At 53.8% G+C, this 57,671-nt stretch carries 48 protein-coding genes and 2 pseudogenes (2 of these 50 running past the window's edge); 23 read left to right on the top strand and 27 right to left on the bottom strand.

Going from position 1 to position 57,671, the window contains the following annotated elements; genetic code table 11:
* The 4 genes in view from ACM615_RS18290 to xdhC are tightly spaced (at most 11 nt apart) and all read left to right on the top strand, a layout consistent with a single transcriptional unit that may run on beyond the window.
* Positions 1–231, top strand: the final stretch of a protein-coding gene (locus ACM615_RS18290; RefSeq protein ID WP_431012290.1) for a TetR family transcriptional regulator C-terminal domain-containing protein. Its footprint begins 408 nt before the window's first position; 231 of the gene's 639 nt are visible here — the last part of the coding sequence; its start codon lies off the left edge, out of view; its stop codon occupies positions 229–231.
* Positions 228–1,631, top strand: coding sequence for a xanthine dehydrogenase small subunit (gene xdhA / locus ACM615_RS18285; protein WP_431012289.1), 1,404 nt, complete (start codon positions 228–230; stop codon positions 1,629–1,631). Before ACM615_RS18290 ends, xdhA begins: the two co-directional genes overlap by 4 nt.
* Positions 1,624–4,023 carry a xanthine dehydrogenase molybdopterin binding subunit gene (xdhB, locus tag ACM615_RS18280; RefSeq protein WP_431012288.1) on the top strand — a complete coding sequence of 800 codons (2,400 nt, stop codon included), beginning with the start codon at positions 1,624–1,626 and terminating at the stop codon, positions 4,021–4,023. Before xdhA ends, xdhB begins: the two co-directional genes overlap by 8 nt.
* Positions 4,024–4,034: 11 nt before the next feature.
* A complete protein-coding gene (xdhC, locus tag ACM615_RS18275) occupies positions 4,035–4,823 on the top strand; it encodes a xanthine dehydrogenase accessory protein XdhC (protein WP_431012287.1) in 789 nt (262 codons plus the stop codon).
* Here the strand turns inward: xdhC and ACM615_RS18270 are convergent.
* Positions 4,816–5,115, bottom strand: a complete 300-nt coding sequence (locus ACM615_RS18270) for a helix-turn-helix transcriptional regulator (protein ID WP_112288591.1) — start codon at positions 5,113–5,115, stop codon at positions 4,816–4,818. The genes xdhC and ACM615_RS18270 overlap by 8 nt on opposite strands.
* Positions 5,115–5,441: a type II toxin-antitoxin system RelE/ParE family toxin gene (locus tag ACM615_RS18265; RefSeq protein WP_240783287.1), complete on the bottom strand. Its 327-nt coding sequence runs from the start codon at positions 5,439–5,441 to the stop codon at positions 5,115–5,117. Before ACM615_RS18265 ends, ACM615_RS18270 begins: the two co-directional genes overlap by 1 nt.
* 320 nt (positions 5,442–5,761) lie before the next feature.
* On the opposite strand from ACM615_RS18265, the gene ACM615_RS18260 reads away from it, so the two are divergent.
* Genes ACM615_RS18260 through ACM615_RS18250 form a run of 3 tightly spaced genes read left to right on the top strand, consistent with a single transcriptional unit; the run spans position 5,762 to position 9,605 of the window.
* On the top strand, positions 5,762–6,829 hold the full coding sequence (locus ACM615_RS18260; protein ID WP_431012286.1) for an ABC transporter ATP-binding protein: 1,068 nt from the start codon (positions 5,762–5,764) through the stop codon (positions 6,827–6,829).
* Between the two features lie 30 nt (positions 6,830–6,859).
* Entirely contained in the window at positions 6,860–7,855 is a 996-nt protein-coding gene (locus ACM615_RS18255) for an ABC transporter substrate-binding protein (RefSeq protein ID WP_431012285.1), read from the top strand.
* A gap of 19 nt (positions 7,856–7,874) precedes the next feature.
* Positions 7,875–9,605, top strand: a complete 1,731-nt coding sequence (locus ACM615_RS18250) for an ABC transporter permease (protein WP_431012284.1) — start codon at positions 7,875–7,877, stop codon at positions 9,603–9,605.
* Positions 9,606–9,672: 67 nt separating this feature from the next.
* Here ACM615_RS18250 and ACM615_RS18245 read toward each other — a convergent pair whose 3' ends face one another.
* The gene (locus ACM615_RS18245; protein WP_120162564.1) at positions 9,673–10,281 is read right to left on the bottom strand and encodes a hypothetical protein; all 609 of its coding nucleotides are present in this window, start codon (positions 10,279–10,281) and stop codon (positions 9,673–9,675) included.
* A 265-nt stretch (positions 10,282–10,546) separates the two neighbouring features.
* On the opposite strand from ACM615_RS18245, the gene ACM615_RS18240 reads away from it, so the two are divergent.
* Positions 10,547–11,242, top strand: coding sequence for a GntR family transcriptional regulator (locus ACM615_RS18240; RefSeq protein WP_129638237.1), 696 nt, complete (start codon positions 10,547–10,549; stop codon positions 11,240–11,242).
* A gap of 52 nt (positions 11,243–11,294) precedes the next feature.
* On the opposite strand, the gene fetB is transcribed toward ACM615_RS18240, so the two are convergent.
* The 4 genes from fetB to manA all read right to left on the bottom strand — a co-directional run bounded on the left by fetB (position 11,295) and on the right by manA (position 15,731).
* Positions 11,295–12,068, bottom strand: a complete 774-nt coding sequence (gene fetB, locus ACM615_RS18235; RefSeq protein ID WP_120162566.1) for an iron efflux ABC transporter permease subunit FetB — start codon at positions 12,066–12,068, stop codon at positions 11,295–11,297.
* Positions 12,055–12,726, bottom strand: coding sequence for an iron efflux ABC transporter ATP-binding subunit FetA (gene fetA / locus ACM615_RS18230; protein WP_431012283.1), 672 nt, complete (start codon positions 12,724–12,726; stop codon positions 12,055–12,057). Before fetA ends, fetB begins: the two co-directional genes overlap by 14 nt.
* Before the next feature lie 153 nt (positions 12,727–12,879).
* Positions 12,880–14,415 (bottom strand): YdgA family protein, encoded by a 1,536-nt coding sequence (locus ACM615_RS18225; RefSeq protein ID WP_129638234.1) that lies wholly within the window; start codon positions 14,413–14,415, stop codon positions 12,880–12,882.
* A 134-nt stretch (positions 14,416–14,549) separates the two neighbouring features.
* A complete protein-coding gene (gene manA, locus ACM615_RS18220) occupies positions 14,550–15,731 on the bottom strand; it encodes a mannose-6-phosphate isomerase (protein WP_431012282.1) in 1,182 nt (393 codons plus the stop codon).
* A gap of 247 nt (positions 15,732–15,978) precedes the next feature.
* Between manA and fumC the strand changes: the two genes are divergently transcribed.
* Complete coding sequence (fumC, locus tag ACM615_RS18215; RefSeq protein ID WP_120162570.1) at positions 15,979–17,376, top strand: class II fumarate hydratase; 1,398 nt, start codon at positions 15,979–15,981, stop codon at positions 17,374–17,376.
* Positions 17,377–17,445: 69 nt separating this feature from the next.
* Here the strand turns inward: fumC and tus are convergent, their stop codons facing one another.
* Complete coding sequence (gene tus / locus ACM615_RS18210) at positions 17,446–18,381, bottom strand: DNA replication terminus site-binding protein (RefSeq protein WP_132964051.1); 936 nt, start codon at positions 18,379–18,381, stop codon at positions 17,446–17,448.
* A gap of 181 nt (positions 18,382–18,562) precedes the next feature.
* Between tus and ACM615_RS18205 the strand changes: the two genes are divergently transcribed.
* Positions 18,563–19,129, top strand: a complete 567-nt coding sequence (locus tag ACM615_RS18205) for a DNA-3-methyladenine glycosylase I (protein WP_132964050.1) — start codon at positions 18,563–18,565, stop codon at positions 19,127–19,129.
* Between the two features lie 97 nt (positions 19,130–19,226).
* On the opposite strand, the gene yqfB is transcribed toward ACM615_RS18205, so the two are convergent.
* The 4 genes and pseudogenes from yqfB to ACM615_RS18185 all read right to left on the bottom strand — a co-directional run bounded on the left by yqfB (position 19,227) and on the right by ACM615_RS18185 (position 22,120).
* Positions 19,227–19,532 carry a N(4)-acetylcytidine aminohydrolase gene (yqfB, locus tag ACM615_RS18200; RefSeq protein WP_165929008.1) on the bottom strand — a complete coding sequence of 102 codons (306 nt, stop codon included), beginning with the start codon at positions 19,530–19,532 and terminating at the stop codon, positions 19,227–19,229.
* A 39-nt stretch (positions 19,533–19,571) separates the two neighbouring features.
* A pseudogene (locus ACM615_RS18195) lies at positions 19,572–20,675 on the bottom strand (Fic family protein); the annotation flags it as partial.
* Positions 20,676–21,026: 351 nt separating this feature from the next.
* The gene (locus ACM615_RS18190) at positions 21,027–21,386 is read right to left on the bottom strand and encodes a cupin domain-containing protein (RefSeq protein ID WP_129638229.1); all 360 of its coding nucleotides are present in this window, start codon (positions 21,384–21,386) and stop codon (positions 21,027–21,029) included.
* 128 nt (positions 21,387–21,514) lie between these two features.
* Positions 21,515–22,120, bottom strand: a complete 606-nt coding sequence (locus ACM615_RS18185; protein WP_112287029.1) for a transglycosylase SLT domain-containing protein — start codon at positions 22,118–22,120, stop codon at positions 21,515–21,517.
* A 155-nt stretch (positions 22,121–22,275) separates the two neighbouring features.
* Between ACM615_RS18185 and ACM615_RS18180 the strand changes: the two are divergent.
* Positions 22,276–22,689, top strand: a pseudogene (locus ACM615_RS18180) (GlxA family transcriptional regulator); the annotation flags it as partial.
* A 226-nt stretch (positions 22,690–22,915) separates the two neighbouring features.
* Here ACM615_RS18180 and ACM615_RS18175 read toward each other — a convergent pair.
* Entirely contained in the window at positions 22,916–24,349 is a 1,434-nt protein-coding gene (locus ACM615_RS18175) for an arabinose isomerase (RefSeq protein WP_431012281.1), read from the bottom strand.
* 183 nt (positions 24,350–24,532) lie between these two features.
* Positions 24,533–24,946 (bottom strand): VOC family protein, encoded by a 414-nt coding sequence (locus ACM615_RS18170; protein WP_112287025.1) that lies wholly within the window; start codon positions 24,944–24,946, stop codon positions 24,533–24,535.
* A gap of 200 nt (positions 24,947–25,146) precedes the next feature.
* Here ACM615_RS18170 and ACM615_RS18165 point away from each other — a divergent pair, with 200 nt between their 5' ends.
* From ACM615_RS18165 to ACM615_RS18155, 3 genes are all read left to right on the top strand, one after another.
* A complete protein-coding gene (locus tag ACM615_RS18165) occupies positions 25,147–25,605 on the top strand; it encodes a MarR family winged helix-turn-helix transcriptional regulator (RefSeq protein WP_120163891.1) in 459 nt (152 codons plus the stop codon).
* Positions 25,606–25,794: 189 nt separating this feature from the next.
* Entirely contained in the window at positions 25,795–27,537 is a 1,743-nt protein-coding gene (locus ACM615_RS18160; RefSeq protein WP_431012280.1) for an MFS transporter, read from the top strand.
* A 48-nt stretch (positions 27,538–27,585) separates the two neighbouring features.
* Positions 27,586–28,635, top strand: coding sequence for an HlyD family secretion protein (locus ACM615_RS18155; RefSeq protein ID WP_431012279.1), 1,050 nt, complete (start codon positions 27,586–27,588; stop codon positions 28,633–28,635).
* A gap of 11 nt (positions 28,636–28,646) precedes the next feature.
* On the opposite strand, the gene ACM615_RS18150 is transcribed toward ACM615_RS18155, so the two are convergent.
* Positions 28,647–29,660, bottom strand: a complete 1,014-nt coding sequence (locus ACM615_RS18150; protein WP_431012278.1) for an isopenicillin N synthase family dioxygenase — start codon at positions 29,658–29,660, stop codon at positions 28,647–28,649.
* A 157-nt stretch (positions 29,661–29,817) separates the two neighbouring features.
* Positions 29,818–30,717, bottom strand: coding sequence for an NAD(P)-dependent oxidoreductase (locus tag ACM615_RS18145; RefSeq protein ID WP_129638223.1), 900 nt, complete (start codon positions 30,715–30,717; stop codon positions 29,818–29,820).
* Positions 30,718–30,937: 220 nt separating this feature from the next.
* Here ACM615_RS18145 and ACM615_RS18140 point away from each other — a divergent pair, with 220 nt between their 5' ends.
* Together ACM615_RS18140 and ACM615_RS18135 are read left to right on the top strand one after the other, a co-directional pair.
* Complete coding sequence (locus ACM615_RS18140) at positions 30,938–31,309, top strand: protein YebF (protein ID WP_112287020.1); 372 nt, start codon at positions 30,938–30,940, stop codon at positions 31,307–31,309.
* Positions 31,310–31,569: 260 nt separating this feature from the next.
* Positions 31,570–31,836: a DUF3811 domain-containing protein gene (locus ACM615_RS18135; RefSeq protein ID WP_015697358.1), complete on the top strand. Its 267-nt coding sequence runs from the start codon at positions 31,570–31,572 to the stop codon at positions 31,834–31,836.
* Positions 31,837–31,879: 43 nt separating this feature from the next.
* On the opposite strand, the gene ACM615_RS18130 is transcribed toward ACM615_RS18135, so the two are convergent.
* The gene (locus ACM615_RS18130) at positions 31,880–33,505 is read right to left on the bottom strand and encodes a rhodanese-like domain-containing protein (RefSeq protein ID WP_431012277.1); all 1,626 of its coding nucleotides are present in this window, start codon (positions 33,503–33,505) and stop codon (positions 31,880–31,882) included.
* Positions 33,498–34,103: a cysteine dioxygenase gene (locus ACM615_RS18125; RefSeq protein ID WP_129638221.1), complete on the bottom strand. Its 606-nt coding sequence runs from the start codon at positions 34,101–34,103 to the stop codon at positions 33,498–33,500. Before ACM615_RS18125 ends, ACM615_RS18130 begins: the two co-directional genes overlap by 8 nt.
* Positions 34,104–34,355: 252 nt before the next feature.
* Here ACM615_RS18125 and ACM615_RS18120 point away from each other — a divergent pair, with 252 nt between their 5' ends.
* Positions 34,356–35,270, top strand: a complete 915-nt coding sequence (locus ACM615_RS18120; protein ID WP_431012276.1) for a LysR family transcriptional regulator — start codon at positions 34,356–34,358, stop codon at positions 35,268–35,270.
* On the opposite strand, the gene malI is transcribed toward ACM615_RS18120, so the two are convergent.
* Positions 35,267–36,298 (bottom strand): Mal regulon transcriptional regulator MalI, encoded by a 1,032-nt coding sequence (malI, locus tag ACM615_RS18115; RefSeq protein WP_112287016.1) that lies wholly within the window; start codon positions 36,296–36,298, stop codon positions 35,267–35,269. The genes ACM615_RS18120 and malI overlap by 4 nt on opposite strands.
* 266 nt (positions 36,299–36,564) lie before the next feature.
* Between malI and malX the strand changes: the two genes are divergently transcribed.
* The 3 genes from malX (at position 36,565) to add (ending at position 40,542) form a co-directional block, all read left to right on the top strand.
* The gene (malX, locus tag ACM615_RS18110; RefSeq protein WP_129638219.1) at positions 36,565–38,178 is read left to right on the top strand and encodes a maltose/glucose-specific PTS transporter subunit IIBC; all 1,614 of its coding nucleotides are present in this window, start codon (positions 36,565–36,567) and stop codon (positions 38,176–38,178) included.
* A gap of 61 nt (positions 38,179–38,239) precedes the next feature.
* Positions 38,240–39,427: a MalY/PatB family protein gene (locus ACM615_RS18105; protein ID WP_431012275.1), complete on the top strand. Its 1,188-nt coding sequence runs from the start codon at positions 38,240–38,242 to the stop codon at positions 39,425–39,427.
* A 116-nt stretch (positions 39,428–39,543) separates the two neighbouring features.
* Positions 39,544–40,542, top strand: a complete 999-nt coding sequence (add, locus tag ACM615_RS18100) for an adenosine deaminase (protein ID WP_129638217.1) — start codon at positions 39,544–39,546, stop codon at positions 40,540–40,542.
* 64 nt (positions 40,543–40,606) lie between these two features.
* On the opposite strand, the gene ACM615_RS18095 is transcribed toward add, so the two are convergent.
* From ACM615_RS18095 to ACM615_RS18070, 6 genes are all read right to left on the bottom strand, one after another.
* Positions 40,607–41,626: a bile acid:sodium symporter family protein gene (locus ACM615_RS18095; RefSeq protein ID WP_431012274.1), complete on the bottom strand. Its 1,020-nt coding sequence runs from the start codon at positions 41,624–41,626 to the stop codon at positions 40,607–40,609.
* A 79-nt stretch (positions 41,627–41,705) separates the two neighbouring features.
* Positions 41,706–42,752, bottom strand: a complete 1,047-nt coding sequence (locus ACM615_RS18090) for an oxidoreductase (RefSeq protein WP_159282514.1) — start codon at positions 42,750–42,752, stop codon at positions 41,706–41,708.
* Positions 42,753–43,453: 701 nt separating this feature from the next.
* Positions 43,454–45,136, bottom strand: a complete 1,683-nt coding sequence (gene hutU / locus ACM615_RS18085; protein ID WP_431012273.1) for a urocanate hydratase — start codon at positions 45,134–45,136, stop codon at positions 43,454–43,456.
* Positions 45,137–45,178: 42 nt separating this feature from the next.
* Positions 45,179–46,729, bottom strand: coding sequence for a histidine ammonia-lyase (hutH, locus tag ACM615_RS18080; protein WP_129638213.1), 1,551 nt, complete (start codon positions 46,727–46,729; stop codon positions 45,179–45,181).
* 89 nt (positions 46,730–46,818) lie between these two features.
* Positions 46,819–47,421, bottom strand: a complete 603-nt coding sequence (locus ACM615_RS18075; protein ID WP_431012272.1) for a HutD/Ves family protein — start codon at positions 47,419–47,421, stop codon at positions 46,819–46,821.
* Entirely contained in the window at positions 47,418–48,791 is a 1,374-nt protein-coding gene (locus ACM615_RS18070) for a formimidoylglutamate deiminase (protein WP_431012271.1), read from the bottom strand. The genes ACM615_RS18075 and ACM615_RS18070 overlap by 4 nt, the downstream gene beginning before the upstream one ends.
* A 311-nt stretch (positions 48,792–49,102) precedes the next feature.
* On the opposite strand from ACM615_RS18070, the gene hutC reads away from it, so the two are divergent.
* The 3 genes from hutC (at position 49,103) to hutG (ending at position 52,206) form a co-directional block, all read left to right on the top strand.
* Positions 49,103–49,903: a histidine utilization repressor gene (gene hutC, locus ACM615_RS18065; protein ID WP_431012336.1), complete on the top strand. Its 801-nt coding sequence runs from the start codon at positions 49,103–49,105 to the stop codon at positions 49,901–49,903.
* A gap of 207 nt (positions 49,904–50,110) precedes the next feature.
* Positions 50,111–51,373: an imidazolonepropionase gene (gene hutI, locus ACM615_RS18060; protein ID WP_431012270.1), complete on the top strand. Its 1,263-nt coding sequence runs from the start codon at positions 50,111–50,113 to the stop codon at positions 51,371–51,373.
* Positions 51,370–52,206, top strand: coding sequence for an N-formylglutamate deformylase (hutG, locus tag ACM615_RS18055; protein WP_159282508.1), 837 nt, complete (start codon positions 51,370–51,372; stop codon positions 52,204–52,206). Before hutI ends, hutG begins: the two co-directional genes overlap by 4 nt.
* Before the next feature lie 504 nt (positions 52,207–52,710).
* Here the strand turns inward: hutG and ACM615_RS18050 are convergent.
* Complete coding sequence (locus tag ACM615_RS18050) at positions 52,711–55,983, bottom strand: cellulose synthase subunit BcsC-related outer membrane protein (RefSeq protein ID WP_431012335.1); 3,273 nt, start codon at positions 55,981–55,983, stop codon at positions 52,711–52,713.
* A gap of 22 nt (positions 55,984–56,005) precedes the next feature.
* A protein-coding gene (gene bcsB / locus ACM615_RS18045) for a cellulose biosynthesis cyclic di-GMP-binding regulatory protein BcsB (RefSeq protein WP_431012269.1) crosses the window boundary here: on the bottom strand, positions 56,006–57,671 show its 3' portion. The gene runs 704 nt beyond the window's last position; 1,666 of the gene's 2,370 nt are visible here — the last part of the coding sequence; its start codon lies beyond the right edge, outside the window; it ends in the stop codon at positions 56,006–56,008.

The raw sequence follows: 57,671 nt of genomic DNA, 5'->3' as shown, positions 1-57,671 counted from the left end.
GGCAAAGAGAACCTGATCCATCAATGGATTGAACAGGGCAAAATCCGCGTGCTGGATGCCCGTCTTTTCATCATGCATATCTGGGCGGTGACGCAGTATTACGCCGATTTTGCGGTTCAGGTGAAGCATATGTACGGCAATTTTGAAGGCGATGAACAGGCGCGTGAGCACATTATCGATGAAGTGACGACACTGATTCTGAACGGCTGTAAGACAGGAGACTGCGCATGATCCAATTTCTGATGAACGGCAGGATCCACACGGAAAATCTGCCCGCTGACACGACGGTATTACAATATCTGCGCCGCAATGCAGGGCGTTGCGGTACCAAAGAAGGGTGTGCTTCCGGTGATTGCGGCGCCTGTACGGTGGTGCTGGCTGAACCGCAAGGTGATGCGTTGTCCTACCGGACCGTCAATGCCTGTCTGACATTTATGCCCGCGGTGCATGGTAAACAACTGATCACCGTGGAAGATCTTAAACACCGTGGCGAACTGCATCACGTGCAGCAGGCGATGGTGGATAACCATGCCTCACAGTGCGGTTTCTGCACACCGGGGTTTGTGATGTCCCTGTTTGCGCTGGAAAAACAGCAGCAAACTTTCAGCGTCGCACAGACTCAGCACGCGCTTTCCGGCAACCTTTGTCGCTGTACCGGTTACCGGCCGATCATGGATGCGGCTAAAGCCATTTGCGACGCGCCGCAACCGGATCAGTTTGATGCCGATGCCGGGCTGACGTTGGACAAACTCCGTGCGATTTCAGCCACCGGAGAACCGGTCAGTATTGATGAACTGGCCGACCGTTATCTTGCTCAACCTGATGCCCGACTGGTTGCCGGGGGGACGGATCTGGCGCTGGAGGTCACTCAACGCTATCAGCATCTGCCTGAACTGATTTCGCTGAGCCATATTCCCAGACTTAAAGTTATTACGCTGACCGGTCAGGCTATTCACATTGGTGCGGCGGCACCGTTGAGCGACTGTATGCCGGTCTTACACGATGAATTCCCTGAATTCGGCGAGTTGCTGGAACGCTTTGCCTCACAGCAAATCCGTAATCAGGGCACCTTTGGCGGCAATATTGCCAACGGTTCGCCCATTGGAGACGGCGGACCGGTACTGCTGGCGCTGGGTGCTTCGTTGTTACTGCGGCGGGGCGCGGAACAACGCGAATTGCCGCTCGATAAGTTCTTCCTCGGTTATCGCAAAACGGCGTTACAGCCCGGCGAATTTATCGAACAAATACGCATCCCGCGCAGCACTTCGGCGGCGCGCCAGTTGCGGATTTATAAAGTGTCGAAACGGCTGGAGGATGATATTTCCGCCGTCTGCGCGGCTCTGCACATCGAAGTGCAAAACGGCGTGGTGATACATGCCCGCGTGGCGTTCGGCGGCATGGCGGAAGTGGCGAAGCGCGCTATTTCCTGCGAGGCACAACTGCTCGGTCAACCCTGGCAGACGATGACTATCGAGCGTGCCTGTCAGGCGCTGGAACTGGATTTCACGCCTGTCAGCGATTTCCGTGCCAGTCGCGAATACCGTATGCAGGTGGCGAAAAACCTGCTGCGCCGCTGTCATATCGAAATGACTTCTCCTGAAACCCTGATGCGGGTAACTCACTATGTCTGAATCTAAACCGGCTCTTTCGCAACAGGAAATGGAGACGCTGTTCCGGGCAGGATTGCAGAGCGGCGTCGGCAAAAGCCAGAAGCATGAAAGCGCGGATAAACACGTCAGCGGCGAAGCAGTGTATGTCGACGACCGGCTGGAATTCCCCAATCAGCTGCATCTGGTGCCGCTGCTCAGCCCGCATGCGCACGCCGACATTTTGCATATCGATACCGAACCTTGTTACGCCGTGCCCGGTGTGGTGCGGGTGATGACCGCCGAAGATGTGCCGGGCAATCCGGACATTGCGCCGCTCACTTTTGGTGATCCGCTGATGGCGCAGGGCATCGTGCACTATGTCGGCCAGATTGTGCTGGTGGTGGCGGCAACCTCAATGGAGGCCGCCCGTGCCGCAGTCGCGCAGGCGAAAGTGGAATATCAGCCGCGTGAGGCCATACTGACCGTGAAACAGGCGCTGGCGCTGGAACATTACGTGGAAGAGCCGCATCAGCATAAACGCGGGGACGCTGAAATGGCGCTGGCCTGTGCGCCGCACCGTTTGCAGGGTGAACTGGAAATAGGCGGCCAGGAACATTTTTATCTCGAAACGCAGATTGCTTCGGTGATGCCCGGTGAAGACGGTGCGATGCTGGTGTACAGCTCGACACAACATCCGACCGAAGTGCAAAAGCTGGTGGCCTCGGTGCTGGATTTGCCGATGCACAAAGTGGTGGTTGATATGCGTCGCATGGGCGGCGGTTTTGGTGGCAAAGAGACGCAGGCGGCGGGGACGGCGTGCCTTGCGGCGCTGGCGGCGCATCTGACCGGACGTCCGGCGAAAATGCGTCTGGCGCGTCAGGATGACATGCTGATCACCGGTAAACGTCATCCGTTCCACGTCAGTTATGACGTCGGGTTTACTGATGAGGGCGTCATTCACGGCATCGACATTAAACTGGCGGCTAACTGCGGTTATTCGCTGGATCTCTCTGGTTCAATTGTCGATCGCGCGATGTTTCATTCTGATAACGCCTATTACCTCGGCGATGCGCTGATCACCGGTTATCGCTGCAAAACTAATATGGCGTCGAATACCGCTTATCGCGGATTTGGCGGGCCGCAGGGTATTGTGGCGATTGAGCACATTGTCGATCACATCGCCCGTGAACTGGGGCTGGATCCGCTGACCGTGCGTAAAAATAATTACTATGGTCAGGAAAGCCGTAACGTTACCCATTATCACCAGCCGGTCGGGCAAAACTTGTTGCAGGAGATGACGGCGCAACTGGAAGAGAGTGCAGACTATACGGCGAGACGTGACGCTGTCACAAAATTTAACCGTCACAACCGTTATCTGAAAAAAGGTCTGGCGCTGACGCCGGTAAAATTCGGCATTTCATTTACCGCCAGTTTCCTCAATCAGGCTGGCGCGCTGGTACTGGTGTATACCGACGGCAGTATTCAGCTCAACCACGGCGGCACCGAAATGGGACAGGGGCTGAACACCAAAGTTGCGCAGGTGGTAGCCGAAGTATTTCAGGTCGATATCAGCCGCATTCAGGTCACCGCCACTGATACCGGCAAAGTGCCGAATACGTCGCCAACCGCCGCGTCATCCGGCGCTGACCTGAATGGTAAGGCCGCGCAAAATGCGGCGGAAATTATCAAAGGGCGCATGGTTGAGATGCTGATGCGTGTTCATGATGCGCAGGAAACGGACATCACTTTCAGTAACGGTCAGGTGCGGGTTAACGATCAGTATTTCAGTTTTGAACAGGTGGCCACCCAGTGCTGGCTGAATCAGGTGCCGCTGTCCAGTACCGGCTATTACAAAACGCCGAAGATTTTCTACGACCGCAGCAAAGCCGCCGGACATCCTTTCTATTACTTCTCCTACGGCGCAGCCTGCGCGGAAGTGCTGGTCGATACGCTGACCGGAGAATACAAACTGCTCAGGGCGGATATCCTGCATGACGTCGGCGATTCGCTCAATCCGGCGATTGATATCGGTCAGGTGGAAGGCGGGTTTGTGCAGGGCATGGGCTGGCTGACGACGGAAGAACTGGTGTGGAACGACAAAGGGCGGTTAATGACCAGTGGTCCGGCAGCCTACAAAATTCCGGCTATCGGCGATATCCCGCAAGACCTGCGCGTGAAACTGGTGGAGAACCGCAAGAACCCGGAGGACACGGTTTTCCATTCCAAAGCCGTCGGTGAGCCGCCGTTTATGCTCGGGATTTCGGTCTGGTGTGCAATTAAAGACGCCGTTGCCAGTCTTGCTGATTACCGCGTGCATCCGCATATCGATGCGCCCGCCACGCCAGAAAGAGTGCTTAACGGTGTGAATCAGTTACATTTTTCAGGTGACGTTGTCACTTGTGATTCTGCCGAACGCGTCAACGTTACCGGCTAACGGAGGTTCTCATGCGTACTGATGACTGGATAACCCGTCTGCACGATCTGCAACGGCGCGGCGAGCCGTGTGTGGTAGCGACGCTGGTCGAGAATCAGGGCTCCACGCCACGTGACGCGGGCAGTAAAATGTTGATCACCGCTGACCAGATATTTTATACGCTTGGCGGCGGTAATCTGGAATTTCAGGTGACCAGCATTGCCCGTGAAATGCTTGCATCTGGAGCGAAAACCTCCCGTTTCGAACACTTTTCCTTAGGAGCCCGGCTCGGGCAATGTTGCGGCGGCATGGCGTCGGTGTTGCTCGAACCGCTCGGCCAACCGCAGCCGCATGTGGTGGTCTATGGCGCGGGGCATGTCGGACGGGCGCTGGTGAATATTCTCAGCACGTTGCCGTGCCGTATTACCTGGGTAGATGCCCGTGCCAGTGAATTTCCCGTGGTAGTGGATCCACAAATTACCTGCATCGTCGATGAAGAACCTGAAGGTACCGTGGCGCAGATGCCCGCCGGCAGTTATTTCATAGTGCTGACGCATGATCATCAGCTGGATTTCGCCCTGAGCGAGGGGATCCTCAAACGTGGAGATTTCCGCTATTTCGGACTGATTGGCTCGGAGACTAAGCGTAAACGCTTTGACTACCGGTTATCGGGGAAAGGGATTCCGGAGGAGCAGCTGGCAAGAATGCGCTGCCCGGTCGGGCTGCCTGATGTACGCGGCAAACTCCCCGCAGAAATCGCCGTAGCCATTGCCGGAGAGTTTATTGCCGCGTATGGCGCGCACAGTCAGGTGGTCAGCTGAGTTTTTTGAACTCGAAGGTGCCGCCGAGTGCGACGGCGTAACGGCTGATGGTGGTCAGAGTTGGGGACGCGACACCGTTTTCCAGGCGACTAATATTTTGCTTTTTAAGCCCGGTGCGGCGTGCAATGTCTTGCTGTGTCAGGGACTCTGCAATTCGCATGGCTTTGAGATCTGCGACCATTTTTTTATGCATTTTGTGTGCGGCGTAAGCGGCGACAAACTCGGGATTCTTCATCGCTTCCGCTTTCACCACGCTAAAGGGGATCAGTTCATAGTCATCATCATCGTCAATCATGCTTCATTCCTTTTGACCGTTTTCATACGTTTTATAGCCAGCTCTAAATCATGGGGAGGCGTCTTATCCGTCTTTTTATGAAGTATATGGACGACATAAATACGGCGACCCTTCATAAAAAAGTAAAACGCTCTGCCCAGACCATCCCGGCTGGTAACCCGAATCTCTCGTAATCCTTTTCCAACATATCTTACTAAGGGTTCTTGCAGATCAGCTCCGTAGTTCTCAAGATCTTCCAGTGCATCAACGACAGCGGCATAAAGTGTCATAGGCAATTTCAGAAGTGTTTTCTGAGCACTGGGCAACAGGGTTACGTCGTACACAATCGCTTTCCTTGCGGTGGAGTATGATTACTCTTTGTTCAAATAGGAAGTAATCATTTATGATTCTTTTCAAACCGGAAGCTGTCTCGTATTTCTGCCTGCTTCCGCCGTTTCGTGTGATCACGAACAAGCATTCTGTCCCTCTTTTTCACCGTGATCAGATGGACGGTGTTTTCCTCCGCGATGTCTCGCAAAAAATAACTCACTGAAACATCAGTCAAACCAAACCTTCGCCACCGGTTCATAAAACAGTCACAAAACCGCAGTAATTTGTTTCCTCATCGAACAGGCCATTGCCGCACTGAGGAAACCTCCGACGCATGTCTGCTATCCAGATCTCCCACCTGAGCAAATCCTTCACCATCCAGCCGGTGTTAAATGATGTTTCGTTGAATATCCGGCACGGCGAGTTCGTGGCCGTGCTCGGGCCTTCCGGCTGCGGAAAAACGACTTTACTGCGCACTATTGCCGGTTTTGAGCCGGTCAACAGCGGTACGATCACCGTGGGAGATCGTCTGTTTTCATCATCTGACTTTCATGTGGCGCCGGAGAAACGTGACCTGGGCATCGTGTTTCAGAATTACGCGTTATGGCCGCACATGTCTGTTGAGGAGAACGTGGCGTACAGCCTGAAAGTGGCGGGAATGGATCGTAATGAACGCCGCACCAGAACGCAGGATGCGCTGGCGCTGGTCGGTTTAGGTGATTATGCGACGCGTCGTCCTGCGGATCTGTCCGGTGGTCAGCGGCAGCGTGTGGCACTCGCGCGTTGCCTGGTGACACGCCCCGGTGTGGTGCTGCTGGATGAGCCGCTGGCGAATCTCGATGTGCATTTGCGTGCAGCGATGGAGGAGGAGTTCAGCCGTTTTCATCAGCATACCGGCGCGACGTTGCTGTATATCACGCACGATCAGCAGGAAGCGATGGCGATTGCTGACCGCGTTGTGGTGATGAATGAAGGTAAGGTCATGCAGTTCGCGACACCGCAAACGTTATACCGGGAACCGGCTAACGCCATGGTTGCGTCCTTTATCGACGATGGTCGCGTTATTCCGGCACAAAACATCCTGCCAGCAGAAAGCGGCAGTGCTCTGGCTGAGATTCTGGGGAGGCAAGTCCGCTTGCGGGCATCACCTGACCAGACTCCGGTTGTCAGCGCACAAGTTTGTGTTCACGCCGATGATTTACGCTTTGCTCAGGCCGGTGAACAGGGTATCGCTGCCCGTATCACCCGGGTGATTTATCGCGGGGGATATCATCAGTATGACGTTGAACCCTTAAGCACCCCCGAACTTCGGCTTTCACTGCATTCATCTGCCGGCAGACGTTGGTGTATTGGTGACAATGTCACTTTTGTCATCACTGACGGCTGGATCATTCCTCAGTAATTTTCATTTCTTAAGGACAGGGCTACGAACATGTTTAATAAAATAAAACTTACGTCTTCCGCTTGGACTTTGGCAGTGGCGCTGTCAGCTCCGGCATACGCCGCAGATGCTGCTTCAGGCAAACTGGTGGTTTATACCTCGCAGGCTCCTGAAATCGCGCAACAGACCATCGATGCCTTTAAGGCGGCATATCCAAATGTACAGGTGGAATGGACGCGAAATGGCACCACGCAGTTAATGAATGTGTTGCAGACGGAAATGATGGCCGGTGATGTGAAAGCTGATATGCTGCTGGTCGCGGATTCCATCAATCTGGGTGCGCTGAAAAAAGACGGCAAGCTGATGGCTTATGCCGATGCACCGGTGGGGAATATCAGCCCGAATTTCTATGACAAAGATAAAACATGGTTTGGCACCAAAATCATTGCCACGGTGATTGCCTATAACACTAAAAATGCCAAACCCGTAGACAGCTGGATGGCGCTGACCGATCCACAAAACAAAGGTCAGGTGGCAGTGCCAAGTCCTCTGTATTCCGGTGCGGCGTTATATCATCTGCATACGGCGATTAATACGCCTGACATTGGCTGGGCGTTCTATCAGAAACTGGCGGCAAACGGTATTACACCGGAAGGGGGTAATGGCCCAGCGCTGAAGGCGGTCGCCAGCGGAATGGCGAAATACGGTGTGATCACGGACGCCGATATTATCCGTGCCAAAAAACAGGGCTCACCGATAGATCTGGTTTATCCGAAAGAAGGGGCTTCTTTCGTGACGGAACCGGTCGCGATACTGTCCGGAGCGCATAACGTACCGGCAGCAAAAGCGTTTGTCGATTTCATGCTGTCGCCACAGGGTCAGCAACTCGTGGCGAAGCAGGGCAACCGTCCGATTGATGCCGGCGTTGCGGCGCCCGAAGGATTTGCTCCGATGGATTCAATCAAACTGCTGACCCTCGATTCAGATAAAGCCGTCGCAGACGACAAAGAAGTCCGCGCAAAATTCACTGAAATCTTTGGTGGCTGACAGCACAAAGGGCAGATAAATGAGCGTGATGAGTGAAATCCAGCGCCGGGTAACCCCTTCGCGTCGTGGGTGGCCGGGCAGTGAGAAAGTGGTGCTCTGGGGACTAACGCTGTTGATAGGCATATTATCGATAGCGCCTCTCACACGGCTGGTCTGGGCGGCAATTGCCCCCGATGGCGTGCCGGACATCACACGATTTATGCATCTGCTGGGTACCCGCAAAGTGGTGTCCGCCACGGTGAATACGCTGACGATTGCCATTATCTCAACACTTCTGGCGATGTTGCTGGGTACGGTGGCGGCGCTGCTGATTGCGCTGACCAATCTGCGCGGTAAGCAGGCATGGGTATTTACCTTTATTCTGCCACTGATGATCCCGCCGCAGGTTACGGCACTGGCGTGGGTGCAGGCGCTTTCACCGTCGAGCCCGGTTTTGCAATTCCTGGGGCTCAGTTTACCCGCCGGTTCACCTTCACCGTTGTATTCGCTGACCGGCATTATTGTTTTGCTGGGGCTGCATAACGCGCCGCTGGTGTTTCTTATGGTGCGTGCAGGATTACGCAGGCTTCCGGCTGAACTGGTGGAAGCGGCACGCAGCGGCGGAGCTAAACCCTGGCGGGTGCTGTTTACAGTGATTTTACCGCTGGTACGTCCGGCCATTTTTGCGGGTGCGGCACTCTCTTTTGTCACCTCCGCGGGCAATTTTGGTATTCAGGCGATGCTCGGTATTCCGGGGCGGATCCCGACGCTTATCACGCTGGTTTATCAGCAGCTCAACAGCGTGGGCGCATCGGCTCTGGCGGATATGGCCGTGCTTTCATTGCTGATTGCCGCGATTACGCTGGCCGGACTGATGTTCAGCCGCTGGCTGGGCGGCCGGCAGGATGTGAGGGTCACCGGTACGCCGCGGGCGTTGCATCAGACACTCGGTCGCTGGCGTTTGCCGGTTGAGGTTGCCGTGTGGGGTTGGATGGTGCTGACGCTCATACTGCCAATGTCCGCGTTGCTGACCACCTCGCTGACAACAGGCTTTGGTCAGGCGCTGACGATACAAAGCCTGACGCTGAGCAATTATGCTAATGCGTTGTTTGGCTATCCGGCTATACGACACGCATTTATCACCAGTCTGGGGCTGACCGTGATGACCGCGCTGATACTGACCCTAGTTTCGCTGTTTCTGGCCTATTTTCTCAGCTGGCAACGTACGCGTCTGGTGCGGATTTTGCAGCTGTCCACGGAACTGGCGTACGCATTGCCGGGGATTGTCACGGGCATTGCGGCGATCCTGTTTTTCCTCAGGCCATTGCCGCTGCTGCACATCAGCCTTTACGGCACCGTCTGGATCATTCTGGCGGCATATCTTTCGAATTTCATGGCGCTGGTGCTGCGCCCGACACTGGCCGGATTCGCCCAGATCGAACGCTCGCTGGATGAAGCCGCGCAAATCTTTGGTGCGGGATTCCTGCGAAGAATGCGCGATATTCTGATGCCGCTGGCCGCGCCTTCGGCGATGGCCGGAACTATTCTGGTCTTCCTGACCGCACTCAATGAAATTCAGGTGTCGATTTTGCTGGTGACGTCCGGCACTCAAACCCTCGGGCCGATGATTGTCTTTCTGGATGAAGGCGGTTCATCAACCCTGGCCGCTGCGGTGGGATGTCTGATGATTGTCGTCGTGCTAGGGTTTATGCTGCTGGCCTCGCTGTTCGCGCGTCGTCTTCCTGAAGGCGTCTTGCCTTGGCGGATATGAATGAAAAAGCCTGCTGCATAAACTCGCATCAGGCTTTTTTTTAACAGTTATCGTTTTAGATAGCGGTTTACAGCGTTTTAAGCGGCTCGCTACGTTTCCAGAAAGCAATGGCAGAACCCAGGCACAACAGGTAACCCATCATTTCGGTGCCTTCTTCGACAATATTTTTCACTTCACGGACATAGTCGCCCTGCATCACGGCTTTCCAGATAAGGTTCATTCCGAAGACACGGGAAAAGACCAGGATCAGCACCAGACCGCAAACCATATAATGGCAGGCCGGATGGGCCAGAAAAGCAGACAATCCGCGCAGGCTGGTTTTCGGGGTGATACATGCCCAGACAATACAATAGACCGCGATCAGGCTGGCAAAATAGACCCATGAGCCATAGTGGATCTGATCAAACAAGGCGTCGAGTTCGCGGATAAGCATACAGAAGAAGAACCCGCCAATCAGGATCATGCCGCCGCGTAATGCCGGATGTTTTTTGGCCTGCAGGAAAAACAGTGCGCTGATGGCCAGCAGTGTCAGTTCCTGCAGGATTTCAGTGGCGGAAATTTCCTGCACACCGTCTTTGAATACAGCCACATCCAGCCAGATGACCAATGCAGTGAAGACGGCTCCCAGTGCTAATACGATAAAATTGAGTAAATGTTTCAAAAGTGTGTGTTTCATTATTGTCCTGTTTTCAATACGTTGGTGCGCTTACTTTACATGTTCTGAACATTTATCTGCATAGCGTGAGGTATAGCAAGGATACGGAAGGTCATCGCGGGGATATTGGGAATGTGTGCTGGAATGATAATTACTATGAATGTTAAGTGCTATTTTATAGGATTTTTTGCATGATTTGGGACTGCACGTCATTTACTAATGACGAAAGCAAACGGTTGATGTTAGCGTGCAGGGAAACTGCCAGAAAGAGGCCATTTAGCATTCCATGAGTAATCCAACTACAACCGCCAAGCAGCTGGAAGTTCAGCGCATTGTCGACGTTTTATCAAAAGCCATTGCCCAGCAACGCCTGCGTCCCGGAACACGTCTGGTTGAATCTCAACTCGTTGAGGCACTCAGCGCTAACCGCAATCATGTTCAGGTGGCGTTACAACGTCTGGCTTTACAGCGTATTGTTACCATCGAACCTAACCGTGGCGCGATGGTGGCTCAGCCCACAGCGAAAGAGGCGCGCGAAGTCTTCATTGCCCGCCGTGCTATTGAACGCGCCATTGTGGAATGCATCGGACCAGATGTTATTCGTCGTCATCGTCAGCGGATCACTGCCCATTTGCGCGGTGAGCGAGAAGCGGTATCGTCTGAAGACCGCCGTGCCGTCGTGCGTGAATTAAGTGAGTTCCATCTGATACTGGGCGAAATTTCAGGTAACGACGTGCTCAGTGAAATTCTGTCGAATCTGATGGTGCGCAGCTCCCTGATTGTCGCGCTGTATCAGCGTAATGAAGTTCCTTCATGCCAGTGTGATGAGCATCAGGCGATCATTGATGCGCTGGAAGCCGGTGACAACACCCTGGCGGCAGAAATCATGCAGGAACATCTCGACGATCTGGAAGGGGTGTTGGATCTAGACGATGAGGCCGCCGGGGAAGTGAATTTGCGTCAGGCGTTATCGGATTTATAACGCCGTAAAGGCAGAGTGCCCGCCAGTGCAATCGCTGACGGGCAAGAAAAGATTATGATGATTGCAAATCGCGCAGCTGCGCGCGGTCATTGTAGAAACGTTTATAAGACAGATAACCGGCAATAATTGTCGATAAACTGGCGGTCGCCAGCAGCATAAATGTCACCATAATCTGATACTTGATCGCTTTCACCGGATCGATACCGGCAAAAATCAGCCCTGACATCATCCCCGGTAAACTCACAATCCCCACCGTTTTGGCGGCATCGACCGTCGGGATCATCGCCGCACGAATACTGTCGCGAATAATCTGCCCTGAAGCCATTTTTACCGGCGCACCCAGACTCAGCATCTCGAGAATTTTTTGCTGATTATCGAGAAAACGCTGATTTAGATTGCTGTAGCACAACCCTACCGCCACCATCGCGTTACCGGCAATCATTCCTGAAATCGGGATAACCTGCATGGGCAGAAACTCAATCGAGCCGCTCAGGATCAGAATGGACAGGGTCAGCGCGGTGCCAGTCGTGATCGCGATAAACGAAATAATAAAACCGTTATCAATGTTGCGGCTGCGTTTTTTGGCGTTCAGTGCGGCATTCACGCAGATGAACAAAACCATCAGTACCGTTAACAAACTGTTATTGATATCGAAAATGTATTTGAGCACATAGCCGACAATCACTAACTGCACGACGGCGCGGGCGACGCTCCAGATAATGTCTTTTTCGAGACCGAGTTTTTCTTTTTTGCTGACCAGCAGGGCGACGACCACCAGGATCAGTGCGAGAGCCAGAGACTGGTTAGTAATATTATGCTGATTCATGAGCCGCGCTTCCTTGTGAATGACGGGTCAAAGTGACGACATGTTTCGCGTGACGGATTTCATTCTGATCGTGGCTTACCCACAATACGGCGATCCGCTCTTTGTCAGCCAGATCCGCGATGATCTCGTTGATGTTCTTCTTATTTTCTTCATCCAATGCGCTGGTTATCTCATCAAGCAGCAGTACGTCCGGCATAAATTGCAGATTACGCAGCAGGGCGACACGCTGCTTTTCTCCGCCGGAAAGCTCCTGCGTGCGCTTGGTCAGCATATCCTCCGATAAATTCACCCGTTTCAGCCAGTCGCGAAGTTGCGCTTCATCAGGCTTTTTATTGCGGATCTGATAAGGCAGGGCGAGGTTGTCATGCACCGTTTCGCCAAACAGCGATGGCGTCTGGAAGCAATAGGACACCCGCTGGCGGTAGGTTTCGGGCTTAATTTGCGCGATATCTTCACCTTTAAACCAGAGCGTTCCGCCGGTCGGCGTTTGTAACGCAGCAACGATCTTCAGCAACGTACTTTTACCGCTGCCCGAAGGGCCGGTCAGTAAGGTGAATTCACCCGGATTGAGGGTGAGGGAAACAGGTTCAAGAAGCGGAATATTGTTGAGTGTAAAAGAGACGTCTTGCAGACGAAGGAGGTCAGTAGGAGTGGTCACGCCTGAAAATCCTTTGGTAACGGGAGGATGTTTTACTCCTTCCCCTCTCACGAGGGGAAGGCTGGGGAGGGGTGTAGGTCAGAACAGGCCAGAAGGTGTCGTGTATAAACCCCCTCCCAGCCTCCCCCTTCGCAGAGGGAGGAGTAAAGAAGATTACTGAGCCGGAACGGGCGCTGGCGCTACCGGAGATTCCTGCTCAGGCGTCGGGGCTGGCGCTGCTGGCCCACCCAGAATACCGAACAGACCGGCGAATTCCTGAAGCGTCATTTTCTGGCCATTCAGGTCAACCTGATTGTCAGCGTAATGGAAGCTGCTGGTAATGGTGTCGTCTTTCACTGTAGTCAGTTTAAACATCTGACCCATCGCCGCCAGCCCCTGAACCTGCTGCTGAGCCAGTTTAGTGGCGTCGTCAGCATTATAGCCTTCGATCTGCGCAACCTGTGTGGTCACCTGAGTCGCCATCGGCAGAGGGATCGTGAGTTTGGCGTCCACTTTATTCACCAGCTGAGACAGCATCTGATCTTGCGTTTGTGCCGGGGTGGCAGCCGGGTCTTTCAGATCCAGCAGCAGATTGAAGCTGCTTTCGCCTTTGCTGTTTTTCCAGCTCAGCGGAGCAATGCTGATGGTCGGATTACCCTTGAGGAGTAACGGCAGATTTGCCAGCAGTAAATCCGCAGCCTGCTGCTGATAAGCCGCAGGGTCCAGTTCACCTTGCTTCATCAGCAACTCACGTGACTGCTGATTGTAGTTGTCGGCAAACTGTTTCAGGGCTGCGCCATCAAGCTTATCCAGCTTCAGGGTCAGTTTTGCAGAACCGAAATCCTGACCCTGAACTTTCAGTGCATCGATGGTGTAATCCTGCTGACCGCCAATGTTATTGCCGTTTTCAGAGAATTTACTCACCAGCTTGAAGTTGTCCAGAGAACCGGCGTCTTTGCCATCAACGTTCACCAGGATTTGCTTCACGGTCAGGTTCTGATCGCCCACGCCCACCTGGAATTTCCCCTGACGGGTATCGCTGTCCATGCTAAAACCGGCCAGAGTCACTTTCTCAAGTTGCCCCCACTGGTTTTTAGACGTCAGCGCGATGCTGTCGGTATTAGCATCGAGCTTCATGGCGGTCAGGTCTTTATCAACATCCACATTGATGGTACCGCCGGAGAAGGCCAGCTGGCTTTCGTCTTTCTGGTACGTCACAGGAATGATGTCAATCGCCGATGCACTCGCGCCGCTATAAGAAACGCGGGTATCGACGGTAACCAGGGATTTCCCTTTGGTCACATCAAACAAGCCTTTAACGGTCGGCGTGTTTTGCAGTTCGGAATGAACAGAGGCCATGCTTGGGATCAGGTTGAATTTTTTCAACTGAGCGGCAGGGAACGGACCGTGGTCGATGGTTTCGATAAAGGCAATTTCGTCACCGGTTTTCAGCACACTGCTGCCTGCGGTGGCAGCGGCAGCATCCGGACGCAGCACGATGCGCATTTTGCTGCTGAACAATCCGCGCTGGTAATCTTCATAGCTGACTTTAAGACCGGCTTTCGGATAAGCGCTTTGCAGCTGGCTGTTAGCATTGGCGACCTGCTCATCCATATGCTGCTCAATCAGTTTACCCGTGTACCAGGAGACGCCTGTCCAGGCCGCGCCAAGGACTACAATGACGCTTACAGCGACTAGTGACTTCTTCATATCTCTGTTTATCCTTATGAAATATCCCGAAAATAAAAAACGCCTTACGGCGTTATTAGTCTTCAGAGTGTAGCTGAATCAGCAGAAAAATCATCAAAATGGGGCAGTTAGCCCCGTTTTGTTTAGGCTTCAGATCATTTCACCAGCGTATTGAACACCCGTGCAATGCGACCGTTACCGCTGACCGTGACCGGAGACTCACCGGCAGACAAGAAACATGATTCGCCAGGGCTGAGCACCAGCGTTTCATCATTTTTTGCCAGAACGCTCTGGCCTTCAATACAGAAGACAATAGCAGCGCTGTCCTGTTCCAGCGTTTGTGGTTCTGCAGCAAGGCTGTGAATTGAAAATGCAAAATCTTCGACAGGGATCGGGAAGTTGAGTTCTGCGCCTTTTACGACCGGCGTAGTGAGTAATTCAGCGGCCGGTTTCGCATTGAATTTCAGGTTGGCCAGTAATTCAGGAATATCGATGTATTTTGGCGTCAGACCGGCGCGCAGCACGTTATCGGAATTCGCCATCACTTCCAGAGAAACGCCTTTCAGGTAAGCGTGTGGGGTTTCAGCATACAGGAACATGCCTTCGCCCGGCTGCAAGGTAATCACGTTCAGCAGCAGCGGAGAGAACAGGCCGCTGTCATCTGGATAAAATTCAGAAATGCTGCGGATGGTGTCCCACGGCTCGCCGTGTTGATCATCGAGCACGGATTTCAGAACGTCCAGCGCACGGGATTTTTCTTCACCTTCGAGGCTCAGCAGACCGGCAAACAGGGTACGCAGGTGGTCAACATCCGGGAAGCTCAGGAAGCTGGCGATCAGCTGATGCGCGCCTGCGACAGGCTGCAATAAAGAAACAATGTCGCGCAACTCACGAAAACCGTTCATAGCCTGGAAAGGCGTCAGGGCATAAACCAGCTCAGGTTTGTGATTCGGATCTTTATAATTACGCTCGGCGGCGTCCAGCGGGATCCCGGCAGCATTTTCCTTCGCAAAACCAATTTCAGCGGCACCTTTGCTTGGGTGAACCTGAATGGAAAGTGGCTGATCGGCGCAAAGCACTTTGAACAGGAATGGCAATTCGCCGAAACGTTTAGCGACTTTAGTCCCTAACTGACCGTTAAGGTCAGCGCTGATTTGATCACGCAGAGAGACGGTCTGACCGCTGGCATTCTCAACCTGAGAACTGCTTTTAGGGTGAGCGCCCATCCATAATTCGGCCATCGGACGGTCTTGCGGGTCGGTAATTCCGTAGAGTTTGGTCAGCGCGTCTTTGCTGCCCCAGGCGTAATTCTGTACACCGTTATGCATCTTTTGCATTGCTTCATCCTGAATAGAAAATATTGCCGCCTAGTAAACAATGCCAAAGCAGGCATTACAACTGCGAAGCCCCAAAAAGTGCCATGAGCGCGTAATTTCGGTATGGAGATCGAATCGAATTATACGCCAGCCTTATAAGTCACTATAATTGATCCGTCGCCAACGGATGCGTGGGAGCGCGAGCGGCATTCAAAAACCTGCAAAAAAACCTGATTTATCATCGTAATAAGCATCTAAGGAGACAGTAATGGCAGCAACACGCATTGAAAAAGACTCAATGGGGCCAATTGATGTTCCGACAGATAAACTTTGGGGCGCACAAACGCAACGTTCCCTGGAGCATTTTCGTATTTCTTCTGAAAAAATGCCTGAAGCGCTGATCCACGCGCTGGCTCTGACCAAACGTGCGGCCGCCAGTGTGAACATGGATTTGGGGTTGCTGCCGGCAGAGCGCGGAAACGCCATTATTGCCGCCGCTGATGAAGTGCTTGCCGGGCAGCATCCGGCAGAATTCCCGCTGGCTATCTGGCAGACCGGTTCCGGTACTCAGACCAATATGAACATGAATGAAGTGCTGGCAAACCGTGCCAGTGAAATTCTCGGCGGCGAGCGGGGCGAAGCGCGTAAAGTTCACCCGAACGATGACGTGAATAAAAGCCAGAGTTCCAACGATGTGTTTCCGACCGCGATGCACGTCGCCGCGGTGATCGAACTGCGTGAAACGCTGATCCCGGAGCTGAAAGTGCTGCACAAAACGCTGGCAGCAAAAGCGGATGCGTATCGCGACATCGTCAAAATTGGCCGCACCCATTTACAGGACGCCACGCCGCTGACGCTGGGTCAGGAAATTTCCGGTTGGGTGGCGATGCTGGCGCACAATTTAACCCACATTGAAAACAGCATTCCGCACATTGCCGAGCTGGCACTGGGCGGTACCGCAGTGGGAACCGGCCTGAATACGCACCCGGAATATGCGGTGCGCGTGGCGAAAGCATTGGCGGAACTGACCAATCAACCGTTTGTCACGTCGCCGAATAAATTCGAAGCGCTGGCCACCTGCGATGCGCTGGTTCACGGACATGGGGCGCTGAAAGGTCTGGCTGCCTCACTGATGAAAATCGCCAACGATGTACGCTGGTTATCTTCCGGCCCGCGTTGTGGTATTGGCGAAATTTCTATCCCCGAAAACGAGCCAGGCAGTTCCATCATGCCAGGTAAAGTGAACCCGACGCAGTGCGAAGCCATGACCATGCTGTGCGCGCAGGTGCTGGGCAACGATGTCGCGGTGAATATTGGCGGGGCTTCCGGTAACTTTGAGCTGAATGTCTTCCGTCCGCTGGTGATCCATAACTTCCTGCAATCGGTGCGTCTGCTGGCCGACGGAATGCGTGGTTTTAACGAGCATTGCGCTGTGGGTATCGAACCAAACCGCGACCGGATCACTCAGTTGCTGAATGAATCGCTGATGCTGGTGACGGCGCTGAATACGCATATCGGCTATGACAAAGCCGCTGAAATTGCCAAGAAAGCCCATAAAGAAGGGCTGACGCTCAAAGGTTCTGCACTGAAACTCGGTTATCTGACTGAAGAACAGTTTGATGAATGGGTGCGTCCGGAAGCCATGGTCGGCAGTATGAAAGCATAACGTTTCCGTTCTGACGTAAACGAATGAGGTCCGGGAAACCGGACCTTTTTTATGGCGGTACTTTGAGGTTTATAGCGGGTAGTCGGTGTACAAATGCAGGCGCTTAATCAGCAGACTCAGCGGCTGTGACTGCGGCTTGTATTTATGCTTAATGGTTGTGACATCGTAATCATGCAGTTCACCTAACTTCGGCACCTGCATCATCGGAGAGCGCAGGCATAAAGCAATCAGCGGCAACGGGCAGGGATGTTGTATCTGTTTCTGGCTGTTGCGATACCACACGCGGGCGATAGGTTGCACTTTCACCGGTCGTTTAAATTTCAGCGCAGCATGTTCCGGCAGACGTTTCACATCGCTCATCTCACGATTAATATTTTCCATCCATTGTTCGCGCGTATAAGGCGAAACGGCACGCCCTGCATTCAGGCTTTTTTCCAGCTGTGCCAGCACTTCATCACGGGTGACATTCTTAATAATGTGCTTATTTGCCCAGCCAAAACGCACCGAATCCGGGTCAGTCAGATACGTCACCGAGCGGTAAGCATTGAGCGTAATCAGCCCGCGAAGGTGTGTATGAACAAACTCGAAACGCTGTTCGCGGGCAAGGCCGGACTCCACCGTCACAATATGTTCCAGTTCGGCTTTCAGCTTGTTCACTTCTTCAATCAGGAGCAGGGCAGACTGATGTTCTGCGGGATCAACGGCATAACACAGCACACCGGGCAAACGTACGGCGGATTTGCTGCTGACATTCTCATTATTATGATGGATAAACAGGCGCTGAAAATGCTGTAACGCCAGTTGTTGCGCGGCTTCGCCGGTATGGGGTGTTACGATGATTTTGTCTGCGGGGTTATGTTCTTCACCTTTGACAACTTCAGGAAGCGCAAAGACACGCGCCTGCAATAGTTCCAGCTGACTCAGGAAATTCCCAAGATCCTGCAACGCCAGTTCCAGTTCGTTAAAACAACCGTTCATCCGGGCAATTAAATCATAATCCGCCATAAACCCTCCAGTTAGTTACAACATACAGTGTAGGGCATAACGATAAAACGTGCACACATGAACTTCAGGGAAATCATCAGTTTCGGAGTTTTAGTCGCTTATCAGGGCGGGGAACAAAGTTTATCACGTCCTGATACCTGTCAGGTTAGAATAAAGGATGTATCCGTTGCAGGAGTTCGCTATGACTGACCTTATCCGTTGTCCGTGGGGCACAACTGACCCGATGATGCTTGAGTATCACGACAAAGAATGGGGAAAACCTGTACGTGACAGCCGGGCACTTTGGGAAAAACTGATGCTCGACGGTTTTCAGGCCGGATTATCCTGGCGAATTGTGTTGAAAAAACGCGATGCATTGCGGCTGGCATTTAGCCATTTCGAACCGGAGAAAGTGGCTGAATTCACTGAAGATGACATCGAAAGACTGGTGAATAACGCCGATATTATCCGCTCCCGCATCAAGATTACGGCGGTCATTAATAACGCCCGCGCGTATCTTGCGATGCAGCAGGCTGGCGAGGAGTTTGGTGAGTGGATTTGGGCACAAATCGGCGGAAAGGCAATTCAGCACGTGGGTCCGGTTCCGACGAAAGATGCGCTTTCCGAGCGTATTTCAAAGGATCTCAAAAAGCGGGGTTTTAAGTTTGTGGGACCAACAATTGTGTATGCCTGGCTGGAAGCTACCGGCCTGATCAACACTCACCATCTGGAGTGTTTTCGCCGAACACAGGTGGCGAAAGAAGCCTGATTTTAAAAAACTTTTTATTTAAAAAACTTAACGAATAAGTAGAAAAGGGCGCGCGGACTGATCCATAGCGCGCCTGTTTAGCTGTGTCGAAATGACCTCAGATAAGCCGGAACTCAATCATAAACAGCTCTTTCAGGCCCGGATAAATTTCGCTAATGACATCCTTTAACTGTTCCAGCGTCATGTTTTCCTGCACGGCATGTTTTTCATTCAGATCATCGAACATCACTGGCGTTACCGAGATTACCTCGATATTGCAGAAAAATACGTCATCCTCATAACGGCTGACACGCACCTTATCACCGGCAGAAAAATTTGCGTCACTGGCTTCGCGCAGGGTGATTGTTTTGCGTCCGGCAAGAATATCATCTTCAAATCTGCCGTAAAAAGTGATGTCTTTCATAAAGTTTCCAATAAAAGGGGAAAAGGTGTTGTTGATTATATAACGGCTGCTGCGTCCACCCGCTGCGGTTTTGGTAAGACAGCCCCGAGCGACCAGATCAGCGAGATGACGGGTAGCGGTCGCCTTACTGACTTTCGCCACTTTCTGATACTGTCCCGCGCTGATCCCTTCGGCAAATCCATTATTGCCTCCGTCCAGCAAACGATTCAGGATCTTAACTTGTTCAGCAGGGAGTGCGCTGCTGTGGTGCACTTGCCAGAAAAGCGTTTTTGCCAAAGTCTGATCGATACGTATGATCGCAGTATCTACGCTGGTTTCGAGCATTTTAAGAAACCAGCTGAGCCAGGCCGTTAAATCCATCGTTCCGCGCTGTGTGGCCTCCAGCACGTTATAATAATCTTTCCGGTGATTGAGAATGGCTTCTGAAACAGCGTATAAACGTACGCTTTGATCGTCGGCCTGAAATAACGCCATATCAGTGAGGGCGCGGGTAATCCGACCATTCCCGTCTTCAAAGGGATGAAGTGTGATAAACCAGAAATGTGCCAGCCCCGCACGAAGGAGAGGATCCAAAGCCGCCCGATAGCGTGACTGATTATACCATTGCATAAAAGCGGTGAGCTCAGCACAAAGTTGTTCGCGTGGTGGTGCCTGATAATGCACTTTTTCCTTTCCAATCCGGCCTGATACGACACGCATTGTTGCATCCCCGCGCCATTCTCCACGTCGTAAAAAAGCCGGCGCTGGATCCGGAAATAACCAGCAATGCCATTGAAAAATAAGGGATTCAGTCAGATCGCCCGCTTGAGGATTGAAAACATCCATCATCATTTTGGCTAAGCCTTCCGAGTGTTCTGTGGTGGTTCCAGGAAGATGCCAGGTTAGACCAAGACGTTTGGCCAGCGATGAACGGACAGAATGTGCATCAAGCCGCTCATTCTCGATAGCGAATGATGAAAGAATATTACTTAGCATCGCATCGAGAGAATATTCGGCAGCATCATGGCCGGGCCGTGATTCGGCTTTACCGACAAGTTTACCTATTTTCAGGCGTGTCTGACGCAGTTGGGGCTGAATGATATCGTCATCCCAGTTGAACTGAGGCCACTCAGGTGATTGCCAAATCCATTGCCGGTTATCCATTTAGAGTCCTGTGAGCCGATTAGCGATCTTATTCGGCTCATTATACGAGCCGAATAGGGATTGTAAACGTTCTTGATTTACGGGGTAGGGAAAGTACGGTATCCGTGCTTTTGTTTTTGCTGATCCCGATGGCAACCGCATAGACGTCGGTCAGATTATCCGTGAGTAGATCCGCAAGCAATTGAGTTGAGCGGTATCCGGGGCAAGAACTTCCGGATACCGTGTGAGTCTGAAAGGTATCGGTAATGCCGTTTAATCGAGGATCGTATAATCCGCGATTTTGTGCGCATAATGTATATTATGTTAAATAAGATATCAGCTACGTACCAGCACCTCAATATCTAACGCCGTTCATACCTCACCTGCTTTCTCCTGGGTTTCTTCAGCATAATAAATGGCTAACCAAATCGTTGGCTCTTCAGTACTTGTCCATTCCACACGATGTCTGCACAACGCCGGGATATTTACGAAGTCACCGGAATTCATCACGCGCACTTCTTTCTCGTTTTCAAATTTCAAACCTGCCGAGCCCTGAAGCACTGCGACCCATTCACTATGTGGCTGGCTGTACCAGAATTCTGGTGGACTCGCCTGACCGGTTGAAATAATTCTCTCGATACGCATATCGGGCTTCATCAATAATGACTCGAACGTTTCTTCATTTCCCTCCTGTGCATTAACAGGAAAATCCTTAAACAGATTCGTCACCATCTCATTTCCACCTTTTGACATGAGAAATCACACTTTGAACTGATCGCGCTACGTGAATTCTGGAATCGCATCAGTACCACAATGCTGCAGATTTCACGTAACGCACCCATTTTCAGCATATCTACATGCTATAAACCTGCATAAGCCTTCTCGACTTTGGCCATGTATCTCGGTGCCTGTGGCGCCGGATGATACTGCCGGACATGCCAGTTAAACGCTTCGGGCGTCAGCTGATTGATCATCTGAATCGCGGTCTGGCGGTTAGCAGAGAATGTTCGCAATAATGCGCCCGCACCATTTGCATAAGCCACTTCGGTTGCATAACGGCGTGTCAGCGGATCGTTGATCCAGTTTAGTTGCTGACGCTGCAATGCGCTGATGTATGCGGTTCCGAGGTCAATGTTGGTTTCCGGATCCAGCAAATCATCATCATCAGGGCAGCCGCGTTTGCCTTTATAGCGGTAAGCATCACAGCCACTGGTTGATGCTTTAAGTTGCATCAAACCAATGGCATTTGAACGACTTACGGCTTCGGGATTAAAACCTGATTCGACCTGGATGATAGCCTTAACGAGTTTTCTGTCGACCTTATATTGGTCAGCAGCATCTTCAATTTCATCATCATAGGCATGCGTATCGTATTTCTTATATTTCGGCTTACTCGAGCAGCCAGCCAAAATCATCAGCATGATAATCATACTGAGTCTGAAAGGTTTTTTTAGTAGAGAAATCATGAATTTCCACGGTTTAAATAAGTGAGTCTCAACGCTGACAAGATACCGATATCATCCCTCAGGATCATGCATAAATCTGTTTTTTTTACCCGAAAACCTGTGACAGGCATGGAAGAATGGGCATCTGCGCCCTGCTTTCGCTTTTTACTGCCGTAGTCGCACAAAACCTAGTGATGTTTCTCCGCCGGCCTGGTGGACAAGCGCAATATAGCCGCTATCTTTTGAATCAGGCCAGCGATGGCCCTATCCGCGAGCTTCAGGCCTGGTTGCATGAAAATCTTACCGGCGATTTATCTGTTGAAGGACTGGCCGGGCGCGTGGCAATGAGCCCGCGTAATTTTACCCGGGTATTCACCCGTGAAACAGGGATTACACCGGCGAAATATGTCGAAGAAGTACGCCTCAATGCTGCAAGACAGCTTCTTGAACAAACCACACAAGGCGTAGAGCAAATTGCAGTCACCACAGGATTTGGTGGCGGCCTTAATCTGCGTCGCGTCTTTGAGAGAAACTTACAACTGACTCCTACAGAATACAGAGAACGTTTTTGCTCACGCGTGTTGGCGTAAATAGATCTATTGTTGTCATTTACGCCATACCTTCTTCAGATTAGATTAATCTCTACGTCAGATAACTATGGAGTTCAAAACGGGGTCTATAACCCCCCTCTCTTACTGTAAGAATAATGACGGACACCGCCGTATGGCGGTGTTTTTTTATGGCTAACAGACGGTCACCGTTATTAAAAGCAATATATTGTATGTTGTAACTAAAATACCTATTCCTGTTAATGTTTCAACAAATCCTCTGTGTTACCACGCCCAGTAATGTCGCCAGTTTCTCAATTGTTTCGCCCTGATGTCCGATCCCTATCGCGCAATGATGTGCTGCTCCTCCGCATGACCAGTCTTTCGTAAATTCCCGCGCTGACAATGGGAAACGGTAACGGCTGTTAGTATTCCCGATATCCAGGATTTCTCCTTCGACCGACTCCCCTTCGGCATATTGTAAAATCACACGGTTATTGATGTCTTCGATGACAGAAAGGAACGTTACCGGGCCTTTACTCACGCTCATCTGAATAGAAATGCCCTTCCCCGGTTTGCCGTGATAGACAGGTAACGGCACCAGACGCACTTCACCTTCTGCCATCAGCGGATGAGCTGGCCCGTCGTGTCCCCAAAGCACAACATCATCATCAAAATCAATGCCATAAGGTTCAGAGAACGATCCCCCCGCTCCGAGCAGCGACATGATTTTCATGGCGATAACGTTCTTGATTTCATATTCACCAGCAACGGGAATATTGCGCCCCGTCAGCAGCGTATTGCCGAGGATCACCGACGTCACGATGTTCTCGTAAGCATTGCCCGGCGCCCCTTCATAATAATAGGCCAGTGCATCCAGCCCGTTATTATCGACCAGTTGGTCAAGCGCGACGGCGGTCGTCACTGCCCTTTCGAGCTCGGCTTTATCGCAACTGGTATCTGTGCGGAGACTTCTCCCGACTTCCTTCTGTTTCGCCTCACGTTGCGCATCACTGACCTGCTCACGCCAACTGTTTAGCTCGCACATCTCGAGGGGCTTAAAGCGGACACCTAATTTGGCTGAAAGATTGGTCATGTTGGAATACACATCCACCATGCCGTTGTAATAATGCCCCAGTACTCCCACCGTACTTTTGCCCAGCCGGATTTTTACGCCAATCGCGGTCAGCCATTGCTGTGTTTGCTGCCAGACATACGGGTCATTATTCAGCGCGCCGACAATCATCTCGTATGCAATGCCCGCACGGTTAAACACATTGGCCAGTTCCGGCGCGCTGCATGCCTGGCAATGTGCCAGCCATTCACCGGTGCGCGCCCCGCGATCGGTCATTTCACTGATAACCTGATACGGAAGATGGCGTTCAGGCTGAAGAGCCAGGATCAGCACCGGAACCTGAAATTGCTGCACCAGTGGTAACACTGTTGAACTCAGAGCGTAAGTGCTGATGGCAATAATAATGACGTCCGGAGAAACCTGTTTCAGTTCAGCGGCAAGGGTGTCGCTTTTTTCCACACTGTCGACCAGCCCGCCGTTATGAATGAGGATCTCCGGCGAAGTAAGTTGCTGCTCGATTTGCCCGAGATAGCCTGTCAGCCGTGCTTCCAGACCGGTAAATTGTGGCCAGTAGGTATTAAGCCCTATCCCGAATAAGGCTGCGTTGAGCGGTCGTGAATTGCGCATAGTTTTTCCTCAGCTGATAACACGTTGAGGAGGAGTCTAAGGAGAGAGATGACATTGAACCTTTGCGTGAAGGCCATAAACAAAAGAGGAGTGGCAATAAAAACATTAAATTAAAAAGTTGGAAGCAGGATCGCAATCCACTGCAACGCACCCGGCGCTTGTCAGCGCCGGGAAAAGAATAAATCATTCTTCCTGCGGCCCTATCTGCATAAACGGGTTATAAGCAATTTCCCACAGATGTCCGTCCGGATCGGCGAAATACCCCGAATATCCGCCCCAGAAGACTTTTTGTCCGGGTTTGATCAGTTTGCCGCCCGCTTTCACTGCCTGCGCTAATACCGCGTCCACTTTAGCCTCACTGGCGACGGTTTGTGCTAATGCCATACCGCGAAAACCCTGTCCTTCAGCGCTGACCTGCGCATCCTTAGCCAGTTCTTCCCAGGGGAATAATGACAACCAGGCACCGGCTAACTCGAAGAAACTGACGCCGTCAGAATCAATGACCACTTTAGGAAAGCCAAGTCCGTGCTGATAAAATTCCGTAGCGATGGCTAAATCTTTGACGCCCAGGGTGATCATATTGATGACTGGTTGCATCGTTTTTCTCCGTCAGAGGGATGAAAGTAATCATGAAAAAAACCTTGCTGACAGAATAAATACTTTTTGAATACTTTGCTTAGATCCTGCTTCCACATGTCTCAAAATGTTAACAGCGCCCTCCCTTTTCTGGTAAATGTTGCCCATCGTGCTACTCTGACGCGACTAAAACCTGCTTACGATCCGACAGTGAGGAACCTTTGACCACATTACGCCGCCGCCCGGAAGCAACCTCTCCCGCCGTTCGTTTTTTACCGGAGACCATTCATATTGGTCGCCAGTTGCGTACCTATTGTGATGCCCGCTTCAAAACTATTGGCCTGACTTTGGCCCGCGGTCAGGTGTTATTACATCTGGAAGCCGCCAATGGCCGCCTGCCTCAGGGTGAACTCACCTCGCTGCTGGAAGTCGAACACCCCACCGCTATCCGCCTGTTCGACAGTCTGGCTGAGCTTGGCTTGCTGGAACGGTGCCCCGGTGAAACCGACCGTCGTTCTAAAGACATTAAGCTGACAGAAGCCGGCACCGAACTTGCCAATCAGGTTCGCAGCATGACCGATGATATTCTTATCAGCGTGATGGAAGGCATTCCGCCTGAAAACGTGGATATCGCCCGCGGCGTTCTCGCCTGTATCACCGCCAATATCGCCGCATTGTAAGTGGCGTTTTACTCCTTCCCGTTATCTCCCTCCTTTTTAATTAATTACTTTCGTTACTGATTAGTTATTCGCTATTTGCATTTGTAAATATCACCGATATGAATAATTGAACTAGACACGTATGACACGTCTTATTACATTATGTAGCAAGCTACAAACTAGTTAGGTAATGACTTACAAGGCATAACGATGACGACGCGTTCTGATTCAGATGTCCGGCAGGATGCCGGTGAATTATCAACACGGGATGCCTCACCACAAACAGTTCCACCAGAAGCCGCCTCATCGAAAACAGAGACTGCACCGCCGGTTCCGCCGTCAACACATCACCCCTTTGCGGTTCAGGTCAGCACCTGGCTTTTGCAGTATCCGCGTCTGCGTATTGCAGTGTATGCACTGGCATCTCTGATTATCGGTATGACCCAGGGGCTGGGCATCAACCTGGTCAGTTCAAATCTGCCGGGAATTCAGGGGTCGCTGGGTATTTCCAACGTTGAAAGTTACTGGCTGGTGGCGGCCTACACGGCGACCAGCGTGACCGGCACGATCCTGCTTTATAAAATTCGCACACAGTTTGGTTTTCGCCGCTTCGGGGAATACGGGCTGCTGTTTTTTGCCGTGGCGTCTATGGCGCAAACCTTTACGCATGATTTCCAGACCGCGCTGGCCGTGCGCGCGGTAATGGGGTTTGCGATGGCGTCGCTCGGCCCGCTGGCGTTGTTTTATATGTTTGAAATCTTCCCCCCGGCCAAAAAGCTGACCGCCGGATTATGTTTTGGTCTGGCGGGAAGCCAGATTGCCCTGCCGGTATCCCGCATAATTTCACCGCATCTGCTTGATCTCGGGCACTGGCATCAGCTGACCACGCTGGAATCCGGGCTGTCGCTGATCTGCCTGGCGATCATCTGGATTTTGCCGCTGACTCACCCGCCGCGGGTGAAAGTATTTGAGCGTACCGACTGGATAAGTTATCCGCTGATCGCCACCGCAGTGGCCTGTATGTCAGTGGTTCTGACGATGGGTCGTTATTACTGGTGGCAGGAAAAAGACTGGATTGGTGAAGTGCTGGTGGTCGGTATTATCGCGCTCACACTCTCTTTTATGGTCGAGTTAAAACGTAAGAACCCGATCATTGATTTGCGCTGGCTGATGACGCCGGAGATGTTGCTGTTTACCGGCTCCATGTTGTTCGTGCGAATGCTGCTGTCAGAGCAAACCACCGGTATGGTGGGATTTCTGAATCTGGTTGGACTGCTTAATGATCAGCTGGTGACCTTATTCCTGGTGATCCTGGCGGCAACGTTTGCCGGGCTGGTTGTCGTCAGCATCATTCATAAAGCCAACCGGATTGTTTACATCCATCTTTTTTCGATTGCACTGATCGGCATTGCCTCGCTGATGGATGCCAGTTCGACGGTGGACACCCGCCCCGAACAGTTTTACCTGACACAGGGAATGATCGCGTTTGCCGGTGCCATCTTCCTGCCGACCTCATTGTGGCTCGGTTTTGTCCGCGCGTTGCAGTTCGGGCAAAGTCAGATCATCAGTTTTGTGCTGGTTTTTCTCTCGACGCAAAACGTCGGTGCGCAGGTAGGCAGCGCATTCCTGGGCACCATTCAGATCCTGCGGGAAAAGTTTCACTCAGCCGCACTGGTGGAACATATCAATTTGCAAAATCCACTGGTTGCCGAACGTATTGCGCAATACAGCCACCTGCTGAAACCGGTCTTAAACGATGGCAACCAGCTCAACGCTGAAGGTCTGTCCCTCCTTAGCCAGAAAGTCACACAACAAGCCGGTCTGCTGGCTTACAACGATGTTTTCATGGTGGTTTCTTATATGTCGCTGGGCTGTTTTGCCGTCCTGTGCGCACATATTTGGGTCGGAAGGATCCAGACAAAAAAACGTGCAGCCGCTGAGGCTGTTGCATAAATAACGGGCTTTTGCTGATGAATCAAAAAGAGTGAAACGGAAAAACTGATGAAAAATATATTTCGTTATCCATCCATTATTGTGGTGCTTTGCCTCGGGATTATCGGGGTCATGATTGTGTTATACAGCTGGCAGTTATTTCCGTTTAATTCTCAGGTCGAATCGACGGACAACGCCTACGTACGCGGCAATGTCACCCTGCTCAGCCCGCAGGTTTCCGGCTATATCACCGATGTGAAAGTACAGGATTTTATGCCGGTGAAAAAAGGTGACCTGCTGTTTGTTATCGACGACAGCACCTATCGCCAGGAATTTCTGCAGGCACAAGCCGCGGCAGCGCAGGCTCAGGTGACGTTGCAGAACTTCGAGCAAAACCGGGCTTCCGGCGCGGCCAGCCTGCAACTGGCTGAAGCGGAGCTGCAGAGTGCGCAGGCCACACAAAGCAAAGCGACGCTGGATACCGGCCGTAACGGCCCTCTGCTGGAGAAAGGGTTGGTTTCCAAAACCACCGGCGATGAACTTCATGCTGCATTGCTGACCGCACAGGCAAACGTGGCCAAAGCCCGCGCATCGGTCAATATCGCCCGCCAGAGTCTGGCACTGGTGGATGCCAATAAAGCGTCGCTGGCCGCTGCATTTAAAGCCGCCCAGGCCAGGGTAGAAGTCGCACAAATCAACCTGCAACATACGCAGATTGTGGCGCCTTCTGACGGCCAACTGGGTGAAGTGAGTGCGCGGCTGGGACAATACGTCAGCGCCGGCACGCAGTTAACTTCGGTTACCCCGAAAATGGTCTGGGTGACCGCCAATTTCAAAGAGCGCCAGCTGGCGGGCATGGCGGTCGGGACACCAGCATCATTCACCGTTGATGCCCTCAACGATCACGCTTTTAAGGGGCATGTGGTGAGGATTGCTCCCGCAGCGGGTTCAGAGTTCAGCGTGCTGAAAGCCGACAACGCAACGGGAAATTTCACCAAGATTTCACAACGCATCGCCGTGCGTATCGAACTGGAACCCGGACAGCTGCAAAGTGATCAACTCCGGCCGGGCATGTCGACCGTCGTCAGCGTCGATACTTCACAGGCACCAGAAAGCTGAGCGCATCAGGCTCAGCCTGTAATATCAGCATAATAACGCTGCGCTACGTCGGGATGTGAGCGCAGCCGCCCTTTCAGATAATTGAAACCAACGTCGCGGAATAGCGGGTTGAGCGGATCGCTGGCCTCACCCCGCGCCTCTTTTGCCAGATCCTCAGGCAACGGAAACAGCGGCACCACGGCGTCCAGCTGAGCACCAAGGAAAAAGGCCAGCGACAACCGCTCTGCTCCGGCGGGTGGCGAAACCACGCGATGCACGGTGGCACGCAGATAGCCGTTAGTCGCCAGTTCAAGCAGTTCGCCAATATTCACCACCAGCGTATCTGCCACCGGTAACGCATCTACCCACTGATTTTCCTCGACTTCAACCTGCAAGCCGCGTTGTTGATCCTGAAGTAAAAAGCTGAGAAATCCGGAATCCTTATGCGCGCCCACGCCCTGGTTCCCGCTGCTTTCTGAACGTCCCGGATAACGGATCAGCTTGATGTGCTCATTGGGTTTTTCGCCGTAAAGCGCATCAAACGCGTCCTCCGGGAGTCTGAGCGCCAGCGCAAAGGCGCGCAGAAGTCGTAATGACATCGCTGTCATTTCCTGCTGCCAGTGCAGCAGCAACGGCCGCAGTTCGGGCAGCGCGGCGGGCCACTGATTTGGCCCCTGCAATCGTGCCCATGCCGGGGGGTTGTCACTGACCGGCAGTTTCGGACGTTCGGCACCGAGATCAAACTGTTCGCGCCAGTCCGGCTGACCCCGTGTGATTTCCGAGGCGGCACGGTTATAGCCGCGAAAATGCGAAGAGTGGATCATCGCCACCGACAGTTTTTCTTCTTCCGGCAACGTAAAGAATTCGCGCGAGACCCGTTGCACCGCATGGAGCAATTGCGCATCGACACCGTGATTTTTAAGATAAAAGAAACCGATTTCCCGGGCGGCATAGCGCAACTGTGAAAGAAACGCGTCGCGCTGATCAGGCGAACCCGAAAACTGGCTGAAGTCGATCAGGGGAATAGAGGTAACAGTCTGGCTCATCGCGAACTCCGCAGTGACAGGAACAGCATTCAACGCTATCACAACGTCAGAACGGGTGACCAATAGCCAGATGGTCTGGTTTATATTGTGAGGTTATGAAAAAAAATCCCGCAAAAATACGGAAATTACCGGCTCTTCCGTGAGCCAGAGGGAGGATTTACGCAGACGATTTGCTGCCAAGGTAGCGATACACCACTGCCAGATCCTGATCGCCATAACCGCCGTCAACGGCGCTTTGCCAGGTCTGACTGATGCGCTTCATCACCGGCAGTTCGAGCTGACTGCCTGCTTCAATCGCCAGATTGATATCTTTCAGCGCCCAGGTCAGCTGCATCTGCGGGGTATAATCGCCGCTTTTGAACATCTCCATTTTGCCTTTAATATACGGCGCCGCCAGAGGCCCGCCTTCCAGCACGTTCCACAGGTCATCGGTAGTGAAGCCCAGTTCCTCTGCCAGTTGCGTACTTTCTGCAATCCCTTCCATCATGGCAATCAGCCAGGCATTAACGACCAGCTTCATTTTCGAGGCGCGCCCTGCTTCGCCCAGCCATTTGGTCGCCTTAGAGATAGCGTCAAAGACCGGCTCAACCGCAGCGCCCTTTTCGCGATCGCCGCTGGCCAGTACCACAATCTGCGCCTGCTCGGCCGGCGCCTTGGTACCGGAAACCGGTGCGTCAAAGAAGATGACATCCGGACGCTGCGCCTTAATCAGTGCAATCAGAGATTCGGTACCTTCGACGCCCAGCGTGCCCATCTGGGCAATAATCCCGCCCTGTTTAAGACCGGCAAGCAGACCATTATCGCCCTGATACACGTCCAGCGACGTTGCCCCGTCAGACAGCATGGTGATCACCACATCCGCGCCAAGTACCGCTTCACGCGGGGTTTGTCCTCGCACCGCGCCAGCTGACACTAAATCATCACCACGGGAAGAGGTACGGTTCCACACGCGGGTGGTGAATCCTTTTTTAATCAGGTTTGCGGCAAATGCATGCCCCATTGCACCCAGTCCCAGCACGGCGACGACAGGTTGTTGCGAATCGGTTTGCTGACTCATGCCTTACTCCTTGTGATAACAATCAATAATGTAAAAAGGCTAACATCACAGGTCTGGGCTGCGATAGTGGGTTCTGTAAGCGAATGCAACAGAAAGGCTGATATTACTTAACCTATGCTGACTAAGTGGCGTAACATACGCGCTTTCATGCTCGGGCGTGACCGGGATTTATCCGGGCAGCTTATGATTTGACTGATAATTTTCAGGAGTAACAAGCATTATGAGTAAAGTCGTTTTAATCGGGATCATTTCAGTCATTTTCGTATTGATGGTTTTGATGCTGGGTTCCGTCTATGTGTATCCGTGGTGGATGCAGCGTTCAACTGAAGGCGCCTGTGCTCAGATAACCAAAGATAACGCCATTGATACGGTGACCCGTGACTACATGGAAAACCGCATTCCGAACTGGGGAAATGATAAAGACAATATGGGCACTTCCGTGCCGGTTCTGAACTTTATCAGCGATGATGTGAAAGAAGACAAAGGGACTTACAACATTCCCTTCAGCGCTAAAGGCCCGAATGGCACGCTGGGTTATGTCGCACACTTCAACTGCTCCAACCATTATGTGAAGTATTCCACCGTCGAATAGTCGTTTAGCGGGTTTTGAAAGCAACGTCGTCCGGTAACTTCATGCAGGGGATCGTTTTATGCCGTTGATCAAACGAAAGATCAGCGCCGATCATCGAGATCCCCTTATTGATCGGAGTAATTCCCATCAGATCAGAAGGGTTTATTTTCTGTCCTGCACCGACGTCAGAACGGTAACAAAGATAAAGTCAGCGCCTGCAGCGACTCGGGGACGTAATTCGACTACACTGGTAGCCACTTTCCTCACAGGATGCAGTAACCATGAAAAGACTGACTCAACAAGATATGACGGAAAGCGAGCAGCGTGAGCTGAAAACTCTGCTGGATAAAGCCCGTAAAGCACAGGGCCGTGAGCTGACGAATTCGGAAAATAACCGAATCAAAGATGATTACATCGATACATTGATGGCAGAAAAAGAAAAAGTGGCTGCTAAAGCCCGTGCTGAAAAGCGTCGTAATAAAGCCGTTCCAAGTACCTCCGCAACCTATGACTGGACAGCCCGCACCCATCCGCGCGGCCGCCGTTAAGTATTAATGCAGCCTCTGCGTTCCTCACGCAGAGGCCACAGCGTTAAGCCTGACCCGCTAATAACGTAAAACCGTGTGTCCCGTCCTTCTCCAGTTGCGCGACTAAACCATATTCCCAGTCGAGATAATCCTGCATGACCTGCGGGCTGACATTGGTTCCTTCATACGGACGCTTATAGCGATCTTGCGCATTGTCCAGATATGCCGATTCACCGCGTTCAAGAGGCAATCCGGCTGCAATCCAGCCTACGGTTCCCTTCTCCAGCAGATAAACTTCTTTACCCGTCAGTGCTGCCACTTCGGTGACAGCGTAACGTGCCAGTAACCCGCTGGTGCAGGTGATCACCCAGCGCTGTTTTTCAGGCTGTGCAGCGATAATCTGCGGGATGTCAGCACGTGTGGTCCAGACAGCACCGGGAATACGGCGGTTCAGGAAGTTGGCGCTGGTGGTCAGATCAAGCACCCCGGTGTTTTCGTCGCTCAGCCAGTTGAGCAGTTGCTCGGGTTTAACCGACTCAACCGCCGGAGCGGGCGCCACCTGTGCCTGCCAGTCGCCTTGCTCATTCAGATCATCCGGCTGAACATCGGCCACATACACTTCCCAGTTCATCTGCGCCAGCCACGAAGCCGCCATCCTTGCGCGTACACCGTCATTATCCACCAGCACGATGCGGGCACCGCGCACGCTCGCCGTGTGATCGGTTTCCTGAACCAGCTGACCACCTGGTACGTGGCGTGATCCAGCCAGATGACCGGCGCGGAATTCCTCAGCGGTACGCACATCAAACAGATACAGCGTGCGCGAATCATCCCGCTGCCAGTCATGAATTTGTGACAACGTCACAGAACGTACACCAGCCCGAATCGCCAGAGCCTGCGCGCCTTTCAGGGCAAATGTTCTGGCGCTTTCGCTGAGTTCAGGAAAATGCGCCAGCTGATTATGTGCCAGAGCCTGACCTGCCAGCGTCCAGCCAATTGTTCCGTTGCTTAAGGCAGTCACCGGCTGTTTAACTCCGGCATTGATCAGCGACTGCGTGCCGATAATACTTCGGGTGCGTCCGGCGCAGTTGATCACGATATGTGTCTTTTCGTCCGGCACTACATCGCGCAGACGCAGCGCCAGTTCTCCGCCCGGAACGCTGACGCCACCGGGAATACTCATGGTCTGAAACTCGTCAAAGCGCCGGACATCCAGCACTGCAATGTTTGCGCCCTGCTGTTGCAGCGCCTGCACCTGTTCTGCGGTCAGCGATGGCGTGTGGTAATGATGTTCTACCCATTCGCCAAAGGCTTTACCTGGCGCATTCACATCAATAAAGATTTCGCCGCCAGCTTCACGCCAGCCTGCCAGATCGCCAGCCAGCAAAGCGATATCCTGATAACCCAGCGACTTCAGAAATTCAGCGGCACGCACCGCTTTACGCTCACCACGGGCCTCATCGTAAAACTTGCCATTGTCGTACAACGTGATCGCTGTGCGACGATTTGGAATACGATCCAACACGTCCAGTTCCAGCTTCGACAGTGAAAGATTAGCGGCAAACAGCGGATGTCCGGTAGCAAATGCCGCTTCCTCGCGCACATCAATTAGCGCCACTTCCTGCCCTTCGCGCAGGGCTTCATGCAGCCCTGAAAAATGGCGCAATGGCCACGCATGCAAATCAGTCATGAGTTTTCTCTTTGGACAGATCCCAGATATTGGGAAGACAGGAACCGGAATAGCCGGAGATAAAGGTTTTCTCAGTGCCATCAGGCAGATAGACCGCCCGCGATACCGCACCAATATTATCGCCGTAAACATGAATACTGACCGACACCCGGTCGCTGTAAACATTGCTCACCTGATGAATATCCAGCACATCCGGCGCAATTTTCTCGACGTCACCCGCTTGCAGGGTGACGGGTTTACCCTCCGGTTGCAGTGAGCCATCGGGATGACGCGCATAGTTCTGACTGATTTCCGCGCCCCGCAGCATACCAATCAGCCCCCAGACACGATGGTCATGAATCGGCGTTTTTTGCCCCGGCCCCCAGACAAAGCTAACGACGGAATAACGCGAAAGCGGATCGGCGTACAACAAATATTGCTGATAATGCTCAGGATGCGGTTGTGCAAACTCGTCGGGCAGCCAGCTGTCATGGCGGATAAGTTCGCCCAGCAGACGACTTCCCCGCGCCAGAATTTCTGTCTGCCCGTGCGGTTCCTGCACCAGCCGCGTGAAATCCGCCAGAAATTGCCGCAGCGGCGCGACCTGTAATGTTGTCATGGCTTTCCTCTTCTCTTTGTCTCATCAGAGACAACTCAGCACTGTTATCACCACAGGCTAGCACCGGCGAAACACAACCAAAATTCATTTTATGGATAAGCTAATATGCAAATCACACATAAAAATGTGCAGCAGGATCCAGCTTCCCGCTTAAAATTGATTTATTCTGCCTGACTGACCAATGTCGATGTCGGACAAGAAAATGCCCGTAGAAATGGCCAATTAAGCGAGCCAATTACATAAAGAGTGCTGATGAAAATTGAAGACCTGACTGCTTTTGTGGCAGTGATACGCCTGCAATCCACCCGCCTCGCTGCCGATGAACTGGGGCTGACGCAACCGGCCATTACCCGCCGGGTACAGAATTTCGAAGAATCGCTGGGCATTGCGCTTCTCAACCGCCAGACCAAACCGCTGAAACCTACGCTGATGGGCAACCGGGTTTATCAGCAATGCCGTCATATTTTGCGCGAAGTGGATACCCTGACCGATCTGGTTGCCGCCGACAGCCCGCCGTCCGGCCTGCTGCGTCTTGCGGTACCACAAAGCCTGAGCGAAAGCAGTCTGCTGCCGGCACTGAAAAAACTCTCATCGCAGTTCCCGGAGATCCAGCCACGTTTGTCGAGCGGCTGGGGCGAGGAGCTGTTATTGCGCGTGCAGAGCCAGGAGCTTGAAGCCGCCGTCGTGCTGTTTCCGCTCAGCAAACAGTTTCCGGAAGGTGTGGAAAATCAACCGCTGGGCGCGGTGGATCTGGTGGTTGTCGGACCGAAGGATCAGCAGGCTTTGCCGCAGAGACTGGAGGATTGCTATCAGCGCGGATGGATCCTGAATCCGCAGGGGTGTGGTTTTCGTGCCGCGTTACAACGTGCGCTGACCGAGCAAGGGTTGCCGCTGCTGATTAATCTCGAAGCGTTTGGAACGACGTTGCAGTTATCACTGATCGCTGAAGGTCGCGGACTGGGACTGATGCCCCGCGCTCTGGTTGAACACCACGCGCTGCGCGATCAGCTGGAATTGTATGCCCTAAAAGATTTCGCCCCTCGCAGTCAGCTGTGGCTTATCTATCCGAATGTCCCGGCCAGTCAGATCCCTGCAATCGATGCGTTTGCGGCAGCGATTGCAGAAGGATTAGATTTGGCAGACGTGCATAAGCCTTCAACCTGCTAAGCGGATTCCCTTTCCACCAGCGCCGGAGGCACAATGATGTTTTGTGCTTCAAGATTTTGTCCGCCGATCCGCAGCAGCAGACGCCTTGCCGTGGCATGACCAATTTCACGGGCTGAGTTGGCAATCGACGTCAGCGGCGGTTCGGTCAGTTCAGATTCAGGCGCGTCTTCCATGCCGATCAGGGCGATTTTCTGCTGATAAAAACTGTCTACCGCCCCGCCGCCGACTTCAGCGCCGGTGCGTAACACACCAAAGTAAGCGCCCAGAGCGACAGACGATTTATGGCAAACAATCGCGCTGATTTTCGGGTAGTGAGAGAGCAAGGTTTCTGCTGCATCGGCCGCACATTTTTGCTGATAATCGCACTCGATAATCCATTCACTGCGAAACGGCAGGCCGTACTGTAATAACGTGGCGCAGAAACCACCGAGACGTTCCGCGCGGGTTAACGAATGGCTTTCGCCGCCAAGATAAGCAATTTGTTTGTGACCATGCTTGATCAGATATTCCGTGGCCATTTTTGCGGCCAGCATATTATCGGGGCGCACCACATCGATACCTTCAATACCGCCTGAACGCGCGGCACACACCAGCGGCACGCCCTGCTCTTCGGCTCTTTCTTTCAGACCTGCGACTGAATTCACCCCGCCGGCGATCACAATGCCGTCCACGCCATGCGTGAGTAGGGTTTCAAAACAGCGCATCAGCCCTTTGCCGGTTGAACCGCTTTGCAGCAGAAATAACACTTTCCCCTGCGCTTCAAACATTTCGCTCAGACCCGCGGTCATTTCGGCATAAAACGGCTCGCAGATATCGCGCACAATCAGCCCGACAACCCCGGATTCACCGCCCCGCAGCGTACTGGCCTGACGGTTACGCACGAAACCGAGTTCATCCACGGCGCGGTTCACCCGCTCTGCTGTGGTCTGAGAGATCCGCCCTTTGCCGCTGAGCACCAGAGAAACGGTGGTGACCGAAACACCAGCATGCTGCGCCACATCGATAATGGTTATTTTTTTATGATTCATCAGACATTGTCGTTCATATCAAACTCCATGAAACGGGATCCTTTCCCGTCCGCTGCATCCCCCCGGAATTCTACCGCAGGAAAAATTAGCGTGGTCAGACAGTTATACCTAATTCGACGTAATGAGTAAAACGTTTAACCTCCACTTTACCACTGCAGTGCGGGCATGATCGAATAGTGTGAAGTACAACACGTATTAATTAGGTAAAACGTTTTATCTTAGCCGCCATCAAAACACAGCTTAATAAAACAACTCAGGGAGCGGGTATGCCTGCCAGTAAAAAACAAAAAGTCACACTTTGGGAATTCTTCCAAAGCTTAGGGAAAACCTTCATGTTGCCGGTCGCCTTGCTGTCCTTCTGCGGCATCATGCTGGGTATCGGCAGTTCGTTAAGCAGCCACGACGTTGTGACGTTATTGCCTGCTTTAGGTAATCCGGTTCTGCAGCTGATTTTCGTCTGGATGAGCAAGGTCGGTTCGTTCGCGTTCAGCTTCCTGCCGGTGATGTTTGCTATCGCTATCCCGCTGGGCATGGCGCGTGAAAACAAAGGTGTGGCAGCGTTCTCCGGCTTTGTCGGTTTCGCAGTGCTGAACCTGGCCATCAACTTCTTCCTGACCGCTAACGGCACGTTGCCGACAGTGGATCCGGCGGTTCTGAAAGCCAACAACATTCAGATGATCCTCGGGATCCAGTCTATCGACACCGGTATTCTGGGCGCGGTCATCGTCGGTATCATCGTTTACATCCTGCATGAACGTTACAACACCATCCGTCTGCCGGATGCACTGGCGTTCTTCGGCGGTACCCGTTTCGTCCCTATCGTGACGACCGTGGTGCTGGGTCTGGTTGGTTTGATTATCCCGCTGATCTGGCCTTTCTTTGCCGCAGGGATCAACGGTCTTGGCCGTCTGATCCAGGGCGCGGGCGTGTTTGGTCCGATGATCTTCGGTTCCGGCGAACGTCTGCTGTTACCTTTCGGTCTGCATCACATTCTGGTTGCGCTGATCCGCTTCACTGAAGCAGGCGGCACGCTGGATGTCTGCGGTCGCGAAGTGAGCGGCGCACTGACTATCTTCCAGGCGCAGCTTTCCTGCCCGACCACTCACGGTTTCTCTGAAAGCGCGACGCAGTTCCTGTCTCAGGGTAAAATGCCAGCCTTCCTCGGCGGCTTACCGGGTGCGGCACTGGCGATGTACCACTGTGCGAAACCAGAAAACCGTCATAAAATTAAAGGCCTGCTGATTTCCGGCGTTGTGGCTTGTGTGGTTGGCGGTACGACTGAACCGATCGAATTCCTGTTCCTGTTCGTGGCACCGGTTCTGTATGTTATCCACGCACTGCTGACCGGTCTGGGCTTCACGATCATGTCGGTTCTGGGTGTAACCATCGGTAATACTGATGGCAACATCATCGATTTCGTGGTCTTCGGTATCCTGCACGGTACAGCGACCAAATGGTATCTGGTGCCGCTGGTGGCCGCTATCTGGTTCGCGGCTTACTACGCAATCTTCCGTTTCTCCATCACGCGCTTTAACATTAAAACGCCGGGTCGTGAATCTGAGAATATGCCAGCCGCAGCAGCCGTACCGTCTTCCAGCAAATCTGGCTACAACGTGCCGGTTATTCTGAGCGCACTGGGCGGTGCCGGTAATATCGTTTCACTGGATAACTGCATCACCCGTTTGCGTCTTTCGGTTGCGGATATGTCACTGGTTGACGATGCTACGCTGAAAGCTAACCGTGCTATTGGTGTCGTGCATCTTAACGAGCACAACCTGCAAGTGGTTATCGGCCCGCAGGTGCAGTCGGTGAAAGATGAGCTGGATTACCTGATCCGCACCGCGGCCAGTCACAGCGCACCGGAACCGGTCACCGCGTAAGATTCTGATTTACAGGGCGACTTATGTCGCCCTTTTCTGCTTTATTCAGGGAGTGAAACGAATGTCCTCAGCTTCTTTTGATTTCGATACCGTGACCGATCGTCATGGCACCTGGTGTACCCAGTGGGATTATGTCGCCGACCGTTTTGGTAGCGCCGACCTGTTGCCCTTTACCATCTCAGACATGGATTTCCCCGCCGCGCCGTGCATTCTCGACGCGCTGCAAAAACGCCTGCAACACGGCGTTCTCGGTTACAGCCGCTGGCATCATGACGATTTTCTTGGCGCGGTGGCGCACTGGTATCAGCAGCGTTTTAACAGCCAGATTGACACTGACATGGTGGTGTATGGCCCGTCAGTGATTTATATGGTTGCGCAACTTATCCGCCAGTGGAGCCAGCCGGGTGACGGCGTGGTGACATTTACGCCCGCCTACGACGCCTTCTTCAAAGTAGTGGATGGCAATCAGCGCCAGATGCTGGCCTGTCCGCTGATCAAAAACGGTAACGACTGGTCGCTGAATGCTGAACATCTGGAAAACCTGCTGGCGCAACCGGCCTGCTCCTTGCTGTTGCTGTGCAGCCCGCACAATCCGACCGGTAAAGTCTGGACGCGCGAAGAACTGACGCTGATCGCTAATCTGTGTGAACGTCACAACGTGCGGGTGATCAGTGATGAAATCCACATGGATATGGTCTGGGGCGACAATCAGCATACGCCGTGGAATGAAGTGGCGTGCGGAGAATGGGCATTACTGACGTCAGGCTCGAAAAGCTTCAACATCCCTGCGCTGACCGGCGCTTACGGGCTGATCAGCCACAAGACGCAGCGCGAAACTTACCTGCATCAGCTGAAAGCCTGCGACGGGTTATCGTCTCCGGCGGTGCTGGCGGTTCACGCCCACGTGGCAGCGTATCATCACGGTGAATCCTGGCTGGATGCGTTGCGTGAATACCTGCAAGCCAACCTGCGTTACGTCGCCGACCAGCTGAATGCCGCATTCCCGCAACTGAACTGGCAACCGCCGCAGTCCACCTATCTGGCGTGGATTGATTTGCGTCCGCTGGGACTTGACGATAAACAGCTGCAAAATGAGCTGATCGAACATCAAAAAGTCGCGATCATGCCGGGTTATACCTACGGCGAAGAAGGCAACGGCTTCCTGCGCCTGAACGTCGGCTGCCCGCGTTCGAAGGTAGAGGCCGGTGTGCAGGCTTTGATCCGCGCAATAAAAAACTTGCAGCAATAACCGTGCAGCTTCCTCCCCTGCGAAGGGGGAGGAGCTTAGTTGCGCAACAACATTTCATTCAGGGTGATTCTACAGTTATAATGCCCCGCACATTTCAATAATAATGAGTGCACACCATGATCGACACACGCCTTCCCCTGACCGATATTCACCGCCACCTTGATGGCAACATCCGCGCTCAAACCATTCTCGATTTAGGACGTCAGTTTAATCTGACCTTGCCTGCCAATGAACTCGAAGCCCTGCGCCCGCACGTGCAGGTGATGCATACCGAACCGGATCTGGTGAGTTTTCTGCAAAAACTCGACTGGGGCGTCAAAGTGCTGGGCGATCTGGATGCCTGCCGCCGTATTGCTAAAGAGAACGTTGAAGATGCCGCGCGTGCCGGTCTGCATTACACCGAACTGCGTTTCTCCCCTTACTACATGGCGATGAACCACAAACTGCCGGTGGCGGGTGTGGTGGAAGCGGTGATTGAAGGGATCCGCGAAGGTCAGCAACATCATGATATCGATGTGCGTCTGATCGGCATTCTTAGCCGTACTTTTGGTGAAGACGCCTGTCTGCAGGAACTGGAAGGCCTACTGGCGCACCGCGATGGCATTACCGCGCTGGATCTGGCCGGTGATGAACTGGGCTTCCCGGGCAGCTTGTTCCTCAGCCACTTTAACCGCGCACGTGACGCGGGCTGGCGCATTACCGTTCATGCCGGTGAAGCGGCAGGTCCGGAAAGCATCTGGCAGGCTATCCGTGAACTGGGTGCAGAACGTATCGGCCACGGCGTGAAAGCGGCGCAAGACCCTGAACTGATGGACTTCCTGGCAAAGCACCAGATTGGTATCGAATCCTGTCTGACTTCAAACATTCAGACCAGCACCGTCGGCTCTTTCGAAAACCACCCGCTGGCAGTATTCCTGCGCCACGGCGTGCTGGCGTCTATCAATACCGATGACCCGGCGGTTCAGGGTATCGAGATTGCCAACGAATATAACGTTGCCGCGCCAGCTGCTGGTCTGACTCAGGAAGAAATCCGTCAGGCGCAAAAGAATGGCCTGACTATGGCGTTCCTGACTGAAACTGAGAAGCAGGCAATTCGCGATAAAGTGTCCGCGTAACTGTTTTTTAAGCAGCAAAAAGGGCGGGATACTATTCCCGCCCTTTTCTTTTTTATTCAGCGGGTTAAACCGGCTTAACTTCTTCTTTCTTCACTACCGCTTCAGCTTCTTCACGCGCCACACGTTTGGCATAACGCGAAGCCAGCACTGCGCAGACCATCAGCTGGATCTGATGGAAAATCATCAGTGGCAACACCATCGCGCCCACAGCCGCCGCCGGGAACAGCACATTCGCCATCGGAATACCGTTCGCCAGACTTTTCTTCGAACCGCAGAACACAATGGTGATTTCATCTTTGGTATTGAAACCAAACAGACGCGCCACGTAAGTGTTGATGATCAGCACAATCGTCAGCAGCACAATCGAACAACCGAGGATCGCCAGCAGTGACCATCCGTCGATCTGGTGCCATATCCCTTCAACCACGGCAGCGCTAAATGCCACATAAACCACCAACAGTATCGAAGAACGGTCAGTAATATTGACGATTTTTTTATGACGTTGCACCCACGCACCAATCAGCGGACGGCACAGATGTCCGATAATAAACGGCACCATCAGCTGTAAAACGATAGATCCGATGGCGTGCAAGGTGTCACTGGTGCCGCCCTGCGTGTGCATCAGCAAGCCAACCAGCACCGGCGAGAGGAATACGCCGAGAATACTGGATGCCGACGCGCTGCAAATCGCCGCCGGAATATTACCGCCCGCCACTGAGGTATAAGCAATCGCCGACTGCACGGTCGCTGGCAGTGCGCAAAGATACAGGAAACCGTAATACAACGTCGGCGTCAAAATATCCACCGGCACCAGCCATTTCATGCCCAGACCGAGCAACGGGAACAGCGCGAAGGTGCTGAGGAACACCACCAGATGCAAGCGCCAGTGGCTGATCCCCGCCATAATGGCTTCACGGGAAAGCTTCGCCCCATGCATAAAGAACAGCAGCGCGATAGCGGCGGTAGTCAGGTAGCCGAAGAAAGTTTTATAAATCCCTTCACACGGGAAAAATGAAGCGATGACGACGACACAGACCAGGATCAGCAAAAATTTGTCGATTTTCAGACGTTGTAACCAGGACATGAACCTTCCTTGCAAAGTGAATAACAAATGAAAAATAAAAGTGCCACGAAAGTGACACTTCATAAACGCAGACGACTTATTAGTTCTTGATGACTTTCAGCGTCGCCTGTTGTTCTGAGGACTGGATCCCCAGTTCGATCATTTCCATGACGCGGATAGCATCTGCGGCAGGAACCGGGTTATCGCCCTGTCCGTTAATCGCATCGCGCACACCGGCATAATAGGCCGGATAATTGCCCGGAATGGTCAGCAGTGATTTCTCAGCCAACACGCCATCGTGACTCAGCGTAATCACGCCATCTCGTTTGTCGAATCCCCAGTCAGGTTGTGGTAAACGTTCACCGGCTTTCAGCCGGTCCTCCTGCGGATCCAGGCCAAATTTCACGTAGCTGCCCTTTTCGCCCTGCACGATGAACCGCGCTGTTTCCGCCACTGCATACACGGTGCTGTGCAGCACGACGCGACGGCGCGGATACGTCAGCACGGCGTTAAAATAATCCACCGCTTTGCCGCCGGGACGTAACACAGCCAGATCAGCCTGCAAAGTTTCCGGCACACCGAACAGTTGCAGCGCCTGATCCAGCAGATGCGAACCTAAATCAAACCAGATGCCGCTGCCCGGCGCATCACTTTCACGCCAGCGTTGCTGCACCTGTGGTTTATAGCGGTCGTAATGGGATTCGAAATACACAACCTCGCCGAGCGCGCCTTCTTCAATCAGCGTTTTAACCGTGAGGAAATCGGAATCCCAGCGACGGTTATGGAACACCGACAGTACCTTGCCTTTTTCACGTGCCAGCGCATCCAGCTCGCGGGCTTCTGCCAGCGTGACGGTAAAAGGCTTATCCACGATCACATGTTTACCGGCTTCCAGCGCCAGCTTAGCCAGAGGGAAATGCGTGGTATTAGGCGTCGGGATCACCACCAGATCGATAGAAGCATCAGCAAACAGCTTTTCCGGCGAATCAACTACCGCCACATTGGGCCAGTCGGCATGGACTTTACCGGCATCGCTGCTGGAAACCACGGCAAGTTCCAGACCGGGCGTGCCGTCGATCAGCGGGGAATGAAAAGTTTTACTGGCGAAGCCGTAGCCGATGAGGCCTACGCGGAGGGTCTGGGTCATATGATTTCCTTTATTTAACGGTCTTGCCCGTCAGGACGCTAATCATCTGATTTGACACCAGCTTACAAAGCTGGACAAGTGAAATTTTTCGTGGGCTTGCCGCCCAAACGGGCCAGAGAATTGGGCTCGCCGCCCAAACGGGCCTTCAGGTCAAGGTCAAGGTCGTGGGTTGTGCCACCCACACTGACTGAAAGGTCAAGGTCGTGGGCTCGCCGCCCACACTGGCCTTAGGGGTGGCTTATCGCCGCCACCCCTAAGAACCCCGGGCTCTTTCACTGCGCGTTATCACAGGTACGACGGACATGTTCTGGTGCATCAGTGAGTGGCGCAAAATGTCATCGCTGCGCGATTCCCGAATTTCAGGTGTCGAGCCTCTGGTCTCGAACCATTCATTCGGTGCCATTTTTGAGCACGCCAATCCATTTTTATAAAAGATGAATAACAGTCTGCCGTTGATTTTCAGATCGTGCGGGCGATTCAGAAATCTTGCTGAACGGAGCGGCCTGGAGACCAAAGGCTCCAGGACCGAGTGAAGGCACCGCGCAGCGGCAAGATTTCCAGCCTGTCACAGCGGTAACTGAAACATAGCCAGCGAGCGGAGCGCGCAGTAAAAAAAACGCAGGATTCCAAAGGGTTTCGTTTAAAACCCTTTGGGCCAGTGTGGGCGGCGAGCCCACGACCTTGACCTAAGGGAAGGCAAGTCAGATCATCGGCAGGTTCAAATGATTCCGTTCTGCGCACGCCTGCGCCTGATCATACCCCGCATCCGCATGGCGCATCACTCCCGTCGCCGGGTCATTCCACAGCACGCGTTCAAGCCGCGCATCAGCTTCTTTAGTGCCGTCGGCCACGATCACCATACCGGCATGTTGCGAGAAGCCCATACCCACGCCGCCGCCGTGATGCAGACTCACCCACGTTGCGCCACCCGCGGTATTGAGCAAGGCGTTAAGCAGCGGCCAGTCGGACACTGCATCCGAGCCGTCTTTCATGGCTTCGGTTTCACGGTTTGGCGAGGCTACAGAACCGGTGTCCAGATGGTCACGGCCAATCACCACCGGCGCTTTCAGTTCGCCGTTGCGTACCATTTCATTGAACGCCAGACCGGCGATGTGGCGCTCTCCCAGCCCCAGCCAGCAAATACGTGCTGGTAATCCCTGGAAGGCAATGCGCTCACGCGCCATATCCAGCCAGTTGATAAGATTGGCGTTATCCGGGAATAACTCTTTCAGTTTGGCGTCAGTTTTATAGATATCTTCCGGATCCCCGGAAAGTGCCACCCAGCGGAACGGGCCTTTACCTTCACAGAACAGCGGACGAATGTAAGCCGGTACAAAACCCGGGAAATCAAAGGCATTAGCAACGCCTTCATCTTTAGCGACCTGACGGATATTGTTGCCGTAATCCACGGTCGGAATCCCCATCGCATGGAAATCCAGCATCGCCTGAACGTGTTTAGCCATCGACGCGCGCGCGGCTTTTACCACAGATTGCGGGTCTGACTGACGTGACTCCTGCCATTTCTCCAGGCTCCAGCCTTCCGGCAGATAGCCGTTCAGCGGGTCATGGGCAGAAGTCTGGTCAGTGACGATATCCGGGCGCAGACCGCCTCCTTTGGCACGTGCCACTAGCTCTGGCATGATTTCAGCGGCATTACCCAGCAGGCCAACAGAAATGGCCTTCTTCTCAGCGCAGGCTTTTTCAATCATCGCCAGCGCTTCATCAATGCTGTGCGCTTTGTAATCGAGATAACGGGTGCGCAAACGGAAATCAATGCGCGATTCCTGACATTCAATCGCCAGCACGCAGGCACCGGCCAGCACGCCCGCCAGTGGCTGAGCACCGCCCATGCCGCCCAGACCGGCAGTGAGGATCCATTTGTCGCGCAGGTCGCTGTTGTAATGCTGACGCCCTGCTTCCGCAAAGGTTTCATATGTGCCCTGCACGATGCCCTGCGCACCGATGTAAATCCAGGAACCGGCGGTCATCTGGCCGTACATCATCAGACCGGCTTTATCCAGCTCGTGGAAGTGATCCCAGTTCGCCCAGTGCGGCACAATGTTGGAGTTGGCAATCAGCACACGAGGCGCGTCAGTGTGGGTGCGGAAAACCCCCACCGGTTTACCGGACTGCACCAGCAGGGTTTCGTCTTCACGTAGCTTGCGCAGACTTTCGAGAATGCCTTCAAACGCAGGCCAGTTACGCGCTGCTTTACCAATCCCGCCATACACCACCAGATCTTCCGGGCGCTCAGCGACATCCGGATCCAGGTTGTTCTGGATCATGCGGTACGCCGCTTCAATCAGCCAGTTCTGGCAGCTCAGTTCCGTGCCATGTGGCGCACGGACAACACGAGCAACCGCCATTTTTTGTGGAGCGTTCATTGTCGTTTCCTCTAAAATTCAGATTCGGATTCAGAAATAGTTTCAGGCAAAGCTTGGCAGCAGCGCTTCAATCGCAGCCGGCCAGTGTTCACGGGAAGCCCACAGACGCATCATTTCCACGTCCGGCGCCATCAGGCGATCTTTCTCCAGGAACGCCACGTTTTCGCGGATGGCTTTCATCTCATTTTCCAGCGTGGCCGAACTTTGCAGCGGACGGTGGAAGTCGATCCCCTGAGCCGCCGCCATCGCTTCAATCCCCACCACGACGCTGGTGTTAAAGCACATGTCGCCCAGACGGCGTGCGGCGTAGGTCGCCATAGAAACATGATCCTCCTGATTCGCCGAAGTCGGCAGGCTGTCCACGCTACCCGGATGTGCCAGTGATTTGTTTTCTGATGCCAGCGCAGCGGCCGTCACCTGCGCAATCATAAAGCCGGAGTTCACCCCGCCGTCATTGACCAGGAAAGGCGGCAGACCGGAAAGTCCCGTATCCAGCAGCAGTGCCATGCGGCGTTCGGAGATCGCACCGATTTCGGCAACAGCCAGTGCGATGATGTCAGCGGCGAACGCCACCGGCTCGGCGTGGAAGTTACCGCCGGAAATCACATCCCCGTTTTCGGAAAACACCAGCGGGTTATCGGACGCCGCATTGGCTTCGATACGCAGGATGCGTGCGGCATGGTGCAGGTTATCGAGGCAGGCGCCCATGACCTGCGGTACGCAGCGGATGGAATACGGATCCTGAACGCGACTACAATCCGCATGAGAAGTGACAATGTCACTGCCAGTCAGCAAAGTGGTCAGTGCAGCCGCCACGCTTACCTGTCCCAACTGACCGCGGGCTTCATGAATACGCGGGTCAAGCGGTCTGACCGAACCTTTGATGGCTTCCAGCGACAGCGCACCCGCCACCAGCCCTGCAGAGAAGACACGCTCGGCTTCGAACAAACCGGACAGGGCCAGCGAGGTAGAAACCTGCGTACCGTTGAGCAGCGCCAGCCCCTCTTTCGGACCCAGTTCGAAAGGCTTCAGACCGGCGGTGGCGAGCCCTTGCGTGGCTGACATTTTTTCACCTTTTGCTGTCACCTGACCTTCACCAATCAGCATCAGGGAAAGATGCGCCAGCGGCGCTAAGTCACCGGAAGCCCCGACGGAACCCTTCTCAGGAATGCACGGATAAACGCCAGCGTTGAACAGCGTAATCAGCGCATCAATCACTTCGATGCGGATACCGGAATGCCCGCGTGACAGGCTCAGCACTTTGGTCGCCATCACCAGACGCACCACATTGTCAGCCAGATCCTTGCCGATACCCACACTGTGAGACAGCACCAGATTGCGTTGCAGTTCCGCCAGACGCTCTGCCGGAATACGCGTTTGCGCCAGCTTGCCGAAACCGGTGTTAATGCCGTACACCACTTTGCCAGATTCCACGATGCGGGTGACCGTCTCCTGCGATGCCAGCACGCCTGCACGCGCCTCCTCAGCCAGCTCAAGGCGAACATTGCCCTGATAAATCCTGCGCAACATCGGCAAGTCAACGTGACCCGGTTGCAGGCGGCAAAGGGTGAATTCAGTGGATGAAGAAGCCATAATCTATTCCTGTATAGACAAGTAAAACGGGAAGTAAACCCGGCTAAGAACGCTGTCCGCCGGGTGTTTATGCAATGCTTTACACTAAATCAAGAAATCCAGTCGCCATTCTGTTGCGTCACCGCAGCCCACAGCAGCAGGCCATCGGGATGTTTTGCCGTCGCCATAAAATGTTCCGTGCCGTGTTTTTCCGCCGGCGGTGAAGACCAGACAAAGCCCTCGCCCGAGGCGATAACTACCCCATCCGGCATTTGCCACTCACCGCGGATCACATACATCGCGCCACCTTTTTCATGACTGATGCGCAGAGTTTCAGTGCTGGCGGTCACGCGCGCGGCGCAAACCGTACGGCGTGTCATCACGTTGAAATCAGTCGTCACACCACCCGCCAGACGGGCGCTGAGCGCGATATCCCCGCTAAATAAAAAGGGTTCGCCGGTAACAGTGAGAGCATGGTCGATGTCCGGCAATGCCTGTAAATACACGCCATCACCGCTGAGCAAAGTAATGGAGCGGTCAATACCCGGAAAGGCCGAAAACGGGCCGTCCTGCGCGATAGTGGCAATGCTGATGCGCCAGTCAAAATCACTTTTACCCGGCGGATAGCTGATGATTTCGCGGGTCTCACCACCGCCGTTGCGCCACGCGCTGACCGGCAGACTGTCAAAGGTGAAATGCAGCCAGTCTGTCATACAGCGTCCTCCGCCAGCTGATTCAGCAGGTGCAGAAAGTCCGCAGCCGCAGCCTGTTGTTGCTCGTGCTGCCCGTCAGTAATGCGCGCGATACCGCCGACATAGACATCGCGGATTTGCCCGGCATTACCGGCAAACAACCAGCGGTTAAGCAGTTCGCCGTCTTTTGCCGCAGCCAGATAAGGACTGTTGCCGTCGAGTACCAGCCAGTCACCGCGATACCCTGCCGAAAGCTGTCCGATGGCTGCCCCGCAGGCCTGTGCACCGCCCTGCAATGCCTGGTTATACAACACGTCGCCCACTGAATTTTGTGCAGGAGTGGTCAGGCGGTTGCGGCGCTGGTCACGTAAACGCTGCCCGTATTCAAACCAGCGCAATTCTTCCACCACATTGAGTGATACATGGCTGTCAGAGCCAATACCCCAGCGGCCAGCGTGAGTCAGATAATCCACACCAGGGAAAATCCCGTCGCCAAGATTCGCTTCAGTGGTCGGACACAGCCCTGCCACCGCCCCACTTTTTGCCATGCTCGCCAGTTCAAAGCGGTCAGCGTGAGTGGCGTGGATCAGGCACCAGCGGGCATCAATATCCAGATTGTCATAAAGCCAGCTGATCGGGCGCTGACCGCTCCAGCCCAGACAATCATTCACCTCTTTTTGCTGCTCAGCGATGTGGATATGCACAGGCACATTTTTGTCACCGGCGTTCAGCACCTGTTGCATTTGCTCAAGCGTCACAGCGCGCAGGGAATGGAAACATAGCCCCTGATTTTGCAGCGGATTGCCGTTCAGCTGTTTGCGGATAATGTCCTGTTGCTTCAGATAACTATCAGCATCCTGTATGAAACGTTTTTGCCCTGCCTGCGCGGGCTGAGCGCCAAATCCGGCATAACTGTAAAGCACCGGCAACATCGTCAGACCGATGCCCGCCTGGGTGGCGGCGTGGCTCAGATGCGCGGTCATTTCACCGCGATCAGCATAGGGCTGCCCGTTGATGTCGTTATGCAGGTAGTGGAATTCAGCCACCTGCGTATAGCCACCCTTGAGCATTTCGATGTACAGCTGGCGGGCGATCACACCGACCTGTTCGGGTGTAAGACGCTGCACCATGCGATACATCAGGTCACGCCAGGTCCAGAAACTGTCCTGCGGATCGCCGGCAACTTCTGCCAGCCCGGCCATCACCCGCTGAAACGCATGGGAATGCAGATTAGGCATTCCCGGCACAACCGGGCCGTTGAGGCGCTGGCAGCCCTGCGGATCACTGTCAGGCGTAACAGCAGAAAGGTATCCGGTAACATCTACGTCCAGACGCACATTGTGTGCCCAGCCCCGGGCAAGTAAGGCGCGAGAAGCAAAATAAGCAGGCATAACAGCATTCCTGGTCAGCAAGAAAAAACATAAGCGCAATTTTCATGAAACAATTGCGAAACTTTTAAGCGACTTGTCTATACATATACATATGCCTGATTGCGCTGTAAACTTGCAACTGTCCTTTTTTTATAAAATTAGTTTTCCGTCACGCCCTTTTTATTTAATTTCCTCTGGGGGAAACTAGCGTGCAGACTGAAAAAACATTCACGACACGCCTGTACACTTGTTGGTTGAGATAAAAGTGGGCTGAGATGAATGTCGGGTGAGATAAAAATTGAGGGAGAGAAAAGTTGAGTGAGGTAAATGACATGCCGGAGACCACGCCGCTGTCGCAGACGGGTACCGCGCAAGAGGAAGTGTCCCGGCAGACATTGTCCGAACTGGCGGGCGCCATGAGCGATACGCCCGCGCCGATTTATCAGCGAGTGAAACAGGCAATCATCAGTCAGATCCGTGCCGGTGTCTGGAAACCGCACCAGCGCGTGCCTTCGGAAAGTGAACTGGTGAACGAGCTTGGCGTCAGCCGCATGACCATCAACCGCGCTCTGCGTGAGCTGACCAGCGAAGGATTTTTGATCCGCATGCAGGGGGTCGGCACCTTTGTTGCTGAAGCCAAGGCTTATACCCCGATGCTGGAAGTGCATAACATTGCCGATGAAATCGCCCGGCGGGGGCATCAGCATGACAGCAGGATCCTGGTGTGTGAGGCCCGGCTGGCCGATGCCGATCAGGCGCTTCAGCTGGGGATCGCGACCGGTGCCCTGCTGTTTTATTCGCAAATTGTGCATTACGAAAACAATATACCCGTGCAAATCGAAGACCGGTTTGTGAATCCCGACACTGCGCCAGACTATTTGCAGCAGGTGCTGAACAAGCAGTCACCTTATACCTATCTGATGGAAATCGCGCCGCTGACCGCAGGTGAACATCGCGTGGAAGCGATCAGCGCCAGCGATGAACAACGCGAATTGTTGCAACTGGGCGAACATGAGCCCTGCCTCCTGATCCACCGCCGTACCTGGAGCGGCAGCCGAGTGGTCACCTCAGCACGCCTGATTTATCCGGGTTCCCGCTATCAGTTATTCGGCCGTTTCTCCAGCCACGGCTGACCCCGGCACACCTTAATAGCGGCGTTGAACCGCCGCTATCTCTTCATACAAACCTTCACTCAAACCTTCATACAAATCTTCATTCAAATTTTGGAAGACATCTCGTAATAAGAAAAAACTATTGCTGGCTGCCTTGCCGGTTTACGGGTTATGCGTTAGGTTGACTTTAGTTGTCTATACAAGATGAATTCAGCCTGGAGTCTTTTCATGCCGGTAGCCCTCTCTCCACAATTTTCCTCCGCCCCCCCCTCTGACTGCGAAAGTGTATGGCGCGGTGCCACGCTGGTGACTATGCAGGACGGGCATTACAACCTGATCGAAAACGGCGTAATTGCGGTTACCGGCGGAAAAATCGTCTGGACCGGCAGCGACGACCATTGCCCCCATTTTCCCGCTGCAAAGGTGCATGAATTTGAGGGCGGCATCATCACGCCCGGCTTTGTCGATTGTCATACGCATCTGGTGTTCGGCGGAGACCGCAGCGCAGAGTTTGAACAGCGGCTGAACGGCGTAAGTTATGCCGACATCGCGGCAGCTGGCGGCGGGATTTTATCGACCGTCAACGCCACCCGTGAAGCCAGCGAAGATCAGCTGCTGGCGCAGGCGCTGTTTCGCTTACAGCCGCTGCTGGCAGAGGGCGTGACCTGCGTTGAGATTAAATCCGGTTACGGACTGAGCGTAGAAAGTGAGCTCAAAATGTTGCGGGTGATCCGCAGATTAGGCGATATGTTGCCGGTCGAGGTGAAATCCACCTGTCTGGCAGCTCATGCCCTGCCGCCAGAATTCAAAGGGCGTGCCGATGACTACATTGAACTCATCTGCGATACGCTGTTGCCAGTCGTCGCCAGTGAAAATCTGGCCGATGCGGTGGATGCGTTTTGTGAGCATCTGGCCTTTTCTCCGGCACAGGTTGAGCGGGTATTTATCGCCGCGCAGGCTTTGGGTTTGCCGGTGAAATTACACGCCGAACAATTGTCTTCGCTGCACGGCAGCGAAATGGCGGCACGGTACCATGCGTTATCCGCCGATCATCTGGAATACGCCACACCCGAAGATGCACAGGCAATGGCTGCCAGCGGCACCGTGGCTGTTTTACTGCCTGGTGCCTATTATTTACTGCGCGAGACACAATGTCCGCCGGTGGATGAGTTTCGCAAATATCACGTGCCGATGGCACTGGCCAGTGATGCCAATCCGGGGACATCCCCTGCACTTTCTCTGCGTCTGATGCTAAACATGGGCTGTACGTTGTTCCGCCTGACGCCTGAAGAAGCGCTGGCCGGGATCACCAGCCACGGCGCACGTGCTCTGGGGTTACAGGATACGCATGGCACGCTGGAAGCCGGAAAAGTCGCTGATTTCATACACTGGCCGCTGTCGCGTCCTGCTGAGCTGGTTTACTGGCTGGGCGGGCAGCTGCCCTGCACCGTTGTCTTTCGTGGAGAAGTCCGGGGAGAGTTTCGTTCATGAGCCTGTCAACTGACACCGTTATCGCCGAACCTTACCAGTTTACGCAAGGTACCGCGCCCTTACTGATCAGCATTCCCCACGCCGGAACGCACCTGACGCCGGAGGTCGCCAGCGGTCTGAGTGATGCCGCGCTGCCGCTTTCAGATACCGACTGGCATATTCCACAGTTGTACGACTTTGCGCGGGCGCTCGGTGCCAGCATTCTGGTCGGACAGTATTCGCGTTTTGTTATCGACCTGAACCGGCCTTCAGACGATAAACCGCTGTATACCACTGCCACGACGGGCTTATATCCCGATACGCTCTTTGATGGCCGCGCTACGTTCAAACCGGGTATGACGCCAGCAGATGCCCGGCGCCAGCAATATCTTGAACAGATCTGGCAGCCGTATCACCAGAAAATCCAGTCAGAACTGGCGCGCATGAAGCAGGAATTCGGCTACGCACTGCTGTTTGACGCGCATTCCATTGCATCAGTCATCCCACGTCTTTTCGACGGTCAGCTTCCCGATTTAAATCTCGGCACCAACAGCGGCGCCAGCTGTTCACCGGCGCTGAGTGAAATCCTCGAACGCACCTGTAACCAGCAATCGCGGTTCAGTCATGTCCTGAATGGCCGGTTTAAAGGTGGCTACATCACCCGTGCCTACGGCCAGCCGGACCTGGATATTCACGCCGTTCAGCTGGAACTGGCGCAGGTGAATTACATGGAGGAGATCGAGCCATTCGCTTTTGCGCCTGATAAGGCAGGTGAATTACAGGTGTTGTTGAAGCGGTTGCTCGAGGGGATGGTGAGATGGGGGGAAGATGCTTATAAACAGGGCGCTGTTTAATCTCGCGTTTCGCTGACCACTAAGGGGAGGACCTTGGGTCGGCTCCCAAACTGGCCTTAAGGTCAAGGTCGTGGGCTCGCCGCCCACACGGGCCCAAAGGGTTTTAAACGAAACCCTTTGGAATCCTGCGTTTTTTTAACTGCGCGCTCCGCTCGCACCCTCTTAAATTCAACGGCGGAATGTTTTTATCTTTACTCCTCCCCCTGCGAAGGGGGAGGCTGGGAGGGGGTTTTAAGGGCTAAAACCGGGTAAGAGTGAACTTCAGGTTTTAGTTTTTGACCTTAATACCCCACCCCAACCCTCCCCTTCGCAGGGGAGGGAGTTGTCCATCTTTCTGCTTTAGCGCGCAGTTTAAGACGAGGGAGATCCAAGAGGGGCCCGTCATGGCCCCTTTTGGGCGGTTTCGGCGCAGCACGTCAAGTGATCACCGCTGTTAAGAAACCGAAATCATCTCGATCCAGCTTTCGCTGTAAGCGAAAAACCACCCTAATGCCCGGTCTGGCATTACTTAAAGTCCGCATACGGCACTAACGGCTCCGGCGGCATATCCAGATCCCCCTGCCAGCCGCTCATCGAATATCTCGCGTACAGCAGGAAATGGCTTGGCGTGTAATCTTTTGCCTGCTGAATATCGATACCGCCGCCGACCGTCCAGTGGGAGCTGACACGGCGCTCAAGCAGTGCCTGCACTGTATATCCGAAGCCAGAACCGCTGCTGCCGGTTTCGATGGCGCTTTTATCCGGTAACGAATCCGGGATCAGATTTTGTATCGGGTAACGCTTTTGGTCACTGGTCGAAGAGCGCGACCAGGATACCGACCCGCCCAGCTGCCATGACCAGTTCTCAGTACGCTGGCGATAATTAACCGGCAAGGAAACCGAGAAATATTGCTGCGGACTGTAATAGCCGCCCTGTCCCAGCGTATAACCGCTGAGATCTTTCTGGTAATGCCAGACCATCGAACTCAGGCCAACGGTCGCGCGGCGGTTATCCTCATTGATGACTTTGTAGTAATACCCGCCCATCAGACGCTCACGGGTGTTGTCTTCGACATTTTTACCGGTCAGCTGATGCGCACTCAGGTCAGCCCAGACGCCGTTTGCCAGCCCCTGATCGTAACTCAAACCAAGACTGCCACCGGTGGCGATAACGCCGCCCCAGGTGGTGCCTGTGCCCGGATCTTTTGCGCCGGCAAACGAGAGTAATGAGCTGGAGACCGGACGCCGCGAAACGGTGTTCGTCCAGCCAATCTGGTCCCAGTCTCCGCTGTAAGCCAGTCCGCCGACCCAGTTGACCACCGGGAAGCCGAGCGGCGTGGTGCCCAGATCCCCTTTCCATTTGTCATTTTCCCAGCCCGCGCCCAGGCTGAGACCATTGGCTGTCTGGCTGCGGTAGCGTCGGCAGTTCTGATCGCTACAGGTACCAAAGCTCGCCTCATAGTTGCCGTTTTCATTGTCGAACGTTCCGGCATCCATACGCACCCAGTCGGCACGCAGGAATCCGCGCCCCTGATAAACCGGCATATCGGCCTGGAACATGGTGGTGTTGGCAGTGAGATCGGATTTACCCGGCGTCCCGCTTGAGGTCCAGGAATCCGTATCCACGGTAAAATTCACGTCCTGCTGGCGGTACAAATCATGCGCGTCAGAACGGATGCCGCGTTTAAGCCAGTCATCGCCCGCATTGTTTCGCGTCAGCCGTGTATAACCATCGTTGTCCTGCGGCAATTTATCGGTGATGCCGCTGGCGACCATCGCCTGTTCATAATCCTGTCGCGCCAGCTGCGGCTGACCGAGCTGTTGTTCAACATTGGCAGCGTTACGATAAATCAGCGCCTTATCCTGTCCTGCGGGTTGTGATGCGGCGGCAGCTTTCAGCGGTTGTAACAAGGATGCCGCTCTGCTGGTTTCACCGACATCCAGCCACGCCATTGCCACACGACGCTGCTGATTGAGGCTCAGCCCCTGAAGACTGGCCTGCTGTAATTCCTGTTTCGCCTGCGCGGTATTTCCCGCAGCCAGCGAGGCATCAATTGCAGTGAGCGTTTTGTCCAGCCGGATGCGCTGCGCCATTTCGCGCATATTCTCGTCCCATCTGGCTTCCGGCAAGGTGTGCAGATGACGCAATGCCGCATCGTCGCGGTCTGAACCAGAGAGATACAGCGAATAGGCGTAAACCTGTTGCGGATCGGAAGGATGCTTCGCCGCAAACTGTGCGAAAACAGCATCGGCTTTGGCCGGTTCGCCTGCTTCCCTCAGCGTGCCGGCGTAGTGATATGTTGCCCAGACATCATCCGGATTGAATTTCAGCGCTTCGGCGTAACGGTTCGCTGCCTGATTCCAGTTGCGTTCGACGACGTATTTTTCTGCCTGCTCAGTGACAATGTCACTTTGCAAACCGCGCTGTTTGTCACTGAGTTTTGCCCGTGACGCCGCCGGTAATGAATTGATGTAATCAAGAGCTTTTTGCGGCGACTGTCGCTGATAAATATTTGCCAGTCCGCGCTGGGCGCTGCTGTTGTCACGCTCCAGCATCAGCGCACGGCGATAAGCCTGTTCGGCCTGTGGATCGTTTTTACGCGCCACCGCCACATCACCCAGCCCGACGGGTGCCCATGGGTCGCGCGGATCAAGGCGCTGCGCCTGCTGATAAGCTGCTTCGGCCTGTTCGAGCTGACCGGCTTTTAACGCCTTATCGCCCTGATCGACTTTCAGCCAGTAGCTGTTGGTCTGGATCAGGCTGTTCCATTTTCCGGCGTTATAGCCATCGGTTTCTGCGGCTTTAGCGCGCTGGAACATCGTCAGTGCCTGCTGGCGGTTACCGGCGCGGGAATAGGCCAGCCCCATCGCGCCCAGCACTTCGGCATCATTTGGCGTGGCCTGTAAAGCCTGTTTCAGCGGTGCGATCGCGCCGGTTGAACCGCCTTTGTCGATTTGCGCCAGACCACGGATACGCGCCTGATAACGCGGATCGGCCAGTAACCCCTGCTGGCGCTGGAGTTCCTGCTGTGCCGCAATCACCTGCGGACCGGTATCAAAGGTAGCAATAAACTGCTGCAGGGCGTCAACGCTGGCATTACCTACCGGCTGGTCTTTAATGCGCGCCAGCCATAAATCGGCGGCGGGTGAACGCCCTTCGTTGGTGGCAGCAACCTGTTTGATCAGCCCCACGGCTCTGGCGTCATCACCCTGCTCAAAGGCCATCTGCGCCAGTTGCAGACGCAGCTGAACATCGCCCGGATACTGGTTATTCAGCGCCTGAAGCTGCGCCTGAGCGCGGGCTTTTTGCCCCGGGAGGCGGGCGATCAGTTGCCAGTATTCAACGGCCAGATCCAGCGTCGGCGGCTGGCCGCCAAAAAGTTCGTCGTACTGCGCTTTGGCTTCATCCAGCCGCCCTGCCGTCGCCAGCAGACGCGTCTGTTGCAATTTTTGCTGCATCTCTGGCGAGGCGATTTTCAGGCTGAGTTCTGCCTGCCGGTAATCGTCGGAGCCGGGCGCCACCTGTTTGATTTTTTCCAGTTGCTGCTGCGCTTTGGCCTGATCGCCTTCACGCAGAAGCAAACGCAAACGGGCTGAAAGCACCTTAGGATTTTGCGGATCCATCAGTTCGAGGCGGAACAGCGACTGGCGCACTAAATCATCCTGATGGCTGGCTTCCCCGACCCGCACCTGTTCCAGCAGCCACTGTTCGGGAGAAACCACCGGCGCTGAAATCGCCGGCGCAGCCAGCAGAGCCAGCCCTAACGTCAGGGCCAGCCGGTTGAGAGGAAAACGCATTTTGTGACAGGTGTTCACGTGCTTATTCCTGGTCATCATCAGACAGACGACGACGCGCCAGAGAACGCAGGCCGGTCCACAACAGAATCGCTGCCAGCAACACCACGATCACCGCCATCACCGCAAGCAGCACCGGATGGGTCGCCAGCGCATTCCACACACGTTCCCACCATGGCAGATGACCGACGTAGTAAGTGTCGCCCACTCTCAGGCTGCTGACGCCGGAATCACGCACCACGCTGACCGATCCGAAGACCTGCGCGCGTTGTTTAGTGTCCTGCATCGAGGTGTTGAGCAATTCAAAGCCTTGCGGGCTGTTCGCCATCAGCGCCACGACGCTGCGCTGGTCAAAATACGGTGACTGCATACCGACGACTGCGGCTATCGGGCCCTGCGCCGTGATTTGCGCACGGGTATCCACCTGAGCGTCGCTCGCCGGTGCCGTATTGTCCGGCAGCGGAGTCTGGCGGATGGGCGTATTCACGGCGTCGCGTGCTGCGGTGATCAGCAAATTGGCTTTTTTGTCATCGCGCATACTGTCGTCACGCAGACTTTCCGGCAGACTGCCGATCACCAGTAAATCCGCATCGGTCGATTTGGCTTTAGCAGTATCTTCCGTCAGCCCCACCCCCAGCGCCGGATACCCGGTGAGCGCGCCAATATTACCCATCGCATCAAGCAGCGTAGTCAGCTGCACCGGCTGCGGTTGCGGCTGAACCAGCACCAGCGTCTGGGACAAATCGGCCATGCGGCTGAACGGGAAACCGGCATTGGCGAACGCACGTAAATCCGGCATCGCCATAAAGTGACGGTAACCGGAGAAGTCGATGGTTGAACTGTCGTCAATCACCACATGATTTGGCACCGTGGTGTAGGTTTCGCAGCGACCTTCCGTGCCGCTGGCCAGCAGCGAGGTGTAGTCGAAATCAAAGCGCATCTGGTTCACAGCACCGAGTTTTAGCGCCGGAATGTTCAGGTCTTTGCTGCCATCGAGCAGCCCTTGTAACAAGGAAAGACGCAGCAGTTGTGAATCCTGATCGTGACCGGTTTTCAGGGTCAGGTCCTGCACAAACTGGTTGTTCAGGCTGATGCTCAGGCGTGAGGTATTTTTCAGCTGCGGCGACGTATAACGATATTTCAGCCGCATATCGATACCGGTGCTGTTGATGAGGAACAAGTCCGGCGGCAGGTTGATATTGAGTGTAATCGGGTTCGGCTGAATACCGTCTGACTGCAACTGTTCAGCGTACTGTTTCAGTTCACCGAAGTTCATCGGGCGGTCGGTGCGCACCCAGTTTGGCGCATCGTACGGCTGACGTGGCTGAGCCTGGTCAACATTATCCACGCCGATGGCTTCACCACGGAACAGGATGTTGCCCTGCGCGATGCCTTTTACCGCCGTCAGCAAATCTTTATCGTCACGCCCTAAAATCAGCAGCATTTTCACGTAAGGATTATCCGGGCGGCTGACCATCTGCACCACCGGCCCTTTCACCGGCGGCAACGCTTTGAGGAAATCCGGGCGCTTGTCATTGGTGGCAAACACAATGGCATGACTGTCCGGCATCTGGTTATACAGCGTCGGGAACGACTGACCGCGCCACTGCGCTTTGGTCCCGAACCAGGAGGCAAGAATTCCCGCTGCCTGTTGCTGGGTGGCGTCCGGCGACGCGGCAAAGACCATCGGC

The organism is Rahnella sp. PAMC25617 (assembly GCF_050606005.1).
In the GTDB taxonomy this organism is placed as follows: Bacteria; Pseudomonadota; Gammaproteobacteria; order Enterobacterales; family Enterobacteriaceae; genus Rahnella; species Rahnella variigena.
The sequence above is the reverse complement of the archived record's forward strand: the minus strand, read 5'-3'. Positions and strand labels throughout refer to the sequence as shown.

What these genes read in the sequence shown, in the direction of transcription:
- xdhA (WP_431012289.1), top strand. Translation starts at nt 228, where the DNA reads ATGATCCAATTTCTGATGAACGGCAGGATCCACACGGAAAATCTGCCC.
- xdhB (WP_431012288.1), top strand. Translation starts at nt 1,624, where the DNA reads ATGTCTGAATCTAAACCGGCTCTTTCGCAACAGGAAATGGAGACGCTG.
- xdhC (WP_431012287.1), top strand. Translation starts at nt 4,035, where the DNA reads ATGCGTACTGATGACTGGATAACCCGTCTGCACGATCTGCAACGGCGC.
- ACM615_RS18260 (WP_431012286.1), top strand. Translation starts at nt 5,762, where the DNA reads ATGTCTGCTATCCAGATCTCCCACCTGAGCAAATCCTTCACCATCCAG.
- ACM615_RS18255 (WP_431012285.1), top strand. Translation starts at nt 6,860, where the DNA reads ATGTTTAATAAAATAAAACTTACGTCTTCCGCTTGGACTTTGGCAGTG.
- ACM615_RS18250 (WP_431012284.1), top strand. Translation starts at nt 7,875, where the DNA reads ATGAGCGTGATGAGTGAAATCCAGCGCCGGGTAACCCCTTCGCGTCGT.
- ACM615_RS18245 (WP_120162564.1), bottom strand. Translation starts at nt 10,281, where the DNA reads ATGAAACACACACTTTTGAAACATTTACTCAATTTTATCGTATTAGCA.
- ACM615_RS18240 (WP_129638237.1), top strand. Translation starts at nt 10,547, where the DNA reads ATGAGTAATCCAACTACAACCGCCAAGCAGCTGGAAGTTCAGCGCATT.
- fetB (WP_120162566.1), bottom strand. Translation starts at nt 12,068, where the DNA reads ATGAATCAGCATAATATTACTAACCAGTCTCTGGCTCTCGCACTGATC.
- ACM615_RS18225 (WP_129638234.1), bottom strand. Translation starts at nt 14,415, where the DNA reads ATGAAGAAGTCACTAGTCGCTGTAAGCGTCATTGTAGTCCTTGGCGCG.
- manA (WP_431012282.1), bottom strand. Translation starts at nt 15,731, where the DNA reads ATGCAAAAGATGCATAACGGTGTACAGAATTACGCCTGGGGCAGCAAA.
- fumC (WP_120162570.1), top strand. Translation starts at nt 15,979, where the DNA reads ATGGCAGCAACACGCATTGAAAAAGACTCAATGGGGCCAATTGATGTT.
- tus (WP_132964051.1), bottom strand. Translation starts at nt 18,381, where the DNA reads ATGGCGGATTATGATTTAATTGCCCGGATGAACGGTTGTTTTAACGAA.
- ACM615_RS18205 (WP_132964050.1), top strand. Translation starts at nt 18,563, where the DNA reads ATGACTGACCTTATCCGTTGTCCGTGGGGCACAACTGACCCGATGATG.
- yqfB (WP_165929008.1), bottom strand. Translation starts at nt 19,532, where the DNA reads ATGAAAGACATCACTTTTTACGGCAGATTTGAAGATGATATTCTTGCC.
- ACM615_RS18190 (WP_129638229.1), bottom strand. Translation starts at nt 21,386, where the DNA reads ATGGTGACGAATCTGTTTAAGGATTTTCCTGTTAATGCACAGGAGGGA.
- ACM615_RS18185 (WP_112287029.1), bottom strand. Translation starts at nt 22,120, where the DNA reads ATGATTTCTCTACTAAAAAAACCTTTCAGACTCAGTATGATTATCATG.
- ACM615_RS18175 (WP_431012281.1), bottom strand. Translation starts at nt 24,349, where the DNA reads ATGCGCAATTCACGACCGCTCAACGCAGCCTTATTCGGGATAGGGCTT.
- ACM615_RS18170 (WP_112287025.1), bottom strand. Translation starts at nt 24,946, where the DNA reads ATGCAACCAGTCATCAATATGATCACCCTGGGCGTCAAAGATTTAGCC.
- ACM615_RS18160 (WP_431012280.1), top strand. Translation starts at nt 25,795, where the DNA reads ATGACGACGCGTTCTGATTCAGATGTCCGGCAGGATGCCGGTGAATTA.
- ACM615_RS18155 (WP_431012279.1), top strand. Translation starts at nt 27,586, where the DNA reads ATGAAAAATATATTTCGTTATCCATCCATTATTGTGGTGCTTTGCCTC.
- ACM615_RS18150 (WP_431012278.1), bottom strand. Translation starts at nt 29,660, where the DNA reads ATGAGCCAGACTGTTACCTCTATTCCCCTGATCGACTTCAGCCAGTTT.
- ACM615_RS18145 (WP_129638223.1), bottom strand. Translation starts at nt 30,717, where the DNA reads ATGAGTCAGCAAACCGATTCGCAACAACCTGTCGTCGCCGTGCTGGGA.
- ACM615_RS18140 (WP_112287020.1), top strand. Translation starts at nt 30,938, where the DNA reads ATGAGTAAAGTCGTTTTAATCGGGATCATTTCAGTCATTTTCGTATTG.
- ACM615_RS18135 (WP_015697358.1), top strand. Translation starts at nt 31,570, where the DNA reads ATGAAAAGACTGACTCAACAAGATATGACGGAAAGCGAGCAGCGTGAG.
- ACM615_RS18130 (WP_431012277.1), bottom strand. Translation starts at nt 33,505, where the DNA reads ATGACTGATTTGCATGCGTGGCCATTGCGCCATTTTTCAGGGCTGCAT.
- ACM615_RS18125 (WP_129638221.1), bottom strand. Translation starts at nt 34,103, where the DNA reads ATGACAACATTACAGGTCGCGCCGCTGCGGCAATTTCTGGCGGATTTC.
- ACM615_RS18120 (WP_431012276.1), top strand. Translation starts at nt 34,356, where the DNA reads ATGAAAATTGAAGACCTGACTGCTTTTGTGGCAGTGATACGCCTGCAA.
- malI (WP_112287016.1), bottom strand. Translation starts at nt 36,298, where the DNA reads ATGAATCATAAAAAAATAACCATTATCGATGTGGCGCAGCATGCTGGT.
- malX (WP_129638219.1), top strand. Translation starts at nt 36,565, where the DNA reads ATGCCTGCCAGTAAAAAACAAAAAGTCACACTTTGGGAATTCTTCCAA.
- ACM615_RS18105 (WP_431012275.1), top strand. Translation starts at nt 38,240, where the DNA reads ATGTCCTCAGCTTCTTTTGATTTCGATACCGTGACCGATCGTCATGGC.
- add (WP_129638217.1), top strand. Translation starts at nt 39,544, where the DNA reads ATGATCGACACACGCCTTCCCCTGACCGATATTCACCGCCACCTTGAT.
- ACM615_RS18095 (WP_431012274.1), bottom strand. Translation starts at nt 41,626, where the DNA reads ATGTCCTGGTTACAACGTCTGAAAATCGACAAATTTTTGCTGATCCTG.
- ACM615_RS18090 (WP_159282514.1), bottom strand. Translation starts at nt 42,752, where the DNA reads ATGACCCAGACCCTCCGCGTAGGCCTCATCGGCTACGGCTTCGCCAGT.
- hutU (WP_431012273.1), bottom strand. Translation starts at nt 45,136, where the DNA reads ATGAACGCTCCACAAAAAATGGCGGTTGCTCGTGTTGTCCGTGCGCCA.
- hutH (WP_129638213.1), bottom strand. Translation starts at nt 46,729, where the DNA reads ATGGCTTCTTCATCCACTGAATTCACCCTTTGCCGCCTGCAACCGGGT.
- ACM615_RS18075 (WP_431012272.1), bottom strand. Translation starts at nt 47,421, where the DNA reads ATGACAGACTGGCTGCATTTCACCTTTGACAGTCTGCCGGTCAGCGCG.
- ACM615_RS18070 (WP_431012271.1), bottom strand. Translation starts at nt 48,791, where the DNA reads ATGCCTGCTTATTTTGCTTCTCGCGCCTTACTTGCCCGGGGCTGGGCA.
- hutC (WP_431012336.1), top strand. Translation starts at nt 49,103, where the DNA reads ATGCCGGAGACCACGCCGCTGTCGCAGACGGGTACCGCGCAAGAGGAA.
- hutI (WP_431012270.1), top strand. Translation starts at nt 50,111, where the DNA reads ATGCCGGTAGCCCTCTCTCCACAATTTTCCTCCGCCCCCCCCTCTGAC.
- hutG (WP_159282508.1), top strand. Translation starts at nt 51,370, where the DNA reads ATGAGCCTGTCAACTGACACCGTTATCGCCGAACCTTACCAGTTTACG.
- ACM615_RS18050 (WP_431012335.1), bottom strand. Translation starts at nt 55,983, where the DNA reads ATGCGTTTTCCTCTCAACCGGCTGGCCCTGACGTTAGGGCTGGCTCTG.